This window comes from Kitasatospora sp. NPDC093550 (assembly GCF_044764985.1).
Taxonomy (GTDB): Bacteria; Actinomycetota; Actinomycetes; order Streptomycetales; family Streptomycetaceae; genus Kitasatospora.
This window is the reverse complement of record NZ_JBIWJF010000026.1, coordinates 1-55,802: the sequence shown is the minus strand read 5'-3', so window position 1 is coordinate 55,802 and position 55,802 is coordinate 1. Positions and strand designations below refer to the sequence as shown.

The window sequence follows — 55,802 nt, the reverse complement described above, 5'->3', positions numbered from 1 at the left end:
AAGCTGACGCACGTCTCCGAGAAGCCGCAGCACTACGTCAACGTGGTCGGCTTCCAGTGGAGCTGGGCGTTCAACTACGAGAACACCGAGACCCCTGACCCGGCCAACAAGGACGCCGCGTACGAGGTCGGGACGCCCAAGGACGTTCCGACGCTCTGGCTGCCGGTCAACGAGACGGTGCAGTTCCGTCTCACCTCGCGTGACGTCATCCACGACTTCTGGCCCGTCAACTTCATGATGAAGATGGACGTCGTGCCGGGTGTGGTGAACAAGTTCGAGGTCACCCCGACCGTCAAGGGCGAGTACATGGGCAAGTGTGCCGAGCTCTGCGGCACCGACCACTCGCGCATGCTGTTCAACGTCAAGGTCGTCGACCGCGCCGACTACGACAAGCACCTGGCCGAGCTTCGCGCCAAGGGCCAGAACGGTGCGGTGCCCTCCGGCCTCATCGGCATGGGAAGTGAAGAGAAGTGACCATCCTCAACGAGCCCGCCGCGGCCGGCGGGGGCGCCGGTGCCGTCACGGTCGGGGCGCAGCGGACCCGCAAGCCGGGTTCGACCATCATCAAGTGGTTGACCACCACTGACCACAAGACGATCGGCACCCTGTACCTGGGTACGTCGTTCGCCTTCTTCCTGATCGGTGGCATCCTCGCCCTGGTCATGCGCGCCGAGCTGGCTCGTCCCGGGACCCAGATCCTGTCGAACGAGCAGTTCAACCAGGCGTTCACCATGCACGGCACGATCATGCTGCTGATGTTCGCGACGCCGCTGTTCGCGGGCTTCGCGAACTGGATCATGCCGCTGCAGATCGGTGCCCCGGACGTGGCGTTCCCGCGTCTGAACATGTTCGCGTACTGGCTGTACCTCTTCGGTTCGACCATCGCGGTGGCGGGCTTCCTGACCCCGAACGGCGCCGCCAACTTCGGCTGGTTCGCCTACTCCCCGCTGTCGGACGCGGTGCACTCGCCCGGCGTCGGCGGCGACATGTGGATCATGGGTCTGGCCTTCTCCGGCTTCGGCACGATCCTCGGTGCGGTCAACTTCATCACCACGATCATCTGCATGCGCGCCCCGGGCATGACGATGTTCCGGATGTCGATCTTCGTCTGGAACGTCCTGCTGACCTCGGTGCTGGTCCTGCTGGCCTTCCCGGTCCTGGCCGCCGCGCTGTTCGCCCTGGAGGCCGACCGCAAGTTCGGTGCCCACGTCTTCGACCCGGCCAACGGCGGGGCGATGCTGTGGCAGCACCTGTTCTGGTTCTTCGGCCACCCCGAGGTGTACATCATCGCGCTGCCGTTCTTCGGCATCGTGTCGGAGATCATCCCGGTCTTCAGCCGCAAGCCGATGTTCGGTTACTCCGGTCTGATCGCGGCCACCATCGCGATCGCCGGTCTGTCCGTGACGGTGTGGGCGCACCACATGTACGTCACCGGACAGGTACTGCTGCCGTTCTTCTCGTTCATGACCTTCCTGATCGCGGTCCCGACCGGTGTGAAGTTCTTCAACTGGGTCGGCACCATGTGGAAGGGCTCGCTGAGCTTCGAGACCCCGATGCTCTGGACGGTCGGCTTCCTGGTCACCTTCCTCTTCGGTGGTCTGACCGGTGTCCTGCTGGCCTCCCCGCCGATCGACTTCCACGTCTCGGACTCGTACTTCGTCGTCGCCCACTTCCACTACGTGGTCTTCGGCACCGTCGTCTTCGCGATGTTCGCCGGCTTCCACTTCTGGTGGCCGAAGATGACCGGCAAGATGCTGGACGAGCGCCTCGGCAAGATCACCTTCTGGACGCTGTTCTTCGGCTTCCACACCACCTTCCTGGTGCAGCACTGGCTCGGCGCGGAGGGCATGCCCCGCCGCTACGCCGACTACCTGGCCGCGGACGGCTTCACCACCCTGAACACCGTCTCGACCATCGGCTCCTTCGTGCTCGGCCTGTCGATCCTGCCGTTCCTCTACAACGTCTGGAAGACCGCCAAGTACGGCGAGAAGGTCGCCGTGGACGACCCGTGGGGCTTCGGCCGCTCGCTGGAGTGGGCGACCTCCTGCCCGCCGCCGCGGCACAACTTCCTCACCCTGCCCCGGATCCGCTCCGAATCCCCGGCCTTCGACCTCCACCACCCGGAGATCGCCGCGCTGGACTACCTGGAGAACCACGGTGAGCCGGCCAAGCACCTCGCCGGTGTGACCCCGGCGAAGTACGACGCCCCGAAGCTGGGCAAGGGCAAGCAGGAGGGTGACGCCTGATGAAGGAACAGGGAAAGATCTTCCTGGGTCTGTCGGTCTTCGTGCTGGCCATGGCCATCACCTACGGCCTGTGGACCAACAACTCGGGCCCCGGCCTGGAGGCCGCCGGCACCACCGCGCTGTTCCTGGCGTTCGCCCTCTGCGCCTTCATCGGGTACTACCTCGCCTTCACCGCCCGCCGGGTGGACAGCGGCGCGGGTGACAACCCCGAGGCCGAGGTCGTGGACGACGCCGGTGAGCTGGGCTTCTTCGCCCCGCACAGCTGGCAGCCGCTGTCGCTGGCGCTCGGTGGCGCGCTCGCCTTCCTGGGCGTGATCTTCGGCTGGTGGCTGATGTTCTGGGCCGCCCCGATCATCCTGATCGGCATCTTCGGATGGGTCTTCGAGTTCTACCGCGGCGAGAACCAGAACCAGTAGGTTCCGCTTCAGCCACAGGGCCGGTCCCCCCGCACGGGGGGACCGGCCCTGTGGCGTCCCCGGGGGTGACGGACTCACTCAGCCGGGTGAACGCTGGGCCGCCCGGATGTCGCTTCGCCAGCAGGCGTTCCTACGATCTGATCAATCGTGCGAACCCTCGGAGGCGGTCATGGCCGACAGGCGCGGAATCGCTGGTATCGGCAGCATCTCGCTGGCCCTCGCAGTCCTGGCCCCGCTGGCGGCCTGCTCGTCCGGTGAGGACGAGGCTGCCGGGCCGCACCGGATCGACGCGGGCCCGCTGGTCCGCCTCTCGGCCGACGGCAAGGTCGACCCCTCCCAGCCGGTCACCGTGACGGCCGTCGAGGGCAGCCGGCTCACCGACGTCACCGTGGTCGGCCCGGACGGCCGGGTGGTCGCGGGCCGGCTGGCCGACGACCAGCGCAGCTGGCAGACCACCGGCCGGCTGAAGGCCGCCACCGCCTACTCGGTCCGGATATCCGCCGACGACGGCAAGGGCGGCCGCGGCGACACCACCCAGGGCTTCAGCACCCTCGAGGCCCAGCGCCTGCTCACCGCGAAGCTCGGCCCGGACTCCTCCGGCAGCGGCGTCTACGGGGTGGGCCAGCCGCTCACCGTGCAGCTCTCCGAGGCGGTGAAGGACCCGCAGGCCCGGCAGGAGGTCGAGCGCGACCTGACCGTCACCTCCCAGCCCGCCGTCACCGGCGCCTGGTACTGGGTGGACGACAAGAACCTGCACTTCCGGCCGGAGGAGTACTGGCCGGCCGGGACGACCGTCTCGCTGGCCTTCGACGGCACCGGCAGCCGGATCGCGGACGGCCTGTACGGCGGCGACCGCAGCTCGCTGAGGCTGCGGATCGGCGAGCGGGTCGAGTCGGTGGTCGACGCGGCCGCCCACGAGCTCACCCTGAAGCGCGACGGCGAGGTGATCCGGACCATCCCGGTCACCACCGGCAAGCCCGGCTTCGACACCCGCAACGGTGTCAAGGTGGTGCTCGGCCAGGAGCGGTCCGTCCGGATGAGCGGCGAGACCATCGGGATAGCCGCCGGCAGCTCGGAGGCGTACGACCTCGACGTGCAGTGGGCCACCCGGGTGACCTGGAGCGGCGAGTACGTCCACGCGGCGCCCTGGTCGGTCGGCTCGCAGGGCGTGGCCAACGTCAGCCACGGCTGCACCGGGATGAGCACCGAGAACGCCAAGTGGTTCTACGACCACACCCGGGTGGGGGACCTGGTGACGGTGGTGAACAGCCACGGCGCCACGATGGAGCCGTTCGGCAACGGGTTCGGGGACTGGAACGTCACCTGGACCGACTGGGTCAAGCACAGCGCCGTCGGACAGCCCGTCAGCACCACCGCACCGGCCTCCCAGGCCCCCGCCGCGGGGATGATCCGCCCGGAGGTGTGAGCCCCGAGGTGTGAGCCCGGGGCTGGGAAGGGCGTGACGCTGCCCCACCGGCCCCGTCAGGCCTCGGGGTAGGCCAGCCCCAGGGCGGTGACCACGGCGGCCAGGGCGTCCGCGTGGGAGAGCCCGAGGCGGGTCGCGCGCTCGGCGTACTCGCCGGCGGCCGCGGCGGCCAGCCGGTGCGCGGTGTCCCCGGCGGCGGCGATCAGGGTGCCGCGCCGGCCGTGGGTCTCCACCACGCCGTCCGCCTCCAGCTCCCGGTAGGCCCGGGCGACGGTGCCGGCGGCCAGCCCCAGCTCCTCGGCCAGGGCCCGCACGGTGGGCAGCTTCAGCCCGGTCGGCAGCTCCCCGCTCCGGGCCCGCTCGGCGATCTGGGCGCGGATCTGCTCGTACGGGGGAGTGGCGGACGAGGGGTCGACGGAGAGCTGCACGGGAGGCTCCTGGGGGGCGGGCTGGTACGGGGCTGGCGGATGCGGAAAGGCCGAGGGCCGCCGACCAGATGAACTCTGGTCGGCGGCCCTCGGGTGACGCGGGTACGGGATCAGTGGTGGCCGTGGCCGCTGGTGATCTCGTGGTGCTCCTCGGCGGTCGGCTTGGGGATCTGGCCGCCCTCGCCGTAGTAGCCGCGGGACAGCTTGGCCCGGGTGCGGGTGAGGACGCCGGCCTTGCGGGCCACGCCGTTCTCGTCCGTCTGGGCCGGCAGCTCGATCGGCTGGTTCTGCTCGTGCGCGGTGAGCTTGAACAGGTCCTTCTGCGGCAGCTGCGCGTGCACCTCGATGAACTCGCCGTGCGGCAGGCGCTTGATGACACCCGTCTCGCGGCCGTGCAGCACCTTCTCCTTGTCACGGCGCTGGAGGCCGAGGCACCAGCGCTTGGTGATGATGAAGACGAGGACCGGGACCACGAAGAAGCCGACGCGGACGAAGTACGTGATCGAGTTGATCGACAGGTGCAGGTGGGTGGCGAACAGGTCGTTGCCACCACCGACCAGCAGCACCAGGTACAGGCTGATCCAGGCGGCACCCAGGGCGGTGCGGACCGGGGCGTTGCGCGGGCGGTCCAGGATGTGGTGCTCGCGCTTGTCGCCGGTGATCCAGCCCTCGATGAACGGGTAGACCGCGATCGCGACCAGGACCAGCGGGAAGATCATCAGCGGGACGAAGACACCCAGGTTCAGGGTGTGGCCCCACAGGCTGATCTCCCAGCCCGGCATGACGCGGATCAGGCCCTCGGAGAAGCCCATGTACCAGTCGGGCTGGGCGTCGGTGGAGACCTGGTCCGGACGGTACGGGCCGTAGGCCCAGATCGGGTTGATCGAGGCGATCGCCGAGATGGCGGCGATGATGCCGAAGACCAGGAAGAAGAAGCCACCGGCCTTGGCCATGTAGACCGGCATCAGCGGCATGCCGACGACGTTCTTCTCGGTCTTGCCCGGGCCCGCCCACTGGGTGTGCTTGTGGTAGAAGACCAGGATCAGGTGCGCCACCAGCAGGCCGAGCATGATGCCCGGGATCAGCAGCACGTGGATGGTGAAGAACCGCGGGATGATGTCGTGGCCGGGGAACTCGCCGCCGTACAGGAACATCTGCAGGTAGGTGCCCACCAGCGGGACGGCGAGGATCGCGCCTTCCATGAAGCGGATACCGGTACCCGACAGCAGGTCGTCCGGCAGCGAGTAGCCGAAGAAGCCGTCGAACATGCCCAGGACCAGCAGCAGGAAGCCGAAGACCCAGTTGATCTCGCGCGGCTTGCGGAACGCGCCGGTGAAGAACACGCGCATCATGTGCACGAGCATCGCGGCCACGAAGACCAGGGCGGCCCAGTGGTGGATCTGACGGATCAGCAGACCGCCGCGGACCTCGAAGCTGATGTCCAGCGTCGACGCGTACGCCTCGGACATGCCGATGCCCTTGAGCGGGACGTACGAGCCGTTGTAGATGACCTCGCCCATGGAGGGCTTGAAGAACAGCGTCAGGTAGACGCCGGTCAGGATGATGATGATGAACGAGTAGAGGCAGATCTCGCCCAGCATGAAGGACCAGTGGTCCGGGAAGATCTTCCGCAGGTTGGCCTTGGCGAGGGAGTAGATCCCCAGCCGGCCGTCCGTCCAGTCAGCCGCGGCTTCCCACTTGTTGGCGGGATTGGCGCGCGTGCTGGAGGGCTTGGCGGCACCGGTCTTGGTGCTGCTCGCGCTACTCATCGAGCACGCTCCCAGAAGCTCGGGCCGACGGGCTCGTCGAAGTCGCCGGTGGCGACCAGGAAGCCCTTCTCATCAGTGGTGATCTTCAGCTGCGGCAGCGGGTGGCCGGCCGGGCCGAAGATCACGCGCGCGCCGTCCGCCAGGTCGAAGGTCGACTGGTGGCAGGGGCAGAGCGCGTGGTGGGTCTGCTGCTCGTAGAGGCTGATCGGGCAGCCGACGTGGGTGCAGATCTTGGAGTAGGCGAGGATGCCCTCGAAGCCCAGCTCCTTGGACTTCTCGTCCTTGATGTCCTCCGGCGCGATGCGGACCAGCATCAGGGCGTCCTTGGCGATCGCCTGCTGGAAGTCCTCGTCGTGGGTGGACAGGCCCTCCGGCATGGCGAAGGTCAGCGAACCGACGAGGACGTCCTCGGGCTTCATCGGCTGCATGGTGTTCATGTTGACGAGCGCCAGCGGCTTGGTCGGCGTCGCTTCCTTCCAGCCGGTCTCCTGGAGCTTCTTCTCCGGGAGCGGGCCGAGGTCGCGGAGCAGGACCACGCCGGAGAGCGGGACCAGCGCCATCGAACCGATGAGGGTGTTGCGGATCATCTTCCGGCGGCCGAAGCCGGACTCGGCGGCACCGGTCTTGAACTGGTCGATGACGTCCGCGCGGACCTCGTCGGAGGCCTCGATCGGGTGACGCTCGGCCGGCAGCTCGACGTCCGACATCAGGGTGCGGGCCCAGTGGACCGCGCCCGCGCCGATCATGAAGAGGGCGACGCCCAGGGTCAGGCCGAGCGCGAAGTTCAGCGCGCTGACGTGGCCCAGCGGGAAGATGTAGACGATCTTGTCCGGGTCGATGGCCACGTACGAGACGATGAATCCGACGGTGGCGATCATCGAGACCACGAACATCAGCGAGACCTGGCGCTCGGCCCGCTTGGCGGCCCGCTCGTCGATGTCGGTGCGACGGGGCTCGTGGGCCGGCAGGCCCGGGTCGGCGAACGGGTTGCCGTGGTCGGCCACCTCGCCGGCGGAGCCGTGCGACTCCGGGAGCTTCTCTTCTGACATGTCGTGGCTCATGACTTCTTGGCCTTGGTGGTGTGGGCGGCGACCCAGATCGCGACCGCGATGAGCGTGCCGAGACCGAAGATCCAGCCGAACAGACCCTCGGTCACCGGACCGAGGCTGCCCAGCGTGAGACCACCGGGGTTGGGCTCTTCGCTAGTGGTGTGGCGGACGAAGGCCACGATCTGCTTCTTCTGCTCCTCGGGCATGGTGGTGTCCGGGAACGACGGCATGTTCTGCGGGCCGGTCTGCATGGCCTCGTAGATGTGCTTGGCGTCCACGCCCTCCAGCGACGGGGCGTACTTGCCCTTGGTCAGGGCACCGCCCTGGCCGGCGAAGTTGTGGCACTGGGCGCAGTTGGTGCGGAACAGCTCGCCACCCTTGGAGATGTCCTCGGGGTTGGTCGAGGTGTACTGCTCCTCCTTCGGGGTCACCGGGCCGGGACCGAGGGAGGCGACGTAGGCGGCGAGCTGGTCGATCTCGGCCTGCGAGTAGATGTTCTTCTTGCGCGGCACCTGGGCGCCGGGCTGCTGGGCCGGCATGCGGCCGGTGCCGACCTGGAAGTCGACGGAGGCGGAGCCGACGCCGACCAGGCTCGGACCGTCACTGCCGCCCTGGCCGTTCAGGCCGTGGCAGGAGGAGCAGCCGACGGCGAAGAGCTTCTTGCCCTCATCGATCGCGAGCGACTGCGCGGCGACGTCGGCCTGCGCCTTGTCGGCGGGCGCGAACGCGGCGTACAGCCCCCCGGTTGCCGCCAGGGCGAGAAGTAGGACGACCAGCGCCGCCAATGGGTGGCGCCGTCGTGCGGAGAGCTTTTTCACGGAATAACCCCGGTGTCAGGATCTGGTCGACTGGTGGGTGCACCCGGCGGCCGGTCTGGCCGGCACGAGGCTGCCTGTCTAGGGCTGCGCGCGCGGTCGGTCGGTGGGAGCGTCGGCACCGGCAGAAGCGGCCCGTCGCCGGTGAGGGCGGGGGCCGCAGCCGGTGGCCAGCGACCTGATCAGCTGGTTACTTGATCAGGTAGATGGTCGCGAACAGGCCGATCCACACGACGTCGACGAAGTGCCAGTAGTACGACACGACGATCGCGGCGGTGGCCTGCTCGTGCGTGAAGCGCTTGGCTGCGTACGTCCGTCCCAGGACCAGCAGGAAGGCGATCAGACCACCCGTCACGTGCAGGCCGTGGAAGCCGGTGGTCAGGTAGAACACCGTGCCGTACGGGTCGGAGGACAGGGACAGGCCGTCCTCCTTGACCAGCGCGGTGTACTCGTACACCTGGCCGCCGATGAAGATCGCGCCCATTGCGAACGTGAGGATGAACCACGCCCGGAGCTTCTTCACGTCACCGCGCTCGGCAGCGAAGACACCGAGCTGGCAGGTGAGCGAGGAGAGCACCAGGATCGTGGTGTTGACCGAGGAGAAGGGCACGTTGAGAGCGTGGGCCTTCTCGGTCCAGAACTCGGCTCCCTTGACGGAGCGGAGCGTGAAGTACATCGCGAAGAGGGCCGCGAAGAACATCAACTCGGAACTGAGCCAGACGATCGTTCCGACGCTGACCATGTTCGGCCGGTTGACCGATCCGTGCGCGTGCCCGGTTTCTACTGCTGTTGCTGTCGCCACGACGGACATTATGTCGGTCCCTTATTCCGTCTTCACGCCGGGGGGTGTCCCTCGGAGTGTCCGGTGCGTGCGGTATGCCCGCTTGGGGGTCGACGGGGTGCCCGGACGGGGGCTGAGCAGCGGCGTGTCCCTTTTCTGACGGTTCCTCGGAGCGGCCCGCGACCCCGTTGCCCGGCGCGTCGTTGCACGGTCGGAGTAGCCGTGAGAGGTAGGGGAGCGGGTCCCGGGTCGGCCGTACGGGTGGACCGCGCGGCTCGGGGTGACGGGTCCTCCGCCGGCCGGGTGAGTGCCGGGCGCGGCGGCTTGAGGAGGAACGTGCGCGAGGGGGACTCGGCGGCGGGTGATCGGGAGTAGCATCCGGGTCAGGCGAACGTGGTCCGGATCACACTTGAGGGAGCAGGGTCCATGGCGTACACGACCGATGAGACGCTCACCGTCCTCGTCTACAGCGACGACCGCAACACCCGCGAGCAGGTGCTGACGGCGCTCGGCCGCCGGCCCGCCGAGGATCTTCCGGAGTTGTCCTACCTGGAGTGCGCGACCACCCCCGCGGTGCTCAAGGCACTGGAGAAGGGCGGCGTGGACCTCTGCGTGCTGGACGGTGAGGCGGTGCCGGCCGGTGGACTGGGCCTCGGGCGCCAGTTGAAGGACGAGATCTACGGCTGCCCCCCGGTGCTGGTGCTGATCGGCCGGCCGCAGGACTCCTGGCTCGCCGCCTGGAGCCGGGCCGACGCCGCGATCTCCCACCCGGTGGAGCCGGTGGCGCTGGCCGAGGCGGTCGCCACCCTGCTGCGGGCGCGGCTGGCGAAGCGGGCCCCGGCAGCCCGTTGAGCAGGGCCGTCTCAGAAGGAGAGAAGACGGGGCCGTAGGGGCCGCGCCGCTCGATAGGCTGACTCCATCCGTACGGACGTCCTCCGGAGCCCGGGGGAACCGACAACAGCTGGAGTCAGCCATGGTGAACGTGAACCCTGCGAACGGCGGTAGCGACCCCGCGCAGGTGGTCCGCTCCTGGCCGGACCTCCTCGCGGCGCTGTTGAAGGGGGAAGACCTCGACCGCTCGTCCACCGCGTGGGCGATGGACCGGATCATGAGCGGCGAGGCGTCCCCCGTCCAGGTGGCCGGCTTCATGATCGCGCTGCGGGCCAAGGGCGAGACGGTCGACGAGGTCACCGGTCTGGTGGACGCGATGTACGCGCACGCCGAGCCGCTGGACATCCCCGGCCCGGCGGTGGACATCGTCGGCACCGGCGGCGACCGGGCGAAGACCGTCAACATCTCCACGATGTCGGCGATCGTCGCCGCGGCGGCCGGCGCCAAGGTGGTCAAGCACGGCAACCGGGCCGCCTCCTCGTCCAGCGGCTCCTCGGACGTGCTGGAGAAGCTCGGCGTGGCACTGGACCTCTCCGCCCGGCGGGTCGCCGAGGTGGCCGACGAGGTCGGGCTCACCTTCTGCTTCGCGGCGAAGTTCCACCCCTCGATGCGGCACGCCGCCACCGCCCGGCGCGACCTCGGGGTGCCGACCGCGTTCAACATCCTCGGCCCGCTGACCAACCCGGCCAGGGTCACCTCCCACGCGATCGGCTGTTTCGACACCCGGCTGGCCGGGCTGATCGCCGGGGTGCTCGCCCGGCGCGGCTCGACGGCGCTGGTCTTCCGCGGCGACGACGGGTTGGACGAGCTGACCATCACCACCACCTCGCAGGTGTGGGTGGTGCGCGACGGCGTGGTCACCGAGACCTCCTTCGACCCGCGTGAGGTCGGCATCGAGCTGGTCGGCATCGAGTCGCTGCGCGGCGGGGACCCGGCGTACAACGCCGAGGTCGCGCGCCGGCTGCTGGCGGGGGAGCACGGGCCGGTCCGGGACGCGGTCCTGCTCAACACGGCGGCGGCGCTGGTCGCGCTCGACCTGGGTGAGGCGCCGCTGGCCGAGCAGCTCGCGGCGGGCATGGCGCGGGCCGCCGGGGCCATCGACTCGGGTGCCGCGCAGGAGCTGCTGCGGCGCTGGTCGGAGGCCACCAGCCGGAACTGACGCGGTGGTCGGGAGCCCGTACCGGTGCGCCGGTGCGGGCTCCCCGGCTGTCCGGATGGTGGACCACTGTTTGACCACCCGGCGGACGCGACCTAGAGTCATCGCCAGGTCATGAGTGGCAGCGACAAGCCCCAGCTTGCTGTCCGGCAACCCTCCGTCCGTGGCGGGGTGCCCTGGGTGAGGACCGGGTCGCCACGGCAAGCCGTCCGTGCGACAAGCGCGGACGCCCGACGACTAGCACTCCCGGGGTCCCTTACCCCGTGAAGGAGTGCATCCTCATGTCCCTCTCCACCTCCACCGAGGTCCTCGCCCCGCTCGCCGTGCTGGGCTCCGACGTCCAGGTCCCGCTCGCCAGCGGGGAGAAGGTCGGCTACGCGGCGCTCGACTACGCGGCCAGCGCGCCGGCGCTGCAGCGGGTGTGGGACGACGTCGCCGCCTACGCGCCGTACTACGGCAGCGTGCACCGCGGCGCCGGGTACCTGTCGCAGCTGTCCACCGACCTGTTCGAGCAGAGCCGCCGCACCGTCGCCGAGTTCCTCGACCTGCGCGAGGGCGACCAGGTGGTCTTCACCCGGGCCACCACCGACTCGCTCAACCTGCTGGCCGCCGCCGTCCCGGCCGGCACCCGGGTGTTCGCCTTCGAGACCGAGCACCACGCCTCGCTGCTGCCCTGGGCGCACGCCGGACTGGACGTCACCTACCTGCGGGCGCCGCGCTCGCGGGCCGAGGCGGTGGCCGCCCTGGACGCCGCGCTCGCCGGGGCGCCCGAGGGCCCGAAGCTGCTCTGCGTCACCGGCGCCTCCAACGTGACCGGCGAGCTGTGGCCGGTCGCCGAGCTGACCGGGACGGCGCACCGGCACGGCGCGCGGGTGGTGCTGGACGCCGCCCAGCTGGCCCCGCACCACCGGGTCTCGGTGCGCGAGCTCGGCGTCGACTGGATCGCCTTCTCCGGCCACAAGCTCTACGCGCCGTTCGGCGCCGGGGTGCTGGCCGGCCGGGCGGACTGGCTGGACGCGGCCGATCCGTACCTGGCCGGCGGCGGGGCGACCCGGACGGTGGCCCGGGAGGCCGACGGCTCGGTGGCCGTGCAGTGGCAGACCGGCCCGGCCCGGCACGAGGCCGGCTCGCCGAACGTCATCGGCGCCTACGCGATCGCCTCGGCCTGCCGGGCGCTGCGGGAGGCCGGCTTCGACGCGCTGGAGGCGCGCGAGCGGCAGCTGGTCGAGCGGCTGACCGCGGGGCTCGCGGAGATCCCGGAGGTCAAGGTGCTCAACCTGTTCGGGGAGGGCTCGGCCCGGGTCGGCGTGCTGTCCTTCGTCGTCCGGGGCTGGAACAGCTCGCACTTCTCGGCCGCGCTGTCCGCCGAGTACGGCATCGGGGTGCGCGACGGCCTGTTCTGTGCCCACCCGCTGGTGCGGACCCTGCTCGGGGACGAGGACGTCGCCCCCTCCGAGTGCGGCGCCCCGGAGCCCTCGCTGCCGGGCGAGCGCAGCCTGAACGCGATCCGGGTGAGCTTCGGCGCCGGGACGCCGGACGAGCACGTCGACCGCTTCCTGACCGCCGTCCGCGAGCTGGTCACGGACGGCGCGGCGTGGAACTACCGCAACGAGGGCGGCCGTTGCGTCGCGGACAGCCGCCGCGAGGGCTGAGCCGTCACGTCCCGCTGCTCGTCGTCACTCGTCCAGGCCGAGGGCGAAGGCGGCTTCCAGGTCGTGCTGGGAGTAGGTGCGGAAGGCGATCTGGGTCTCGGTGTGGGCCACGCCCGGGACCTTGTTGAGCCGGCCCGGGATGACCTCGGCCAGGTCGTCGTGACGGCGCACCCGGACCATCGCCACCAGGTCGTAGCCGCCGGTCACCGAGTACACCTCGCTGACGCCCTCGATGGCGGCGATGGCTTCGGCGATCTCCGGGATGCGGTCGACACTGGTCTTGATCAGGACGATGGCGGTGATCACTGTTCGGGCTCCTTCGTGGGGTGCCGCCAGCGTATCGGGCGTCAGCCGGGTCGTCTCGGGGTGTGGCGGACCACGGTGCAGGCGTACAGGAAACCGGCCGAGAAGCCGATCACGTGGACCAGGTAGGCCACCCCCGGGCCCGCCGCGTGCACCGACCACCACTGCAGGGCGAACCAGAGGCCCAGCACCAGCCAGGCCGGGAAGCGCAGCGGCAGGAAGAACAGCAGCGGGACGAGCGTGGTCACCCGGGCGCGCGGATGGAAGCGCAGGTAGGCGCCCAGGACGCCGGAGATCGCGCCGGAGGCTCCGATGAGCACCCGGGTGGAATCCGGCGAGTGCGCCTCGGCGAGCGCGAAGCCGTACGCGGCCAGGCTGCCGGCGGCCAGGTAGAAGAGGGCGTACCGGGTCCGGCCCACGCGCCGTTCCACGGTGGGGCCGAAGACGTGGAGGAAGAGCAGGTTGCCCAGCAGGTGCAGCCAGCCGGCGTGCAGGAAGAGGCCGGTGAGGGCGGACAGCGCCGGGTGCTTGCCCGGTGTCGGGGCGGCCGGGCAGCCGGGGACCGGGTCCGGGGCCTCGGCCAGCTGTCCGGCGGTCAGCGGCCGCCCGGTCAGCAGTTCGGCGGGGACGGCGCCCCAGCGCTGCTCGTACCGCTGCTCCGCGCAGACCCGGGCCTGGCCGGTGCCGTACAGCGGATTGAGCCCGGCGGCCGGGCCGAGCAGGAAGACCAGGGTGTTGACCGCGATCAGGCCGTAGGTGACCGCCGGGGCGGGCGCCTGCGGCCGGCCGCCCCGCTCGGCGGTGTGGTCGGGGGCCGCGAGCGCCATGCGGCCAAGCATCCCTCGGGGCGCCGCAGGTGACACGGCGGTTTACGGCAGGTGGACTAGCCTCGCGATTCCGCTGACCGGTGGTCCTGATGGTTGCCCCAGGCAATAGGCTTGGGGCGGGCATTCCCGCCTCCCGCCGCCGATGCCGGGGCTCCGGGGGGAGCGCCTAGCCCACCCAGGGACCACCCGAGAGGACCCCCGATGACCGTCCCCGCCCTGACTGCCGAGACGCGCTGGCGCTGCACCCTGTGCGGCAACCTCACCCGGTTCGACGTGACCCGCACCGCGCGGGTGACCGAGTTCCTGCACTTCGACCTGGCCGGCGACTCCAAGGTCGAGGAGACCGAGGTCCTGAGCGAGACCGTCGAGTCGGTCCGGTGCCGCTGGTGCAACGCCGTGGACCAGGTCGAGCTGGTGGCCCGGCCGGGTGCCGAGGACCCGGAGGCCCCTGCCGAGCAGGGCTGATCCCGGGACGGGTGGCGGGCGGTGCGCGGCGCGCCCGTCCGCCGCACGGGACAATACAGAACAGACAAGACGCACGGAGCGTGACGACAGGGGGCGGTCGCGGCCGTACCCCGCCGGAACAGGATCGGAGCCGAGGACGTGGTGGACGCAGCGAAGGAGCCCGGCGAAGCGCAGGGACTTCCGCCCGCTGCGCAGGCGCAGGCGTCGGACCCGGGGGCGGGCCCGACGGAGAGCGCCGCGTCCGGAGCGGTCGGGCCCGCGGGTGGCGGGGGTTCCGAGCCCTCCGAGGGCTCCGAGGGCTCCGAGGGGGTCTCGGCGGAGCGCGCCGTGGAGAAGCTGGACCGGCCGCTGCCCGAGGGCGTGCGCCGGCGGGTGGTCGGGCTGGCCTCGGACGCGCTGGGCGGACTGCCGCCGGGAGAGCTCCCGCAGAGCCTGCGTCAGTACGTGAAGTTCACCCCCGCGCGGCGGGCCAAGTACGCGGCCACCGCGCTGGCGGCCGCGCTGGAGGCGGAGCCGGCCTTCCGGGTGCGGATAGCGGAGCGGCTGCGGCTGGGGCAGCCGGACCTGGTGCGGGCCCTGGAGTCCGGCAGTGTCCCGGGGGCCGCCGATCCGATGGACGTCGCGGCCGCCGCCTACCTGGTGCGCTCGGCGGGCTGGAGCCGGCTGGTCGCCGAGGCGGGCGAGGAGGCCGAGCGGGCCGGCGCCGAGGACGCGGCCGCGGAGGCGGCCCGGCTGGTGGAGAAGCTGCAGGCCGAACTGGCCGAGGTGCGGGCCGCCGCGCGGGCGGACCTGGAGCGGCAGCGCGCGGAGTTCGAGGGCGTCCGGCGGGAGGCCGAGTCGCTGCGCAAGAAGGTGCGTTCGCTGGAGAGCGACACCCGCCGGGCGCAGGCCGAGACGCGCCGGGTGGCCGGCGAGCTGGAGGCCGCGAAGGCCCAGGGCGCGGCCGAGCGCTCCGCGGCCGAGACCGAGGCGCGGCGGCTCCGGCACCGGGTCTCCGAGCTGGAGAACGCCGCCGAGCAGGGCCGCCGGTCGGCCCGCGAGGGGCGCAGCGTCGAGGACATGCGGCTGCGGCTGCTGCTGGACACCGTGCTGCAGTCGGCCCAGGGGCTGCAGCGGGAGCTGGCGCTGCCGGTGTCCCAGATCCGCCCGGCGGACCTGGTGGAGGCGGTGGTGCCGGGGGCGGCCTCGCCGCACGACGTGGCGCGGCGCGGGCTGGCCGAGGACGACCCGGCGCTGCTGGACCAGCTGCTGGCGATCCCGCAGGTGCACCTGGTGGTGGACGGCTACAACGTGACCAAGACCGGTTATCCGACGCTGCCGCTGGAGCAGCAGCGGATCCGGCTGCTGGGCGGGCTGGCGATGCTGGCCCAGCGCACACAGGCGGAGGTCACCTGTGTGTTCGACGGGCAGGACCTCGACGTGCCGGTGATCATGGCGCCGCCGCGCGGGGTGCGGGTGCGGTTCAGCCGGACCGGGGAGACCGCTGACGAGCTGATCCGCCGTCTGGTGCGGGCCGAGCCGCAGGGGCGTCCGGTGGTGGTGGTCTCCGCCGACCGGGAGGTCGCCGAGGGCGTGCGGAAGGCGGGCGCGCGCCCGGTGGCTTCGGTGCTGCTGCTCAACCGGCTGGCCCGGCCCTGAGCGTCTCCGGGCGGAATGACGCCTGGTCAGCACCAGGTGTGCGGTCGTGTGCGCTTCCGGTGAAGTCAGTGTGGGAAACAGAGTTCACGCCTTCGGGGGAGTGGCAAAACGGGTAGATCTTCACTAGGGTCTGGCGTCAAACCTATTTTCCGGAATCTCATCCAATCGGGTGAGTCCGATGGAAGAAGGAGCCGGTCCTTGGCCTCCCACCGCCGTCCCAAGCAGCCGAGCCGCGCGCGGATCTCCGTGCTCACCGCTGCCGCTGCGACCGCGGTCGCCCTCTCCGCCCAGGTGGCCGCGCACGCCGCGCCGCAGCCGAACAAAACGGACGTCAAGGCGCAGATCGACCAGCTCCAGGAGGAGCAGGAGCAGGCGGCGGAGAAGTACAACGGCGCCAAGGAGCGGGCCGACCAGCTGCGCAAGCAGGCCGACCAGCTGCAGGACCAGGTGGCCCGCGGCCAGGAGCAGATGGCTCAGCTGCAGAGCGGTCTGGCCGAGGTGGCGGGCGAGCAGTACCGGACCAACGGCATCGACCCGTCCGTCCAGCTGATGCTCTCCTCCGACCCGTCCGGCTACCTGGACAAGGCCTCCACCGTCCAGCAGGCCAGCACCACCCAGGCCGAGGCGCTCAAGGGCCTGCTGGACCAGCAGCGCCGGCTGGACCAGGAGAAGGCCGAGGCGGCCGCCGTGCTGGCCTCGCTGGACACCACCACCAAGGACCTCAACCAGGCCAAGGCGGACGTCAACACCAAGCTGAAGGCGGCCCAGGACCTGCTGAACTCGCTCAGCGCGGCCGAGCGCAACGCGCTGAAGGCCCAGCAGGCGCAGGACGACCGCGCCTCGCGCGGCAGCGACCGGGTCGACCTGAGCAGTCTGCCGCCGGCCAGCGGCTACGCGGCCGTGGCCGTGGCCAAGGCGATGAGCAAGCAGGGGTCGCCGTACGTGTGGGGTGCCACCGGGCCGACCACCTTCGACTGCTCGGGCCTGATGGTCTGGGCGTACGGCCAGGCCGGCGTCTCGCTGCCGCGCACCTCGCAGGAGCAGGGCCACTACGGCACCCGGGTGCCCTCGATGGACCAGGCCCTGCCCGGCGACCTGGTCATCTACGGCGGCGACATGCACCACGTCGGGATGTACATCGGCAACGGCATGGTGGTCCACGCGCCGCACACCGGTGACGTGGTGAAGGTGATGAAGGCCGACGCGATGCCCATCAACACGATCCGCCGGGTCTGACGCCCCGACACGCCGACGGGCCGCTGTCCGGGGCCTGTGATCCGCGCCACCCTCCGACGGGGGTGGCGTTCGGGTTTTCGAGCGTTTCGCGACCATTGGGTGAGACCTGATCAGCCTTGCGTGCGGCGGCGGTCACCATCGGTCATTTTCACAAAAGAACTTGGGTAATCTTCCGTCTTTTTTCTGACAAGGATTTGAACCGATCACGGTTCAGTTACTAGGGTCGTGCCCCGAACCACCGCACTGTCGATCACCCAGCAAGGGTGGCGGCGGTGGTTACCGCCGAGTTCGCGAGGCAGCGGGGCAGGTCGAAGCGACTGCCGACAGGGGAGCCCAGTGGTCGGGGGCGCTGCGGAGCGGAGCCGGGGAACCACGTTCCTCCGGGGTGAATCGGCGCCAGGTCGGCCGGTGGAACGGCCGTGAGGCGTCGTAGGGCATGCTTCCGGCCCGAACCCGTCAGCTCACCCGGTAGGCGGACGTAGGAAGAAGGAGTCCGCCTTCGTGGCGTCCCATCGTCGTCCCAAGCCCGCGAGTCGCGCCCGTGTCTCGATCCTGACCGGCGTCGCCGCGGCAGCCGTCGCCCTCTCCGCGCAGTCCGGCGCCCACGCCGACCCGCAGCCGACCAAGGACCAGGTCAAGGAGCAGGTCGACCAGCTCAACGAGCAGGCCGAGGTGGCGACCGAGCAGTACAACGCCGCCCAGGAGAAGCAGCAGGCGCTGGAGAAGCAGGTCGCCGGCCTGCAGGACCAGGTGGCCCGTCAGCAGGCCCAGGTGACCGACCTGCAGGGCGGCCTCGCCGAGATCGCCGGGGAGCAGTACCGCAACGGCGGGATATCCCCGACCGTCCAGCTGATGTTCTCGTCCAGCCCGGACAACTTCCTCAACCAGGCCGGTGCGCTGAACCAGGCCGGTGACACCCAGAAGAACCAGCTGAAGCAGCTCCAGGAGCAGCAGCGCAAGCTCGACCAGGACCGCACCGAGGCCCAGGGCAAGCTCGCCGAGCTGGAGTCCACCACCCAGCAGCTGAAGGCCTCCAAGGAGGAGGTCCAGAACAAGCTGAAGGCCGCCCAGGACCTGCTCAACACCCTGACCGAGCAGGAGCGCCAGGCGCTGCGCGCGGCCGAGGAGAAGGCCGCCGCCGACGCCAAGGCCCAGGCCGACGCCGTGAAGGCGCAGCAGCAGGCCGCCGACCGCGCCTCGCGCGACAACGGCCGCACCGACCTCTCCACGCCGACGTCCACGCCGGTCGCCAAGCCGCCGGCGCCGGGCAGCTCGCGCGGTGCCGCCGCGCTGTCCGCCGCCGCGTCCAAGATCGGCAGCCCGTACGTGTGGGGCGCCACCGGCCCGAGCTCCTTCGACTGCTCCGGCCTGATGGTCTGGGCGTTCAACCAGGTCGGCGTCTCGCTGCCGCGCACCTCGCAGGAGCAGGCCCACGCCGGCACCCGGATCGGCACCGACCTGTCCCAGGCCCAGCCCGGCGACCTGCTGATCTTCTATGGGGACGCCCACCACGTCGGCATCTACGCGGGCGGCGGCCAGGTGCTGCACGCACCCAAGCCGGGCGCGTCGGTCCGCTACGAGGCCGTCACCAACATGCCGCTGTCCGGCATCGTGCGGGTCTGACCCCCGCTCCGCGCCACCAGGCCCGGTCTTCCGTCACGGAAGGCCGGGCCTGCGGCTTTGTCGGCTGCTCGGGCTGATGTCCGATTACGGGTCAAATATTCGGGTCCGGAGGGGTTTGGACTCGCTTGCCCGGACTCGCTAACGTCTGCCACCGGACTCCCGCTGAGGACCGCCCGCAGTGGTGCGGCGGCGGGACCGCGCCGCAGGATTGGAGCCGCTGCCGCCATGCCCGTGCACCGCCGTTCCCAACTGCTCGCCCGTGCGCTGGTCCTGACGGCGGCCGCCACCACCGCGCTGGGCGTGGCGACCAGCGGCAGCGCCCAGGCCGCCCCCGGCAGCCCGGACCCGGCGGACCGCAAGGACGTCAAGGCGCAGGTCGAGCAGCTCTACGACGAGGCCGAGCAGGCGTCGGAGAAGTACAACGCGGCCCAGGAGGCCCAGCGGCGGCTCCAGGGCGAGACCACGATCCTGCAGGGCGAGATCGCCGTCGCCCAGGACCAGCTCAACGAGCTGCGCGGCGACCTGGCGACCGTGGCCGGGGCCGAGTACCGCGGCGGGGGGATGAACCAGACCGCCCAGCTGATGCTGTCCCCCGACCCGGAGGGCTACCTCGCCCGCGCCCGGACGATGGGCCAGGCCTCGGAGCGGCAGCAGGAGACGCTGCACGAGCTGGTCACCCGCCAGCGCCGGCTCGACCAGCGGCGCAGCGAGGCGACCGCCAAGCTCGCCGAGCTGGACGAGGCCCGCCGCTCGCTCGCCGACAGCAAGCAGCAGATCCAGCAGCGGCTGGCCGCGGCGCAGAAGCTGCTCAACGGCCTGGGCAGCGCCGAGCGGGCCCGGATGGCCGCCCAGGACGCCCGGGACGCCGAGCAGCGCGCCACCCGCGGCCTCGACCGGCTGGACCTCGGCACCACCCCGCCCGCCTCCGAGCGCGGGGCGGCCGCGCTGGCCGCCGCGGTCCGCATGATCGGCTCCCCGTACGTCTACGGCTCCACCGGGCCCCGTACGTTCGACTGCTCCGGTCTGATGTACTACAGCTGGCGGCAGGCCGGAGTGACCCTGCCGCGCACCTCGCAGGCCCAGGCGTACGCCGGCCAGCGGGTCAACCTCTCCGAAGCGCGACCGGGAGACCTGGTGATCTTCTACCGGGACATGCACCACGTCGGCATGTACGCCGGCGGCGGTGTGATCGTGCACGCCCCCTACCCGGGCGCCAAGGTGCGCTACGAGAGCGTCAACGCCATGCCGGTCTCGGGGGTGGTCCGGCTCTGAGCGCGTCGCCGTCCGGCACCGCCGGACCCGACCCCGTGCCCATACCCCGCCGCGGGCTGTCCCGGCGGGGTGCGCTGCTGCTCGCCGCCGGGGGGCTGGCCCAGCTGTCGCTGCCGCCGCTCGCCCCGGCGGCGGCACCGGCCCGACGGGAGGCCGACCGGCGGGCGGAGGTGGCGGCGGTGCTCGCGGAGCGGGCGCGCTCGCTGCCCGCCCGGTCGGGGCTGCCGGTGGCCTCGGCGGCGTACCGCAACCTGGTGCTCGCCGCGGGCGGCGGCCCGGACCGGCTGACCGCCGCGGCCGACCTGGCGGTGCGGATCGCCGGGTACGACGACGACCCCGTGGTGTACCCGCGCCGGATCGAGCTGGCCCGGGCCCAGGACGGCTGGCGGGTCGAGCGCGAGGAGAGCGCGAGCGGGCCGCCGGCGCTGTGGGACTTCGGGCCCGCGCGGTCGGAGGCGGGCGAGCGCTGCCTGGTGCTCGGCTCGGCCGACGGCCCCGACCCGGCCGGGCTGGTCGCGGTCGGGGACCGGGCGGTGCCCGCGGTCGAGGAGGTCTGGGGTGACGCCTGGGCCGGCCGGCTGCTGCTCGAACTGCCCGCCACCGAGGAGCAGTTCGCCCGGCTGCTGGAGGGCGACCCGGCCGACTGGGCGGGTATGGCGGCGGTCACCGTGGCGGCCCCCGGAGCGCCCCGGCACACCCCGGCGGACCGGGTGCTGGTCAACCCCGAGGCGTACGGGCGGCTCAGCGGCTTCGGTCGGCAGGTGGTCGTCACGCACGAGGCCACCCATGTCGCGACCAGGTCCGACACCCGGTCCTGGACGCCGCTGTGGCTCTCCGAGGGCGTCGCCGACTGGACCGCCTACCGCGACTCCGGCCGCGGCCCGCAGCAGATCGCCCCCGAGCTGGCCCGGGACGTGGCCGCCGGGCGGCTGCCCGCCGACCTGCCGGAGGACGGGGCCTTCGCCGCCGGTGCCACCGGCATCGCCCAGGCCTACGAGCAGTCCTGGCTGGCCTGCGAGCTGATCGCCCGCCGCTACGGCCCGCAGCGGCTGGTCGCCTTCTACCGGGCGGTCGGCGCGGCCGACGGGTCGGGCGAGGACCGCGAGCGCCGTACGGACCGGCTGCTGCGGGTGGAACTGGGCGTCGGTCTGGTCGAGTTCACCCGGCTGTGGCTGGCCGAGGTGGCGGCGCTGAAGGACTGACGCCCCCTGACGCCCCCGGAGGACCCGTGACGCCCCCTGACGCCCCAGGACCCCGGAGGACCCGTGACGCCCCCGGACGCCCCCGGGAGACCGGCTCAGCGCCGCTGCTCGGCCGGGGCGCCGGGGCGGTCGATGCCGTCCAGCAGGTCCTGCTCGTACGCGATGCCCGGACGCACCGGGTAGCCGGAGGCCGGCAGCGCGGCGGGCTCGCGGTCCAGCACCACGGTCGCCGGCAGCGGCGCCTCGCCGCGGGTGGAGCGCCAGAGCCGGAGGCAGGAGAGCACGGTGGCGGCCACCAGCAGCAGGTTGCGCGCCGCCAGGACGGCGATCGCGCCCGGGTCGCTGGCCAGGACCTGGGTGAACATGGTCGGGAACTCGACCAGCGTCAGCGGGCAGGCGAGCAGGATCAGCAGGGCCACCGGCCGCTGGCTGCTGCCGCGCACGGTCAGGCAGACCGCCGCGACGCCGACCAGCCACACCAGGTACTGCGGGCTGATCACCCGGCTGGTCACCACGAAGACCAGCAGCGCGCAGAGCGCCGCGTCGTACATGGTGGCCGCGTTGCGGCGCTTGGAGGTGAAGCGCCACAGCAGCAGCCAGAGGAAGCCCAGCACGGTGCCGGCCATCATCACCTTGCTGACCACCGGGACCCACGGCCCGAGCATCTCGGGGGAGCCGTAGTTCATGGTGACCTTGCCGTCCCAGCCGCCGGCGATCCGGGCGAGGTGCAGCGGCAGCGCGCCGACCGACTCGACCTCGATGCCGCGCTCCTTCTGGAAGGCGAGGAAGTCGAAGGCGCCGTTCATGCCCGCCGCGAGCAGGAAGCCGATCGAGACCGCGGTGGCCCCCGCGAGCGTCCAGGAACGGCGGGTACGGCGGCCGGAGGGGGTGCCGATCAGGCCGAGCAGCGGCCAGACCTTGACGATGCCGCCCAGGCCCAGCAGCAGCCCGCCGACGGCCGGGCGGCGGATCAGCGCCAGCAGCCCGGCCAGGGCGACCGCGGTGACGATGACGTCGAAGCGGTTGTAGATCATCGGGCCGAGCAGCGGGACCCCCACCACCCACATCCAGGCGCCGGTCAGCGCCCGGCCCCGGCGCAGGCCGGTGCGGACCAGCAGCGCGGCCGCGGCGGCGTCGGCGATCCCGCAGATCACCCAGAACGAGACCAGGTACGACCAGGGCAGCAGGCCCGGCAGCAGGATCACCAGGGCGGCGCCCGGCGGGTACTGCCAGGTCACGTCGTCGAACGGGAAGGTGCCGGTCTGCAGCACCCCGTACCAGGCGTGGTAGATCATCCACACGTCGGCGGTGACGTCCCCGCCGGGCGACTTCAGCACGCCGGTGACCAGCAGCACCAGCAGGGTGCGGGTGGCCACCCAGGTCGCGCCGAGAGCGGCGAGCGCCCCGAGCGGGCGGCCGAGACGGCCGCGCGAAGAACCGGGCTCGGTGGCCGGGGCCAATTCCACTGCGCTCCCTCGTTCGTCTCGGACGTCCCCACCGGAGGCGTCGTACCGACGGACGCCCGGGCCGCGTTCTGGTGCAGCGGCCTAGGTACTAGGACTGACCCGGGGGTCAAACGGTTGCCGTGCACGGTTCCGTTCCCGGCGGGTCATGGTGTTGACCTATCGTACGGATCACCCAGCGGTACACCGCGCACCCCCCGACCGAGCGAGCCGTGGCCTGATGCACCGAACCTTGATCGTCACCAATGACTTCCCGCCCCGTCCGGGGGGCATCCAGGCCTTCGTCCACAACATGGCCGTCCGTCAGCCCGCAGGGAGTGTCGTGGTGTACGCCTCGACCTGGCGGGACGGCAGCGAGGTGCGGCGCTTCGACGCCGAGCAGCCGTTCCCGGTGATCCGGGACCGCACGAAGGTGATGGTTCCCACACCCCGGGTGACCCGGCGGGCCGCCGACATCCTGCGCGCCGAGAAGTGCGACTCGGTCTGGTTCGGCGCCGCCGCCCCGCTCGGCCTGATGGCGCCCGCGCTGCGCCGGGCCGGGGCCGGGCGGCTGCTCGGCATGACCCACGGGCACGAGGCCGCCTGGGCCCAGCTGCCGGTCTCCCGGCAACTGCTGCGCCGGATCGGCGCGGGCACCGACGTGCTGACCTACCTGGGCGAGTACACCCGCTCCCGGATCGCCGCCGCGGTCGGGCCGCGGGCCGCGGACCGGATGGTGCAGCTGCCGCCGGGGGTGGACGAGACGGCCTTCCACCCGGACTCCGGGGGAGCCGAGGTCCGCCGCCGACTCGGGCTGGCGGACCGCCCGGTGGTGGTCTGCGTCTCCCGGCTGGTGCCGCGCAAGGGCCAGGACACCCTGATCGAGGCGATGCCGCAGATCCTCGCCGACGTGCCGGACGCCGTGCTGCTGATCGTCGGCGGCGGCCCGTACCGGGCGGATCTGGAGAAGCGGGCGGACGCCAAGGGCGTCCGGGACTCGGTGCGGTTCACCGGCTCGGTGCCGTGGGAGGAACTGCCCGCCCACTACGGCGCCGGGGACGTCTTCGCGATGCCCTGCCGGACCAGGCGCGGGGGGCTGGACGTCGAGGGCCTGGGGATCGTCTACCTGGAGGCCTCGGCGACCGGCCTGCCCGTGGTCGCGGGGGACTCCGGGGGCGCGCCGGACGCGGTGCTGGAGGGCGAGACCGGGTACGTGGTGCCCGGCGGCTCGGCCCCGGCGACGGCCGAGCGGATCGTCCGGCTGCTGCGGGACGAGGAGCTGCGGCGGCGGATGGGTGAGGCCGGTCGGCGGTGGGTGGAGCGCTCCTGGCGCTGGGACCTGCTGGCCGGGCGGCTCACCTCGCTGCTGGCGGGCTGAGGGCCGCGGGCCCGGCCCGCGACCCGACGACGGGCCCCGCCTCCTTCCCGGGGAGGCGGGGCCCGTCGTCGTCCGCGGCCACCGCGCGGCGCGGGTCACTTCTGGTAGAGGGCCTCGATGTCGGCGGCGAAGTCCTTCAACACCACGTTGCGCTTGAGCTTCAGCGAGGGCGTCAGGTGGCCGCTCTCCTCGGAGAACTCGGTGTCCAGCAGGCGGAACTTCTTGACCGCCTCGGCGTGCGAGACGGCCGCGTTGCCGTCGTCCACGGCGGACTGCAGGGCGGCCAGCAGGTCCGGGTCCCCGGCGAGGTCGGCGACGGTGGCGTCGGCGGGCTTGCCGTTGAGCTCCTTCCACTTCGGGAAGAAGTCCGGGTCGACGGTGAGCAGGCAGGCGATGAAGGGCTTGCGGTCGCCGACCACCATGACCTCGCCGACCAGGGCGTGGGCCCGGATCCGGTCCTCGATCACGGCCGGGGCGACGTTCTTGCCGCCGGCCGTGACGATGATCTCCTTCTTGCGGCCGGTGATGGTCAGGTAGCCCTCGGAGTCCAGCGAGCCGAGGTCGCCGGTGGCGATCCAGCCGTCCTTGAGGGTGTCGGCGGTGGCCTGCGGGTTGTTCCAGTAGCCGGTGAAGACGTGCGGGCCCTTGAAGAAGACCTCGCCGTCCTCGGCGATCCGGACCGAGGCCCCCGGCACCGGCTGGCCGACCGTACCGATCTTCGGCTTGTCCCACGGGTTGAAGGCGGTGGCCGCGCAGGTCTCCGTCAGGCCGTAGCCCTCCAGGACGGTGAAGCCGATGCCCCGGTAGAAGTGGCCCAGGCGCTCGCCGAGCGGGGCGCCGCCGGAGATGGCGTGGGTGGCCCGGCCGCCCAGGGCCGCGCGCAGCTTGCTGTAGACCAGCTTGTCGAAGACCGCGTGCTTGAGCCGCAGGACCAGGCCCGCGCCGCCGGCGTCCAGCGCCCGGCTGTAGGCGATCGCGGTCTCGGCGGCCTTGTCGAAGATCTTGCCCTTGCCGTCCGCCTGGGCCTTGGCGCGGGCGGTGTTGTAGACCTTCTCGAAGACTCTGGGCACGCCCAGGATCAGGGTCGGCTTGAAGGCCGCCAGCTCGGCGGTGACGTCCCGGATGTCGGAGACGTGGCCGAGCTTGATCGGGGCCATCGCGGGGGCGATCTCGGCGATCCGGGCGAGCACGTGGGCCAGCGGCAGGAAGAGCAGGACGGAGCTCTCGCCGGTGCGGAACAGCGGGGCCAGGCGCTCCACCACGTTGCCGCACTCGGCGAGGAAGTTGCCGTGCGTCAGCTGACAGCCCTTCGGGCGGCCGGTGGTGCCCGAGGTGTAGACGATGGTGGCGATCGAGTCGGAACCGGCCGTGCCGCGGTACTCGGCGACGGTCTCGTCCGGGACCCCGCGGCCGGCCTCGGCCAGCGCGGCGATCGCGCCCCGCTCGATCTGCCAGGTGTGCTTCAGCTCCGACAGGCGGCCGCGGACCTCCTCGACCACCGCGGCGTGCTGGTCGGTCTCGGTGAGCACGGCGACCGCGCCGGAGTCACCGAGGATCCACTCGACCTGCTCCGGGGAGGAGGTCTCGTACACCGGCACGGTGACGGCGCCGGCCGACCAGATCGCGAAGTCCAGCAGCGTCCACTCGTAGCGGGTCCGGGACATGATGCCCACGCGGTCCCCGGGGCGGATGCCGGCGGCGATCAGGCCCTTGGCCGCGGCGTGCACCTCGACCAGGAACTGGGCGGCGGTCAACTCCTGCCACTGGCCGTCCACCTTGCGGCTGAGCACCGCGACGTCCGGGTGCCGCTCGGCGTTCTGGTGCACGAGGTCGGAGAGGTTACCGCCGCTCGGTACCTGGTAGAGGGCCGGAAGGCTGAAGTCGAGCAAGACTGCTCCTCGTTCGCGACGCTGCGGGACGGCAGGACGTTACTGCCCGGTAGGCAGCTTCGACCAGGGGGGTCGGCCCCGGTGTTCGAAGTGTCACACCCGGCCGGGTCCGACCAGGCCGTGACCGGGTCGTTCGAATGGCACCCTACGACAGCCCCCGGTGACCGGTCGGTAGCCTGCCCCGCCGACCCGGGCGGGAGTCCCGCGGACGCCCGCCGGGCACGGCCCGCGCCGCAGACCCGATCGCCGGTCGCGATAGCCTGCTCCGGGCGGACCGGGCCGAGCGCGCCCCGCCCGGACCGGCAGGCAGAGTGACGACGCGAAGGGCCATTCCATGGCGGAGCACACCAGGTCGAGCATCACCATCGACGCGACCCCGGCCACGGTCATGTCCGTGATCGCCGACTTCGCCGCGTACCCGGCCTGGACCGGCGAGGTCAAGGAGATCGAGGTCCTGGAGGCCGGCGAGGACGGCCGTGCCGCCCAGGTCCGGCTGCTGCTCGACGCCGGCGCCATCCGCGACGAGCACGTCCTCGCCTACACCTGGGACGGCGACCGCGAGGTCTCCTGGACGCTCGTGCGCAGCCAGATGCTCCGCTCGCTGGACGGCTCGTACACCCTCGCACCGCTGGCCGGGAACCGCACCGAGGTGACCTACCAGCTCGCCGTGGACGTCAAGATCCCGATGCTCGGCATGATCAAGCGCAAGGCCGAGAAGGTCATCATCGACCGGGCCCTGGCCGGGCTGAAGAAGCGCGTCGAGGAAACCTCCGGCACGATGCCCTCCGAGGGCTGACAGCGCGGAACGGGGGCCCGACGGCATGACGGCGACACGCACCATCCTGGTCAGCGGCGACGCGGGCGCGCCCGCGGTGGCCGCCGCCACCGCCCTGCACGCCGCCCGGCGCGGCCACCGCACCTGGCTGCTGGCCGCCGACGACCCGCACCGCGCGCTGGACTCCGTCCTCGGCACCCGGCTGGAGCCCGAACCGCTCCGCTACGCGCCGGGCCTGACCGTCTCCCGGATCGACGAGCAGGCCGCCTTCCGCTACGCCGTCGGCGAGCTCACCGGCCGGCTCAAGCCCGCCCTCGACCTGCTCGGCGCCGAACCGCTCGACCCCGAGGAGCTCACCGCCCTCCCCGGCATCGCCCGGCTCGCCCTGCTGCGCGCCCTGCCCGCAGCCGACCAGGACGTCCTGGTCGTGCTGGCCCCGCCGCCCGCCGAACTGATCGCCACCCTCGCCCTGCCCGAGCAGCTGACCCGCTACCTGGACCGGCTCGTCCCCGAGCAGCGGCAGGCCGCCCGGGCGCTGCGACCGCTGCTGGCCGGACTGGCCGGGGTCCCGATGCCCGCGGACTGGCTGTACGAGGGGCGCGGCAAGGCGGCCGCGGCGCTCGCCGAGTCCCGGGCCGCGATCACCGACCCCGGCACCAGCGTCCGACTCGTCGTCCCGGCCGACGGTCACCCGTACGAGGGGCTGCGCCGGATCCGCGCCGGGCTCGCGCTGTTCGGGCACCGGCCGGACGCCGTGGTCGTGCACGGCGCGCTGCCCGAGGCCGCCTCCTCCTCGCCCGACCCCTGGCTGGCCGCGCTGGCCCGCCGCCGGCGGGAGGAGCTGGCCGGGCTCGCCGCCGAGACCGACGCCCCCGTCCTGGTCACCGGCCCCGCCGACGCCACCCTGGAGGCCGTCGCCGACCACCTCTACGGGGACGGCCCCGGGCCCGAGCGGCTCGACCCCGTGCCGTGGACGGTCGAGGACCGGCTCGCCGCGGACGGCCTGCTGGTCTGGCACCTCGACCTGCCCGGCGCCGACCGGGCCGAACTGGACCTCGTCCGCCGGGGCGACGACCTGGTGGTCGGCCTCGGCACCCACCGCCGGGTGCTCCCGCTGCCCTCCGCGCTGCGCCGCTGCACGGTGGCCGGGGCGGGACTGCAGGCCGGCGTGCTCTCGGTGCGGTTCGCACCCGACCCCGCGCTCTGGCCGCAGGGCTGACGGGCCGGTCGGCCGGGCCGCTCGGCGTTCGGGCCGTCCGCCCTTTCCGGCGCTTTCCGGACTGCCCGGGCGGTACGGGCGGTCGGGTAGCGTCGGGGCGGAGGGCCGCGGGGTGCGGCCACGGTTGAGGAGGCGCCCGCGATGACCAGCACCGACGACCGCACCGAGCCCGCCGGGGACCGCGCGGGGGCTCAGGATCACCCGTTCGGGCCGGAGCTCGGCCCGCTGGTGGACGAGGTGCGCCGGTTCGCCACCGCGCTCGGCGAGAAGGCCCAGGAGACCAGCGCCACCACCCTGATCACCCTGTCCGGCCTGGCCGACCGCCTGCGCACCCAGCAGCCGGAGGTCTACTCCCACCTCGCCGCCGCCGGCTCCGGGATCGCCGCCGCGGGTGCCGAGCTGCTGGCCGCCTACCGCGCGGCGGTGGCCGGGCACGAGAGCCGCTGGACCGCCGGGTCCGGTGCGGCCGCCGAGAAGATCGACCTGGACGGGCCTGACGCGCCGTCCGCCAAGCAATGAAACCGTAACTTTCGGAGGGTGATCGCGTTGCTCTCGTACGTCACGAAGAAGGAGATTAGATACGACTTTTGAAGGATTGCGGCTCAGTTGTCCCAGGATTGTCTTCGGATAATGTATGCGAGGCTGTGTACGGGGGCAGGGTTGGGCGGTACCGTTCCGTCCAGCGGGAACGAGTGAATAGCTGAGGGACACATGGCTCTGACCATCGGCGTCGATGTCGGCGGGACCAAGATCGCGGCAGGCGTGGTCGACGAGGCGGGCGCGATCCTGGCCCGGACCAGGGTGCCCACCCCGGCCGACCCGCAGTGGGCGGTCGACGCCATCGCGCAGGCCGTGCGCGAGCTCAAGGAGCAGCACCCCGGCGTCACCGCGGTCGGCGTCGGCGCCCCCGGCTTCGTCGACAGCAACCGCTCCACGGTGATCTTCGCGCCCAACATCGACTGGGAGAACGAGCCGCTGCGCGGCCGGATCGAAGAGCTCACCGGTCTGTCCGCGGTGGTCGAGAACGACGCCAACTGCGCGGCCTGGGCCGAGTTCCGCTTCGGCGCGGCCGCCGACCACCAGGACATGGTGCTGATCACCGTCGGCACCGGCATCGGCGGCGGCATCGTCCTGGACGGCCGGCTGCACCGCGGCCGCTTCGGCGTGGCCGGCGAGATCGGCCACCTCAACATGGTCCCGGACGGCCTGCCGTGCGGCTGCGGCGGCAAGGGCTGCTGGGAGCAGTACGGCTCCGGACGGGCGCTGCGCCGCTACGGCCGGGAGAAGGCGGCGGCCGAGCCGGTGCGCGGCCGCCGGATGCTGGAGCTCAACGACGGCGTGGCCGAGACCATCCGCGGCATCCACATCACCGAGGCCGCCGAGGCGGGCGACCCGCTCGCCCTGGAGTGCTACGCCGAGCTGGCCGACTGGCTGGGTCGCGGCATGGCGGACCTCGCGGCGCTGTTCGACCCGGGCGTCTTCGTGCTCGGCGGCGGCGTCTCCGACTCCGGCCGTCTGCTGCTCGACCCGGTCGCCAAGGCCTTCGAGCACTACCTGACCGGCGGGGTGCACCGCCCGCGCGCCGAGGTCGTGCTGGCCTCGATGGGCTCCGCCGCCGGCATCGTCGGCGCGGCGGACCTCGCCCGCACCCCGTAGCCGCGACCAGCCACCCCCTTCCAGCCCGCCGGCGGCGGTGCGACCGGGCCCCGACCGCTCCCGGACGCGCCGCCGCCGTCGCACGTCCCGGCGCCGCCGCGTACGGTCGGACCCGGCGACGACGCCAGGGACGACGCCAGGGACGACGCAAGGGGAGGACCATGACCGCCGCGACCGAGCCCGCCACCGGCGCCGCCGCGACCGCCGCGACCGTCGAAGCACTGCCACCGTCCGGCCCGCGCCGGGTGCGCCTGCTCAGCTACAACATCCGCTCGCTGCGGGACGACCGGCGGGCGCTGGCCCGGGTGGTCCGGGCCTGCGCGCCCGACCTGGTCTGCATCCAGGAATCACCGCGCTACTGGCGCCCCGAGGGCCAGGCCCGGTGGCTGGCCCGGCACACCGGCACGGTCGTCCTGGCCGGCGGCGGCCGCACCGCCGCCGGCCCGCTGCTGCTCGGCCGGCCCGGCGCGGCGGAGCTGCTCGGCGTGCACGACCGGCTGCTGCCCAAGACCCGCGGACTGCACGCCCGGGGCTTCGCCACCGCGCTGCTGCGGCTGCCCGGCTCGGCGCCGTTCACCCTCACCAGCTGCCACCTCAGCCTGGACGCCGAGGAGCGGTACGGGCAGTGCGAGCTGCTGCTGGACCAGCTCGCGATCGCCGAACACGGCGTCGTGGCAGGGGACTTCAACGAGCACCCGGACGGGCCGGGCTGGCGGCTGCTGGCCGCCCGGCTGCAGGACGGGTACCCGACCGCGCCCTGGGGAGGCGAGTTCACGTCCGTCCCGGAGCGGCCCTACCAGCGGATCGACGCGGTCTTCGCCACGCCCGGGATCGCCCTCCTCGCCTGCGGGGTGCCGCACGGGCTGCCCGGAGTCACCGAGGCCGACCTGCGGGCCGCTACCGACCACCTGCCGGTGCTCGCCGTGCTGGAGCTGCCCGAGAGCTAGAGAGCCGGAGGGCTGGAGAGCTAGACCACCGCGCCGTTGTCCGGGTCCTCCGGCTCGTCCTCGTCGCGGTCCCGCATCCGGGCGACCAGGGTGACGAAACCGCCGAGGAAGGCGGTGATCCCGACCCAGGCGGGCCAGCCGGAGATCTCCCGCCAGACCACCGCGTCGACCAGCAGCAGCGCGGGGCCGCCGAGCACGGCGAGCCAGGCGAACTTGGCGGTCACGTCGGCGGGGGGCAGCGGCGGGGGCTCCGGCGGGACGTAGTGGTCCTCGTCGGAGGCCTCGGCCAGCTCGAAGTCGCGCGGGCCCGCGCCGACGGCCGGCAGGACCGGGCGGCCGGAGCGGGGGCGGGGCTGCGGGGCGAGGTCGGAGAGGTCGTCCGGCTCGCCGCGGCCGCCGGGACCGTCCTTGTAGCCGCCCTTGAGCTCGTTCTGGGCGCGGAGGTTCTCGACCTCGGGCCAGTTGGGGTTGTTGAGGTCGACCGGGTCGTCGAACTGGGCGACCAGGGCGGCGAAGATCTCGTCCTGCTCGGCCTGGCTGCGTTCGGGCGCGCGGCGCACCCGGGGCTCGGCCGGGGCCTGCGCCCCGGTGTCCGCGGCGGCGTCCTTCGCGGGCGGGGGCGTCACGGCGCCGTCCGCGCCGGTACGGTCCGTCGGCGCACCGCCCGCGGCGGCACCGGCCGCGGCCCCGCCGTCCTTCGTCGCGCCGTCCTCGCGGGGAGCTTCGTCCCCGCCGCCCGCCGTGCTGCTCTCGTGCACTTCCGGCCCTTCAGCCATGGTGATCGTCCGATTCGACCCGGGTTGCGCCCGCCGCGTGCGCGGGGGCCAGCCGTCGGATGAAGTCCTGGGCGGCCGCGAATATTTCCGCCGCGTCGTGGTCCAGCGTCGCGACGTGGAAGCTGCGTTGGCACAACCGCTCCGTCACGTCGGTCGAGGATATCCGGGCCAGCACCAGTTCCGAGTTGGCCGGAGAGACGACGTGGTCCTGCGGACTGTGGAAGAGCAGCACCGGCTGGGTCACCTCCGGCAGGCGGCTCTGGACCTCCCGCCACAGCCGGCTCAGCGACCAGGCGGCGTGCAGCGGCGTCCGGTCGTAGCCGAGTTCGGTCACTCCGGGCTTGGCGATGTCGTTCGCGACCCCGGCCAGGCTCGGGACGAGGTGGCGCAGCACCGGAAGCAGCACACTCGCGGGGGTGTCCGAGCGCACCGACGGGTTGACCAGCACCAGTCCGGACACCGTCGGCCCGTGCAGCGCGGCGAGCCGCAGCGCCAGCGCGCCGCCCATCGACAGCGCGCAGACGAAGACCTGTTCGCACGTGTCCGCGAGGGCCAGCAGCTCGCGCTCGACCTCGGCGTACCAGTCCTCCCAGCGGGTCGGCTGCATGTCCTGCCAGCGGGTGCCGTGCCCCGGCAGCAGCGGCAGCGAGACGGTGTACCCGGCCGCGGCCAGCTCCTCGGCCCACGGGCGCAGCGACTGCGGCGAGCCGGTGAACCCGTGGCAGAGCAGCACCCCCACCGGTCCGCCGCGGTGGCGGTACGGTTCGGCACCGGGCAGCAGCGGCATGGCGGACTCCTTCGCGGGCGAGTGGCGCTGGGGGAGGGGACGCTGGAGGGGGAGCTGCAGGAATTCGCATCGTCCCACGCCCCGCGCGGGGTCGTACACCCCCTACGGCGGGGCCGGGCACAGCCGACCGCCGCGGGGCATTAGGATCGACCGGTCCGCATAACAGGAGGCCCGGGTTGTTCTACCGACTGATGAAGATGATCGTCGCGCCACTGCTTCGGATCTTCTTCCGGCCGTGGATCGAGGGTGAGGAGAACATCCCCACCGAGGGTGCGGCGATCATCGCGAGCAACCACCTGTCCTTCTCGGACTCGTTCTTCTTCCCCGCGCTGATCAAGCGCCGGGTGACCTTCATCGCGAAGGCCGAGTACTTCAACACCCCGGGCCTCAAGGGCCGGTTGACCGCCGCGTTCTTCAAGGGCGTCGGTCAGCTCCCGGTGGACCGCTCGGGCGTGCGCGGCGCCGGCGAGGCCGCGATCCGCAGTGCCATCGCGGTGCTGGAGCGGGGCGAGCTGTTCGGCGTCTACCCCGAGGGCACCCGCTCGCCCGACGGCAAGCTGTACCGCGGCAAGGTCGGCGGCCTGGCCCGCGTCGCGCTGGCCACCGGCGCCCCGGTGATCCCGGTCGCCATGATCGACACCGAGAAGGTGCAGCCGCCCGGCCAGGTGGTCCCGAACTTCGGCATCCGCCCCGGCATCCGGATCGGCCGTCCGCTGGACTTCTCCCGCTACCACGGCATGGAGAACGACCGCTTCATCCTCCGTTCGGTGACGGACGAGGTGATGTACGAGATCATGCGGCTCTCCGGCCAGGAGTACGTGGACATCTACGCGACCGCCGCCAAGCGGCAGATCGCCGACGACAAGAAGAAGGCCGACGCCGAGCGCCGCGCCGCCGAGAAGGCGGAGAAGGCCGAGCGGGCCGAGGCGGAGAAGGCCGAGAAGGCGGAGCGGGCCGAGGCCGAGAAGGCGGAGAAGGACAAGGAGACCGGCTCGGCCTGACGGCCCGGTCGGGCCCGGGGGAGGGTCGATGACGGACGGCGGCGGCAGAGCCGGCGCGGTGGGCGGCACGGTGGCGGCCGGCGGGATGTCCGTCGAACTCCCGCTGTGGCGGGCCATCTCCTACTTCCGGGTGCTGGCGCTGATCTACGCGCTGCTGCGGTACGTCAACTCGTACCTGCACTTCCTGCACCCGGTGGCCGGCTGGATCTTCCTCGGCGCGCTGATCCTGTGGACCCTCGCGACCACCCGGGCCTTCGCCGATCCGCAGCGCTGCACCTGGCTCGTCCTCGGCGTCGACCTCACCCTCGCCGTCACCGGCATCGTGATGAGCGGCCTGACCGACGCCCCGGCCCGGATCAGCCACGGCGCGCCCACCCTGCCCACCATCTGGGCGGCCGGGACGGTGCTCGGCTGCGCCGCGAAGGGCGGCTGGCGCCCGGCGGCGGCCGCGGGCTCGGTGATCGGCGTCGCCAACATCCTCGGCCACGGCGGGCCGACCGGTGACAACATCCACAACATCGTGCTGCTGATGGTCGCCGGGTGCGCGATCGGCTACGTGATCGAGCTGGCGCGGGCCAGTGAGGCCACGCTCACCCGGGCGCTCCAGGTCGAGGCTGCCACCCGGGAGCGGGAGCGGCTCTCCCGGGACATCCACGACGGCGTGCTGCAGGTGCTGGCGCTGGTCCAGCGGCGCGGCGCGGAGCTGGGCGGGGGGACGGGCGGACGCACCGGCGGCGGCGCGGACTTCGCCGAACTCGGCCGGCTGGCCGGGGAGCAGGAGCGCGCCCTGCGCACGCTGATGACCGGCGGTCCGATCCCGGCGCAGCGCCTGCCGGAGCCCGACGCCGCCGAGCCGCGCGACCTGACCGCGCTGATCCGCCCGTACGCCGACGAGCGGATCACGCTCTCCGCCCCCGGCAGCCCGGTGCTGCTGCCCGGCCCGGCGGCGGGCGAGCTGGCGGCGGCGGTCGGCGCGGCGGTCGACAACGTCCGTCGGCACGCCGGGGAGGGGGCCCGGGCCTGGATCCTGGTCGAGGACGAGCCGGAGGCCGTCACGGTCAGCATCCGTGACGACGGGCCGGGCTTCGCCCCCGACCGGCTGGGCGAGGCGGAGCGGGCCGGCCGGCTGGGAGTCTCCCAGTCCATCCGCGGCCGGCTGCTGGACCTCGGCGGCACCGCCGAGCTGTACTCGGCGCCCGGGGAGGGCGTCGAGGTCGAACTGCGCGTCCCGAGGAAGGCCACGCCATGACCGACCAGCCGATGACCGATCAGCCGACGACCGACCGGCCGGTGCGGGTGATGGTGGTGGACGACCACCCGATGTGGCGGGACGCCGTCTCGCGCGACCTCGCCGAGGCCGGACTGGACGTGGTGGCCACCGCGGGCGACGGCGAGGAGGCCGTCCGCCGCGCCCGTGCCTGCACGCCGCAGGTCGTCGTGCTGGACCTCAACCTGCCCGGGCTGCCCGGCGCGGAGGTGTGCCGTCAGGTGGTGGCGCACGACCCGGCGGTGCGGGTGCTGGTGCTGTCGGCCAGCGGGGAGCACCAGGACGTGCTGGAGGCGGTGAAGTCCGGCGCGACCGGGTACCTGGTGAAGTCGGCCGGGCGGGAGGAGCTGCTGGACGCGGTGCGGCGCACGGCCGTCGGCGACGCCGTGTTCACCCCGGGCCTGGCCGGCCTGGTGCTCGGCGAGTTCCGCCGACTGGCCGCCGAGCCGGCCCCGGCCTCGGCGCCGGCCGCCCCGCAGCTGACCAACCGGGAGACCGAGGTGCTGCGGCTGGTGGCCAAGGGTCTGTCGTACCGCCAGATCGCGGACCGGCTGGTGCTGTCGCACCGCACGGTGCAGAACCACGTGCAGAACACGCTCGGGAAGCTGCAGCTGCACAACCGCGTGGAGCTGGTCCGGTACGCGATCGAGCAGGGCCTCGACGACGGGGCGTGAGCCGGGACGTGACCGCACCGGCCCCGGGCGGCGTGCGTCCGCCCGGGGCCGGTCGGCCCGCTGCCGGGCCGGACGTCAGCGCCGTACGGCCGCCGCCTCGCGCAGCAGGCCCGCCACGATGTCCACGCCCTCGCGGGTGAGCACCGACTCGGGGTGGAACTGCAGGCCGGCGAAGCCGGGCCCGCGCAGGGCGTGGACGTCGCCGGTGGCGGCGTCCCGGGCGACCTCGACGCCCGCGGCGGTGAGCCGGAGGGCGTCGGCCTCCGAGCAGCGCGCGGTGAAGGTGTTGTAGAAGCCGACCGTCCGCTTGGTGCCGAACAGGTCGACGGTCTCCTGCGCCCCCTGGTAGGGGACGGCCTTGCGGCCCAGCGCCAGCCCGAGTTCGGCGGAGAGCAGCTGGTGGCTGAGGCAGACCGCGAGCAGCGGGGCCGTCCGGGCGCCGGAGCGGGCGGCGGCCAGCGCGTCCGCGACGATCGGCCGCAGCACGGCCATCTTGGGGTCGTCGGCGAGGGCCGGGTCGCCCGGGCCGGGGCCGAGCACCAGCGGGCCGCAGTGCGCCGCGACCCGTGCGCGCAGGCCCGGTTCGTCGTAGCGCGCGACCGTCACCCGGTGGCCGAGCGAGCCGAGCAGGTGGGCGAGCATCGAGGTGAAGGTGTCCTCGCCGTCCACGACCAGGGTCGGCTCGGTCTCGGTGACCGGGTTCGGCGCCTGCATCCGCAGCCAGAACGGGGCCAGCCCGGCCCGGCGGGCGTCGAGGGCGGCCTGCACCCGGTGGTCGTCGGCGAGCCGGGGGCCGGTGGGGTGGGGGAGCCGGGCAGGTACGGGCCGGGCGCCGATCGCGGTGAGCACCCCGGCGGCCTTGGCGTGGGTCTCGGCGACCTCGGACTCCGGGACGGAGTGGCGCACCAGGGTGGCGCCGACCCGGACGACCAGCCGGCCGGTGGCCGGGTCGACGTCGGCGGTGCGGATGCAGATCGGGGAGTCCAGCAGCTGCCCGCCGCTGGCGGAGCGTCCGATCAGGGCGAGCGCGCCGGAGTAGTAGCCGCGTCCGGTGGGCTCGTGGCGCCGGATGACCCGGGTGGCGTTCTCGACCGGGCTGCCGGTGACGGTGGCCGCGAACATCGTCTCGCGGAGCACCTCGCGGACGTCCAGCGAGGTGCGGCCGCGCAGCTCGTACTCGGTGTGGGCGAGGTGGGCCATCTCCTTGAGGCGGGGCCCGAGCACCTGGCCGCCGAGGTCGCCGACCGTGCACATCATCTTGAGCTCCTCGTCCACGACCATGGTGAGCTCCTCCAACTCCTTGGGGTCGTGCAGGAATCGGAGCAGCGAGTCGAGGTCGGAGCCGGCCGCCGGGTAGCGGTAGGTGCCGGAGATCGGGTTCATCACGACGGTGCCGCCGCTCTGCCGGACGTGCACCTCGGGGGAGGCGCCGACCAGCACGCGCTCGCCGGTGTGCACCAGGAAGGTCCAGTAGGCACCGCGCTCCTGCTCCAGCAGCCGCCGGAACAGGGTCAGTGCGAGCTCCGGCCCGAAGTCCTCCAGGGTGGCGTGGAAGTCGCGCCGGATCACGAAGTTGGCGCCCTCGCCGTTGCCGATCTCGTCCTCGATCACCCGGCGGACGATCGAGGCGTACGCATCGTCGTCCACGTCGAACGCGCCACCGGCGAGCGTGACCGGCGACTGCGGCAGTGCGGTGGTGAATTCGGCCAGGGGGAGAACGTGCTGCTCGGCCACCGCGAGGGCCTGCAACGGCGTCCCGTCGTCGTGCGCCTCGAACCCGCGCTCGCGGATCTGCCGGTACGGGACGAGCGCGAGCAGGTCGTGGACCGGGGCGCCGCCGGCCGGGACGCCGCCGCGCACCGGGAGGTCGGCGAGGCGCTCGTAGCTGTCGACGGTGCCGAGCAGGACCTCGACGGTGTCCGGGGCGATGCGGGGGGTACGGCGGTGCAGCAGGGCGAAGGCGGGGGCGCCGGGAGCGGTGAGACGGGTGAGCAGGTCGGCGGCGGTGGTCACGAGTACGGCTTCCTTCCGGGGTGGATGGCGAGGGGCGGTGCTGGGTTCCGCTCCCGGAGGGCCGTCTGCGCAGACGCCGACGGCCGCCCCGAGGGGCGGCCGTCGTGTGCGTCTAGGAACGCGCGATCGGTGGGCCACCCTCGGGGGAGGCCCACCACCAGGAGAGGTTGTGGGGCGCGTGCATGGGTCGAGACTAGCGGATCCGCCGGAACGGGTGAGCCGGGTCACGCCGGTTGTCCGAGATGTGTCTCACCACTCGGGCAATGGTCACGTATCGCTCGCGTCACCCCGTAGCCTTGCGGTGTGACCGCTACGACTGAGACATCGAGGGCTGCCCACTCCTGGCAGTCCCTGCCCGCGGCGCAGCAGCCTGAATGGCCGGACCAAGAGGCTCTGCGCAAGACCCTTGCCGAGCTCGCCTCGTATCCGCCGCTCGTCTTCGCCGGCGAGTGCGACCAGCTGCGCGCCCGGCTCGGAGCCGTGGCGCGCGGGGAGGCGTTCCTCCTCCAGGGTGGTGACTGTGCCGAGGCCTTCGACGGCGTCTCGGCGGAGCACATCCGCAACAAGCTGAAGACCCTGCTGCAGATGGCCGCGGTGCTGACGTACGCGGCCTCGGTCCCGGTGGTGAAGGTCGGCCGGATCGCGGGCCAGTACTCCAAGCCGCGTTCGAAGTCGACCGAGACCCGCGACGGCGTGACCCTGCCGGTCTACCGGGGCGACTCGGTGAACGGCTTCGAGTTCACCCCCGAGTCCCGGATCCCGGACCCGGAGCGCCTGAAGCGGATGTACAACGCGTCCGCCGCGACGCTCAACCTGGTGCGCGCGTTCACCACCGGTGGCTACGCCGACCTGCGCCAGGTGCACGCCTGGAACCAGGACTTCGTCCGCAACTCGCCGGCCGGCCAGCGCTACGAGCAGCTCGCCCGGGAGATCGACAACGCCCTGGCGTTCATGAACGCCTGCGGTGTCGCGCCGGAGGAGTTCAAGACCGTCGAGTTCTTCTCCTCGCACGAGGCGCTGATCCTCGACTACGAGACCGCGTTGACCCGCGTGGACTCGCGCACCGGCGAGCTGTACGACGTCTCCGGCCACATGGTGTGGATCGGTGAGCGCACCCGCCAGCTGGACCACGCGCACATCGAGTTCGCCTCGAAGATCCGCAACCCGATCGGCGTCAAGCTCGGCCCGACCACCTCGGTGGACGAGGCGCTCACGCTGATCGAGAAGCTGGACCCGGAGCGCGAGCCCGGTCGCCTGACCTTCATCACCCGGATGGGCGCGGGCAAGATCCGCGAGCACCTGCCCACCCTGGTGGAGAAGGTCACCGCCTCCGGCGCCAAGCCGGTGTGGATCTGCGACCCGATGCACGGCAACACCTTCGAGGCCTCCAGCGGGCACAAGACCCGCCGCTTCGACGACGTCCTGGACGAGGTCAAGGGCTTCTTCGAGGTGCACCGCGCGCTCGGCACCCACCCGGGCGGCATCCACGTGGAGCTGACCGGCGACGACGTCACCGAGTGCGTCGGCGGCGGCGACGAGGTCCTGGTGGACGACCTGCACCAGCGCTACGAGACGGCCTGCGACCCGCGGCTCAACCGCAGCCAGTCGCTGGACCTGGCGTTCCTGGTGGCGGAGATGTACCGGAGCCAGTGAGCCCCCGGCACCGCCGAATGTGACGAAGGCCCCTCCGGTTTCGGGACTCCCGACACCGGAGGGGCTTTTTCGCGCCCGGATCCCCGGGTAAGGTGAGGCTTAGTGAACTAAGGCAAGCCTTAGTCAAGATCCAATCCGCTTCACCCCCGGGAGAGTCCGCGATGTACGTGTGCATGTGCCATGCGGTCACCGAGGACCAGGTGAAGAAGGCGATCGACGGGGGCGCCAACACCCCCCGCCAGATAGCCAAGGGCTGCAAGGCCGGCACCGACTGCGGGTCCTGCGTGCGCCGGATCCAGGCGCTGCTCGGCGAGCACGGCGCCCGTCCCTGCCCGACCGCCCGGCTGGCCGCGAAGCTCGGCCTCGCCGACCCGGGGTCGCAGGGCGCGCCCGCCGCTCCCGCTCCGGTGACCGCTCCCGCGACGGCCCCGGCCGCGCCTCCGATCGCCGTGCCGATCGCGCCGATCGCCCCGGTGCTGCCGCTGCGCGTGGCCTGAGGTCCGCCGCCCGGGGCCCGGGCCCTCAGGACTCCGGCTGCTCGATGAGCTGGGCGAGGTAGAGCGGCTCGCCGAGCTTCTCCAGGAGCTCCAGCTGGGTGTCGAGGTAGTCGATGTGGTGCTCCTCGTCGGCCAGGATGTCCTCGAAGATGTTCGCCGAGGTGACGTCGTTCTTGGCCCGCATCACCACGATCCCGCGCTTGAGCCGGTCGATCGCCTCGACCTCGACCTGGCGGTCGGCCTCGAACATCTCCTTGACCGTCTGGCCGATCCGGACGTGGAACAGCCGCTGGTAGTTGGGCAGCCCCTCCAGGAACAGGATCCGGTCGGTGAGCGTCTCGGCGTGCTTCATCTCGTCGAAGGACTCGTGCCGGGTGTACTTGGCGAGCTTCGTCCAGCCGAAGTTCTCCTGCATCTTGGCGTGCAGGAAGTACTGGTTGATCGCGGTCAGCTCGGCGGTGAGCTGCTCGTTGAGGAACTCGATGACCTCGGGATCGCCCTGCATGGCGGTGCCTCCTGCGCTCGTCCTGGGGTGGGGCCTGCGCTGGGCATCCTGGCACCGTGACGGGAAGAATTTCCAGTAAGTTCACACTCACTAGGACATGTGTCGGAATATCCGATTTGGGTGGAGCCGTCGGGCCGGGCGATCGACCGTTGGCCCGTACGGGCGGGGCGTGAACCCCGCGTAAAGGGGCGCGCGTCGGCGGCCGCCCGCCGTCTGTCACCATGGATCCATGGGTCAGTCCACTCACGAACCGTTTCCGCCGTCTGACCCGAGGCTCCCGCCGGGCCAGCGCGCACAGCGCGGCTGGCCCGCTCTGCACTACGGGCCGGTCCCCCGCTTCAAGCCGCTGACCTGGGACCTCCAGGTGTTCGGCGCCACCGCCTCGGCGGAGAAGCACAGCTGGGACTTCGAGGCCTTCAACGCCCTGCCGCGCACCACGGTGGTCGCGGACCTGCACTGCGTCACCAAGTTCTCGGTGCTCGGCAACGCCTGGACGGGCGTGTCGGCCGCCGCCGTGCTCGACCTGGTGCCCCCGGCGCCCGGCGTCACCCACGTGATGGTCTGGGCCGAGTACGGCTACAGCGCCAACCTGCGGCTGGCCGACTTCGCCGACCCGCGCACCCTGCTCGCCACCCACCGCAACGGCGAGGCGCTGACCGCCGAGCACGGCTTCCCCGTCCGGCTGGTGGTGCCCCAGCTGTACGCCTGGAAGGGCCCCAAGTGGGTCCGCGCGGTGGAGTACATGCGGGCCGACCGGCGCGGGTTCTGGGAGGAGCGCGGCTACCACAACCTCGCCGACCCCTGGCGCGAGCAGCGCTACTCCTACCAGGAGGAGCCGGGCGACGGCCCGCTGCGCTGAAACCGAGCGGGGGGAGCCGGGCGGGGACGAACCGGATGGGGGGCGAGCCGGGCGGACCCTAGAAGAGCGAGAACCTGACCGTCACCGCGCTGCGCTGCGGCCGCCGCTCGCCCGCCGCCGGGGACTGGCCGTTCACCTTCACCGCGCCGAACACGTCCCAGCCGGTGGTCTGCATGGTGAAGCCCGCCGCCTGCAGTGCCTTCTGCGCCTCGTCCTTGGTCATCCCGGTGACGTTCGGGACCGGCACCATGCCCTTGCTGACCACCAGCGAGACCGCGGCGTTCTCCTGCAGCTGCTGCCCGGCCGCCGGCGAGCTGCTGATCACCGAGCCCTCGGGGACGGTGTCGTCGTAGGTCTCGGTCACCGTGCCCCTGGTCAGCTGGGCGCCGGCCAGCGCGGCCGCGGCATCGGCGGAGCTCTTGCCGACCAGGTCCGGCACCGCGATCCGCTTGGGCCCCTTGGAGACGGTGACGGTGATGTTGTCGCTGCGGCGGGTGCGCGCGCCCACCCCGGGGTCGGTGGAGATCACCTGCCCGGACGGCACGGACTCGCTGAACGCCTCGACGAAGCGGCCGTGCAGGCCCTCCTTGTCCAGGATCCGCTGGGCCTCGGCACGGTCCTTGCCGAGCACCCCGGGCACCGAGCCGTACAGCCCCTCGGAGAGCCCGTAGGTGACGCCGCCGACCGCCAGCACCAGGGCGGTCAGTGCGGCGGCCCAGATCAGCGCCCTGCGGGGGATCCGGCGCAGCGGACCGGGTCGGCGCTCGCGCACCGGGGCCGGTTCGTCGTACGGGCGCGGCTCGGTGAGCAGCTGGTCCATCAGCTCCGGCGGGACGTCCAGCACGCTGGTGCGCTCCGGCGGCGGGGCGTCGGCGGGCCGCGGCTGGATCACCGAGGTGGGCTCGCTGGTCGGGTAGCGCGGGCTGGGCCGGGTGGAGGCCGGCGGCTCGGCGTCCAGCTCGGCCGGGGTGAGGGTGCGGCGGACCCGCTGGAGGGCGGCGAGCAGCTCGACCGCGTCGTACGGGCGGCCCTCGGCCGCCCGGGAACAGGCGCCGGCCACTATGGCGTCCAGCTCGGGGCCGACGGCGGGGGAGGTCAGCGAGGGGGCGGGGACGTCCTCGTGCAGGTGCTTGTACATGACCTGGACGGGGTTGTCGCCGGTGTGCGGGCGGCGGCCGGTGAGCATCTCGTACAGCAGGATGCCGGCGGCGTAGACGTCGACCCGCTGGTCGGTGGGGGCGTCCGGGAGGATCTGCTCGGGGGCCAGGTAGGAGACGGTGCCCAGGACCGTGCCGCCTGTGGCGGTGCTGGTCGAGGTGGGCGCGCCGTCGGCGGCGCCGAGCACCCGGACCAGACCGAAGTCGGCGACCTTGACCAGGCCGCCCTCGGTGATCAGCACGTTCTCCGGCTTGACGTCGCGGTGCACCAGCCCGGCCCGGTGGGCGGCGCCGAGGGCGGCGAGCACCGGCTCCAGGACGTCCAGCGCGGCCCGGACGGAGAGCGCGCCGCGGTCGCGCAGCAGGTCGCGCAGGGTGCGGCCGGGCACGTACTCCATGGCGAGGAAAACGTTTCCGCCGTCCGCGCCCTGGTCGAAGACGTTGACCACGTTGGGGTGGGTGAGCTTGGCGACCGCCTTGGCCTCGCGGATGAAGCGGGTGGTGAAGCCCTCGTCCCCGGCCAGCGCGGGGTGCATCACCTTGAGGGCGACCACCCGGTCCAGCCGGGTGTCGGTGCCCTTGTAGACGGTGGACATCCCGCCGGTGGCGATGCGCTGCTCGACCCGGTACCGGTTGTCGAGCAGGGCGCCGATCAGGGGGTCGTGCAGTGCCATGTCCACCCGGCGAGTCTAGTGCCGGGCCGGGCCGCCGGACCCGGAGGACACCGCCCCGGGGCCCGGCTGTGCCCGGCTTGTGACACGCGCCCCGTCCCCGCGGCGAGCGCCGCGGAATTCAGAACGCCGGGCGCTCCCGGGTGTCCAGATCGGCCCGGCCGGCCATCGCGGAGGAGGCCTCGGCGTGGAAGCGGCGCGGGATGCGGCCGGCCCGGTGGGCGAGCCGGCCCGCCTCGGCGGCGTGCCGCATCGCCTCGGCCATCAGCACCGGATCCTGGGCCCGGGTCACCGCGGAGGCCAACATCACGGCGGAGCAGCCCAGTTCCATCGCCAGCGCGACGTCGGAGGCGGTGCCGGCGCCCGCGTCCAGGATCACCGGGACGCCCGCGCTCTCCACGATCAGCTGGAAGTTGTGCGGGTTGCGGATGCCGAGGCCGGAGCCGATCGGCGAGCCCAGCGGCATGATCGCGGCGCAGCCGACGTCCTCCAACTTGCGGGCCAGCACCGGGTCGTCGTTGGTGTACGGCAGCACCGTGAAGCCGTCGTCGACCAAGGTCTCGGCGGCGTCGAGGAGTTCGATCGGATCGGGCAGCAGGGTGCGCTCGTCGGCGATCACCTCCAGCTTCACCCAGTCGGTGCCGAGCGCCTCCCGGGCCAGCCGGGCGGTCAGCACGGCCTCGCCGGCGGTGAAACAGCCGGCCGTGTTGGGCAGGACGCGGATGCCGTTGCGGGTCAGCACCTCCAGGACGGAGCCCTGGGTGGTGGCGTCGACCCGGCGCATCGCGACGGTGGTCAGCTCGGTGCCGGAGGCCAGCAGCGCGCGCTCCATGATCTCCAGGCTCGGCGCGCCGCCGGTGCCCATGATCAGCCGGGAGGAGAAGGTCGTCCCGGCGATGGTCAGCAGGTCGTCAGCCATCTCAGCCTCCCTGCACGGCGGTGAGGATCTCGACCCGGTCGCCCGTGCGCAGCGGTGTCCCGGACCACGAACTGCGGGGCACCACGGCCTCGTTGAGCGCGGCGGCGACACCGGTGTTGGCCCGGCTGACGGTGGCCACCAGGTCGGCGAGGGTCGTCGCGGCGGGCAGCTCGCGGGGCTCGCCGTTGACGGTCAGGGTGATCGGAGCAGTGGTCTCGGGCGGTGCGATCTCGGTCATGCCAGGGCCTTCGCGGTGGAGCGGTCGGAGGAGAACCGGGTGGGGGTGAACGGCTGTGCCAGGGCGGGGAGTTCGCCGGTGGCCAGATACTCGGAGACCAGGTCGGCGGTCACCGGCGTGAGCAGGACGCCGTTGCGGTAGTGGCCGGTGGCGGCGACCAGCCCGGGCAGGGACGTCGGGCCCAGCAGCGGCGCGTTGTCGGGCGAGCCCGGGCGCAGGCCGGCCGAGGTCTCCAGCAGCGGGAGTTCGGTGATGCCCGGCACCAACTCATGGGCATCGCGCAGGAGTTCGTACACCCCGCCGGCGGTGACCGTGGTGTCGTACCCCTGTTCCTCGGTGGTCGCCCCGATCACCAGCTCGCCGTTCTCCCGGGGCACCAGGTAGATGTGCTGACCACGCACCACGGCACGGACGTTGCGGGAGAGGAACGGCCGGTAGGCGTCCGGGATCCGCAGGCGCAGCACCTGGCCCTTCACCGGGCGGATCGCGGGCAGCACGCCCTCGGGCAGCCCGGCCAGCCGGTGGCTGTGCGGGCCGGCCGCGAGCACGACCTGCCCGGCGGTCACCGTCCCGTCCGTGCTCAGCCGGGCGCCGACCGCGCGGCCGCCCTCGACCAGCAGCTCCACCGCCTCGGCCGGGCGGACGGCCACGCCCGCGTGCTCCGCGGCCGCCCGCAGCGCGGTCAGCAGCCGGCGGCCGTCCACCTGGTGGTCGTCCGCGACGTGCAGGCCGCCGCGCACCCCGGGGGCGAGCATCGGCTCCAGCCTGCGGGCCTCCCGGCCGGTCAGCCAGGTCGAGTCCAGGCCCAGCCGCCGGTGGAAGGCGTGCAGTTCGCGCAGCTCCTCGCGGTCGTCGGAGTCCAGTGCGACGGCGACGGTGCCGCACTGCCGGTAGCCGGTGTCCCGGCCGCCGCTCGCCTCGCTGAGCTCGGCGGCGAAGGCCTCGTACCGCTGGTTCGAGGCCAGGCCGAGGCGCAGCAGCGGCTCCTCGCCGTACTGGAGCTCGGTGACCGGGGCGAGCATCCCGGCGGCGACCTTGGCCGCCCCGCCGCCGGGGGAGGGGTCGACCACGACGGTCCGCAGCCCGCGCTGCGCCGTCCGCCAGGCGACGGCGAGGCCGATGATGCCCCCGCCGATCACCAGGACGTCGGCGTCGGCGTCCGATGGCACGCGTGTCACAGCTGCTCTTCTCCCTTCGCCGGTATGACCCGGATCAGGTTCGGACGGTCGCAGGCCGTGTCAGCCCGCCTCTCAGCCCGGTTCGCCGGGCTCCCGCGATGGTGCCCCCACCATAACGCCGGGGCCGGGCGCGGCCGAAGGGCCGTACGAAGGGTGGACGGGGATGGGGGCGGGGGCGGGGTGTGCCTGCGGCGGGCGTGGTCGGGGGTTGGTGGGTGGGGCGTGGCCGCAGCCCGGTGCGAGGGTGGACGGGCCCCGGGGGGTGCGGCCGCGCTGAGTACAGTGACGGGCGTGGCAGAGCTGAGCGGTACGGATCGGGTGGTCGTCGTCGGGGCCGGGCTGGCCGGGGCGCAGTGCGTCCTGAAGCTGCGGCACGGCGGGTGGCGGGGGCGGATCACGCTGGTCGGCGAGGAGCCGCACGTGCCGTACGACCGGCCGCCGCTCTCCAAGGACGTGCTGCTCGGCAAGAGCGACAGCACCACCCTGGACATCGACTACGCGCACCTGGGCATCGAGGTCCTGACCGGCCGCCGGGCCACCGGCCTCACCCCCGGCGTGCTGCACACCGACCGGGGCGACCTCCCGTACGGCTCGCTGGTGATCGCCACCGGCGCCGTCCCGCGCGCGCTGCCCGGCGCCGAGCGGGCGCACCTGCTGCACACCCTGGACGACGCGCTGGCGCTGCGCGCCCTGCTGCGCCCCGGTCTGCGGCTGGTACTGGTGGGCGCGGGCTGGATCGGCGCCGAGGTGTCCACCGCGGCGCGCGAGGCGGGCTGCGAGGTGACGGTCGTCGAGGCGGGCCCGGCGCCGTTGCCCGGCGCGCTGCCGACCGCGGTCGGCTCGGCGATGGCCGCCTGGTACGCCGAGGCCGGCATCGACCTGCGCTGCGGGGTCGGGGTGGCCGCCGTCGAGCCGGGCGCGGTGCTGCTGGCGGACGGCTCGCACCTGCCCGCCGACGAGGTGGTGGTCGGGATCGGCGCCCGGCCCGCGACCGCGTGGCTGGCCGGCTCCGGCGTCGAGCTGGACGGGACCGGCGCCGTCGTGGTGGACGAGCGGCTGCGCACCGGTGTGCCGGGCGTGTTCGCGGCCGGCGACTGCGTCAGCTACCCCTCGGCCCGGGCCGGTGCCCGGCTGGCCGTCCAGCACTGGGACCACGCGCTGCAGTCCGGCGAGGCGGTGGCGGCCGCCGTCCTCGGCGCGGAGGCGTCGCCGTACGACCCGGTGCCGTACTTCTGGTCGGAGCAGTTCGGTCGGATGGTCCAGTACGCGGGCCGGCACGCCGAGGGCGACGAGCTGCTGTGGCGCGGTGGCCCGCGGGACGCGTCCTGGGCGGTGCTCTGGCTGCGCGACGGGGTGCCGAGCGCGCTGCTGACGGTGGACCGGCCGCGCGACCTCACCCAGGGGCGGAAGCTGATCGAGCGCGGCACGGCGCTGGATCCGGCCCGGGCGGCCGACCCGGCGGTGCCGCTGAAGGCGGCCGTGGCGTAGCCGCCGGGCGGGGGCGTGTGCGCGGCGGGGCACTGAGGTGGCAGTCTGGTGCCGTGAGTGAGATCGATGCCAAGACCGAAGCCCTGGTTCCCGAGTGGCTGTACCTGCCCGACATCTCCGAGCGGTGGGGTGTGCTGGTCACCGAGGTCCGCAACATGGTGAAGAAGGGTGACCTGATCGCGGTCCGCCGCGGTCCCAACAAGTCGCTGCAGGTGCCCGCCGCCTTCATCGACGAGCACGGCCCGGTGAAGCACTTCATCGGCCTGCTGACCGTGCTGCGCGACAGCGGGTTCAGCGATCAGGAGATCATCGAGTGGATGTTCACCGAGGACCCGTCGCTGCCCGGCACCCCGGTCCAGGCGCTGTGGGAGAACCGCGCGACCGAGGTCAAGCGCCGCGCCCAGGCCATGGCCCTCTGATGACGGACCTCCGGAGGGGGCTCGCCGACGCCCGCCTCTACCTGTGCACGGACGCCCGCCGCGAGCAGGGCGACCTCGCCGAGTTCCTGGACGCGGCACTGGCGGGCGGGGTGGACATCGTCCAGCTGCGCGACAAGGGCCTGGAGGCCAAGCAGGAGCTGGCGGCCCTGGAGGTCTTCGCCGACGCCTGCCGCCGCCACGGCAAGCTGCTGGCCGTCAACGACCGCGCCGACGTCGCCCACGCCGCCCGGCCGGACGTGCTGCACCTCGGCCAGGACGACCTGCCGGTGCCGGCCGCCCGGGCGATCCTGGGCGAGGACGTCCTGATCGGCCGTTCGTGCCACGCCGAGTCCGAGGTGGACGCGGCGGTCGCCGAGCCCGGAGTGGACTACTTCTGCACCGGACCGGTCTGGCCGACCCCGACCAAGCCGGGCCGCCCGGCGCCGGGCCTCGGCCTGGTCTCGTACGCGGCACGGCAGGCCACCGACCGGCCGTGGTTCGCCATCGGCGGGATCGACCTCGGCAACCTGGACGAGGTGCTGGCCGCCGGTGCGCGCCGGATCGTCGTGGTCCGGGCCATCACCGCCGCGGAGGACCCCCGGGCCGCCGCCGCCGAGCTGTCCCGCCGGGTGCGCGCGGCGCTCTGACGCCGGTCCGCGCCGGCTCCGGACCGCTCTGACACCGGGCCCCGGTGGCGTCGAGACCGCCGCCGGGGCGCCGTCGTCCCTCAGTACTTGCGGACGGTGGCGGCCTCGGCCAGGGCGAGCAGCACGCCGCGGGCCCGCTCGTCCGCCAGCGGCGCCGCCTCCAGCGCGGCCAGCGACTGCCGCATCAGTTCCTCGATCCGGTGCTCCACCAGCTCGGGGGCGCCGCTGCGGGCGACCAGCTCGCGCAGCCCGGCGACCTCCTCGGCCGCCAGGTCCGGCGCGCCGAGCCGCTCGTCCAGGTGCCGGGCGTCGGCGGCGGGCAGCCCGCGCATCGCGTGCGCGACCAGCAGGGTGCGCTTGCCCTCGCGCAGGTCGTCCCCGGCGGGCTTGCCGGTGACGGCCGGATCCCCGAAGACCCCGAGCAGGTCGTCCCGCAGCTGGAAGGCCTCGCCCAGCGGCAGCCCGAACGCCCCGAGGGCCTCGACCAGCTCCGGCCCGGCCCCGGCCAGCAGCGCGCCGACCTGCAGCGGCCGCTCGATCGTGTACTTCGCGGACTTGTAGTGCAGCACGGTCTGCGCCCGGTCCAGCGCGCCCTCGTCGGTGGAGTCGCCGGCCACCGGCTCCAGCACGTCCAGGTACTGGCCGAGCATGACCTCGGTGCGCATCAGGTCGAACACCGGCTTGGCGGCCAGCACGGCGGCCGGCTCCAGGCCCGAGCGCAGGAACAGTTCGTCGCACCAGATCAGCAGCAGGTCACCGAGCAGCACGGCGGCCGAGGCGCCGTACTGCTCGCGGTCGCCGCGCCAGCCGTTGTCGCGGTGCAGGGCCTCGAAGCGGCGGTGGACCGAGGGCAGGCCGCGGCGGGTGTCGCTGCGGTCCATCAGGTCGTCGTGGACCAGGGCGCTCGCCTGGAGCAGCTCCAGGGCGGCGGCCGCGTGGGCGATCCCGTCGCCCCCGGAGCCGTCGCCCGGCCCGCCGGCGGCGCGCCAGCCCCAGTAGCAGAAGGCCGGGCGCAGCCGCTTGCCGCCGTCCAGCAGGAAGTCGCGCAGCGCGTCGGCGGCGGGGACCAGCTGGGGCGAGATCTTGCCGAGCAGCGCGGACTGGCCGTCCATGAACGCGGCGAGCGCGGCGTTGACGCGTGTGCGGACGTCCTCCACGTCAATGGGGTTGGCCGGCCGGGTGCTGGACGAGGTCACGATGGGGCTCCGCTGGTTGTCTGGGGTGCAGCAAGCGTAGCGGGGCGGCTGGGAACGGGCGTGCGAGCAGGTTGCCGCAGGGCCGCGGGGCGATCCGGAACGCCGTCCATCACTTGTCTCAATGGGTGGAATCGGGTTGTCCGGCCTCAGCACAGGGCGGATAGCCTGCCAACATGGCACTCGGTATCGCTTCCACGAGAACGGACCGCGCACTGACGGTCCGCGAACTCCTGGCGGCCGGCAAGCGCTCATTCTCCTTCGAGTTCATGCCGCCGCGCACCGAGGTGGGCGAGCAGAAACTCTGGGACGCCATCCGTCGACTCGAACCGCTCGACCCGAACTTCGTCTGCATGACGTACGGCGCGGGCGGCTCCTCGCGCGAGCGCACGGTCAACATGGTCGGCCGCATCGCCACCGAGACCACGCTGACGCCGGTCGCCCACCTGACCGCCGTCGACCACTCGATCGCGGAGCTGCGGAACATCATCGGCCAGTACGCGGACCAGGGCGTGCGGAACGTCCTCGCGGTCCGGGGCGACCCGCCCGGCGACCCGATGGGCGAGTGGGTCAAGCACCCCGAGGGCGTCACCTACGCCTACGAGCTGGTGGAGCTGATCAAGGGCATCGGCGATTTCTGCGTCGGCGTCGCGGCCTCGCCGAACATGCACCCGCGCTCCACGAACTGGGACGACGACATCCGGCACTTCGTCGCGAAGATCCGCTCCGGGGCGGACTACGCGATCACCCAGATGTTCTTCGAGGTCGACGACTACCTGCGGCTGCGCGACCGGGTGACGGCCGCCGGCTGCGAGACGCCGATCATCCCGGAGATCATGCCGGTGACCAACGCCAAGCAGCTGGAGCGCTTCCCGCAGCTCAGCGGCTCGGCCTTCCCCGCCGAGCTGGAGGCCCGGCTGCGGGCGGCCGTCGACGACCCGGTGGCGCTGCGGGCCATCGGCATGGAGCACGCCACCGCGATGGCCGAACGCCTGCTCGCCGAGGGCGCGCCCGGTCTGCACTTCATCACGCTGAACCACTCGACGGCGACGCTGGAGATCTACCAGAACCTGGGGCTGCACCGGCGCTGAGCCACGGACCCCGGCTCCGACCGGGGGAGATCGTGCCGGCCCGGGGCTGACGCCGGGTGTTCACGAGCCCGTCACCGTACCGACGGTGGCGGGCTCGGTCGTGTGCGGCCGGGCGCCGGTGCGCCGGGAACGCGATGCGGTACCCCGGCCGTTGAACCGGTACAGTCGCCGGACACGCGCGGCGTGGACGCGCGGGCACGCGACTGGAGGTAGCGGGCGGATGGGCATCGGATACCTGCTGCTGTACGCCGCGTTGGCGGTGGTGGCGCTCTGGCTGGTCGCCGAGGTGCTGCTGCAGAACCGGGCGCCGCTGCACTGGCGGGTCCTGGCCCTGGTCGGCTTCCTGGGCGTGGCCGCCGGGATGAGCCTCGGGTCGGTCGTGGTGATCGGGGCGGGCGCCGCGCTGTTCGCGGTCGGTCAGACCTTCGTCACGCTCTCGGTCAAGCGCGGCTACCGGAACGGCTGGTCGCTGCGGAAGGCCGACGGCAGCCTGCCGGGCCCGCTGGACAAGGTGCCGCTGCTCGGCGCCCTCACCGGCGGCGGGGCCGCGGTGGCGGCCGTCGCGGTCGCCGAGGAGCGGATCGGCGAGGTCAGCGCCGTCGAGGAGCCCCCGGCCGCGCAGCCGGCGCCCGAGGAGGCACCGGAGGTCGAACAGACCGCCGCCTTCCAGATGCAGGAGCTCGCCCAGGACGGCGTCTACGCCCCCGGGTACTACGAGCAGCAGCAGCCGCAGCAGGCCCAGGACCCGTACACCGCCGCCTACCAGAGCGGCTACGACCAGCAGCAGTGGCAGACCCAGCAGCAGCCCGCCTACGCCTACGACCAGTCCTACGGCTACCCGCAGCAGGGCGTGCCGCAGCAGGACCCGTACGGCGGCTACCCGCAGCAGGGCCAGCAGCAGGACCCGTACGCGGGCTACCAGCAGCACCAGCAGGCCTGGGACCCGAACGTCCAGCAGCAGGACCACCAGCAGTGGCAGCCCCAGCCCGACCCGCACGCCCAGGGCATCCCGCAGCAGCCGGCGTACGACCAGAACTACGGCTACCAGCAACAGCAGAACACCTGGCACCAGGGCTGAGACGCGACGAAGGGCGGCGGGGGCCGGCACCGGCCCCCGCCGCCCTTTCCGTTCCCGCTACGCGGGTCCGACCAGGTTGGCGGCGATGCAGGCCGACATGCCGACGCGGGCGAGCCCGCCGCCGGGGTGGGCGGTGCCGCCGATGAGGTAGAGGCCGGGGACGGGGGTCTCGTTCGCGGTCTTCAGCCAGTCGCCGTCCGCTCCGGCGAGGACGGGCAGGGCGACCGAGCCGCCCGGGGCGCCGGTCTCCCGGCGGGTGTCCTCCGGGGTGCGCACGACCCGCCACAGCACCCGCTCGCGCAGGCCGAGGCCGGCCGCGTCGACGTGGGCGAGCAGCCGGTCGGCGTAGCGGTCGGCGGCGCCGGGGGCGGTCCAGTCGACCTCGCCCTGGGCCGGGACGGTCGCGGTCAGCACCACGCTCTCGTGCGCGTCGTCGGGGCGCAGCGCCGGGTCGTCCGGGCGCAGCACCTGCACGGTGGGGCGCTCGCAGGGCGGGGCCGCGCCGGTCAGCGTCCGCTCCTCGGCGGCCGGGTCGGCCGCGTGCACCACCGTGCGGTGCGCGGTGCCCTCCGGCCGGGGGCCGCGCAGGGCGAGCAGCACGCTGAACCGGCCGGGCGCCCCGGACGGCCGCCAGGCCTCGGCCGGCTTCCCCGGCCACTCGGCCAGGCCGCCGCCGAACAGCGCGCCGGCGTCCATCGCCGAGAGCACCAGGTCCGCGTCGATCCGGCCGTCCGCCGTCTCGACGCCGCGGGCCCGGCCGTCCTCGACCACGACCCGGGTGACGGGCGTGTCGAAGCGGAAGCCGACCTTGCGCAGCTCGCAGCGCCGGTACACCGCCTCCGCCAGGGCGCGCAGGCCGCCCCGGACGTACCAGACGCCGAAGGACTGCTCCATGTACGGCAGCACGGTGGCCCCGGCGGGGGCCCGGCCCGGCGCGAAGCCGTACCGGACCGCGGACTCGAACAGCAGGGCGGTCAGCCCCGGGTGGCCGTCCAGCTGCCGCGCCGCCACGTCGTGCAGGGTCCACGGCGCGGCGCGGCGCAGCCGGGCCAGCCCGGTGCGCGGCGGGACGGGGTACGGGTCGGTGCCCAGGAACGCCCGGTCGGCCGGGAGCGGCTCCTCCAGCAGCGGGCGCCGGGTGGCCTCCCAGACCGTCCGGCCGTGGTTCATCACGGCGCTCCAGCGGGCGCCGGAGCCGGCCCCGAAGGCCTCGTCCAGGGCCCGGCTGACCCCGCCGCGGGAGGCGTTGGGCAGGGTGACGGCGGTGCCGTCCGGGAACAGGTGCCGGCTCTCCGGCTCGACCGGGGCCAGCTCGACCAGCTGCTCCAGCGGCTCCTTGCCGGTCTTCAGCGCGAGGTCGCGGTAGACGGCGGGCAGGGCGAGCAGCCCGGGCCCGGTGTCGAAGCCGAAGCCGTCCCGCTCGTAGCGGCCGACCATGCCCCCGTACGTGGCGCCCGCCTCGCAGACCGTCACCCGGTGGCCGAGGGTCGCCAGCCGGGAGGCCGCCGCGAGCCCGCTCATTCCTGCGCCGATGATGACGATCCGTGCCATGGCAACCGATCCTAGGGCCCGCTCTCACACCCCCGGCTGCCGGGCGTACGCGTCCTGGGTGGCCCGGGCGGCCCGGGCGGCCTTGCGCTCGCGGCGGCGGGCCCGGAAGGCGCGGATCTTGCTGATCGCCAGCCAGACCAGCAGCAGGCCGACGGCCAGGACCGCGGCGGCGATCGACGCGGCCAGCCAGGGGTGGAAGATCGCCAGGGTGACCAGGCCGGCCACCGAGAGGTCCTCCACCATGCTGACCACGATGTTGCTGGCCGGCTCGGGGGAGGTGTTGACGGCCATCCGCAGCGAGGCCTTCACCAGGTGGCTGACCAGCGCCGTGGTGCCGCCCATCGCCCCGGCCGCGACCTCGCTGAGCGAGCCGGGGTCGTTGCTCGCGATCAGCACGCCGACGGTGGCGCCCGCGATCGGGCGGATCACGGTGTGCACGACGTCCCAGACGCTGTCCACGTACGGGATCTTGTCGGCCACCGCCTCCAGCGCGAACAGCACGGCGGCCGCGATCAGCACGTCCGTGCGCTCCAGCGCGTGCGGCACCGACTGGGCGTCGGCGAACCGCCCCAGCAGCCCGAGCAGCAGCACCACCGCGTACGCGTTGATGCCGCTGGCCAGCCCGCTGGTGAAGATCAGCGGCAGGATCGTCATGGCCTCCCCCTCCTCGCGAACCCGGGCGGACACCGCCCGGTCACGCCGTACCGTACCGGGACCGGGACGCCGCCCGGGCGGGCGCCGGTTCCCCCGCGGGGGGGACTGAGTACGGATACTCAGGTCCGCGGTTGAGTAGCTGAGCGGATGGTCTCCGACCTGCGGAGACGGGAGAGTGGTGGCACCCGGGAGGGGCGGCGCGTCGGGCGCCGGCCCTCCCGGGTGGCGGATCCGTCCGTCCCCGTCCGGCCGCGAGGCCGGGGGACGGCGGCGGAGATCCGCGACGGGGCTGGTCACGGTCCCCGCACCGCCGACACGGGGCGGCGGAGCGGGCCGGGGGGAGACCGGCCACGGGGGAGGTTCGCCACCGCCGCCCACGGGGGGAACGGCGGAGCGACGGCACCAGGCGGCGAGCGCGGACCGGGGGAGGGTCCGCGCTCGCCGCCGCGCTGCTTCCCGGCGCCGGGGGCGGCCCCCGGTCCGGACCCGGAACGGACGGATTGTCAGTGGTGCCGTTCACGATGGAGGGGCACGGACCACCCGGCCCGCGCGCTGCCTCGGAACGGGGGAGACCATGACCATCAGCCACCCTGAGCCCGTCACCGCCCGCCTCCACTCCGCCGCCCTCCCGTACACCCCGGAGCCGCCGGGCGGACGCCCCGCCGGCCGGGACGTCCACCCCGTGCTCCGCCGGATCGCCGCGCCGCCGGGCGCCCTCGACCTGCTCGCCGACGCCCACCGCACGCTCGCCCGGGCCCGCGTCCTGGACGACCCGCTCGAGCGCTACGCCACCGCCCACCTGGCCGCGCTGCGCACGGTGGCGGCCGTCCTCGCGGTGCGCGGCCGCCCGGAGAAGAACCCGCGGCGGCGCAAGGCCATCCGCAGCGCCTGGGAGGTGCTGCCCGAGGTGGCCCCCGAGCTCGCCGAGTGGGCGCTCTACTACGGCGCGGGCGCCCGCCGCCGGGCCGCCGCCGAGGCCGGGATCCGGGGCGCCGCGTCGGCCCGCGACGCGGACGACCTGATCCGCAACACCGCGCTGTTCCTGCGCCTGGTCGAGCGGCTGCTGGGCCTGCGGGCCGTTCCGCCGGCGCCGCGGCTCCCGCTGGACGCCGACGAGCGGCCGGGGGGAGCGGATCCGCCCACCCGTCAGGCTTAAGGTGGAGGCATCCTGATCGAACCGCACGTGCCAAGGAGCCCGACCTTGTACCCGACGCGTCCCCGCAGTGCCCTGCGTACCGCCGTGGTGTGGGAGGTGGTCCGGGCAGCCCTGGAGAAGCGGTCGGCCGAGCTGGACCAGCCGGTGCTCGACGTGGTCGACACCGGCGGCGGCACCGGCAACTTCGCCGTGCCGGTGGCCAAGCTCGGCCACCGGGTCACCGTGGTCGACCCGAGCCCCGACGCGCTGTTCGCCCTGGAGCGCCGGGCCGCCGAGGCGGGCGTGACGGACCTGGTGCGGGCCGTCCAGGGCGACACCCAGACGCTGCCCGAGCTGGTCGCCCCCGGCACCGTGGACGCGGTGCTCTGCCACGGCGTGCTGGAGGTCGTGGACGATCCGGCGGAGGCGCTCGGCAGCCTGGCCGGCACCCTGCGCAAGGGCGGCCTGGTCAGCCTGCTGGCCGCCAACCGCAACGGCGCCGTGCTGGCCCGCGCGCTGGCCGGGCACTTCACCGAGGCCCGGACGGTGCTCTCCGCCGCCGACGGCCGCTGGGGCGAGCACGACCCGATGCCGCGCCGCTTCACCGGCGAGGAGCTGGGCCGGCTGGCCGAGGCCGCGGGCCTGCGGGTGGAGTCGGTCCACGGTGTCCGGGTCTTCTCCGACCTGGTCCCCGGCGTGCTGGTGGACACCGAGCCGGGCGCGATGGAGGCGCTGCTGAAGCTGGAGGAGGCCGCCGCCGCGCAGCCCGCCTTCCACGCCGTGGCGACCCAGCTGCACCTGCTGGCCACCCTGGCCTGAGCGGGCCCCGCCCGGGGCCTTCGCGAAGCCTTCGCGAGATCTTCCGCCGTCGTACGGTTCGCACACCGTACGGCGGCGGTTCGCGTCCCGGTCGCCCACCGGTTCCCGGCCCGGTCGGCCGACCGGTTTCCGCTTCCCGGGGGCGGAGCTCCCCAGGTCCGGACCGATTCCACAGGATCGGGCACTTGTCCGGGGCGTGGCGCGTTGACACCGGTGCGGCCGTGCCCGGTCGAAGTGGCCCGTCCCACGCGGCGCAGACCACCCCGTAACGGGCCCACGGACCGTATGATCTGGGTAAAGCCGGAAAGCATGACAGCCGGACGCGTGGGGCATATGGACGACACGGGCCGGGCCCCCCGCACAGGCGTCCGACCGTGTGCCCCAAGGCTGATTGGACTTGCCTCCCCGACCGGGGTGGGCGGACCGGTCGCATCCGCGACCGACGAGTAGGAGGACTCCGTGCCGCTCTCGGAGCACGAGCAGCGACTGCTCGACCAGATGGAGCGAGCGCTGTATGCCGAAGATCCCAAATTCGCGTCGGCGCTCGAGGGAACCGGGCTGCGCACCTACACCCGTCGGCGGGTCTACCTGGCCATCGCGGGCTTCGTGGTGGGGATCGGCCTGTTGATGGGCGGCATGGTCGTTCCGGACCAGATCTGGGTCAGCGTCGTGGGCTTCCTGGTGATGCTCGGGTGCGCGGTGTTCGCCGTGACCGGCTGGCGCCGCGGGCCCGCGGGCCAGGGCTCCGGGCCCCGCCAGGCCGCGGCCCCGCGTCGCAAGGCCGGGATGATGGACCGGGTCGAGCAGCGCTGGCAGCGTCGTCGGGACGAGCAGACCGGCGGCTTCTGATCCGTCGGGCCGCACGGCGCGGCCCGGCCGTTCAGGCCCTTCCAGACCAGAACGCCGGGGGCGGGGCGGCGGGGGCCGGGCCCCCCCCCGGCGGGGGCGGGGGCGGGCCCGGGCGCACGACCCCCGACGCGCCCCCCCGGAGGCCGCGGGGGTTGGGCCCCCGGGGGAGACCCCGCGGGCCC

53 protein-coding genes and 3 riboswitches (1 of these 56 running past the window's edge) are annotated in these 55,802 nt (G+C 73.2%); of the genes, 33 read left to right on the top strand and 20 right to left on the bottom strand.

Annotation, left to right across the window (positions count from 1 at the left end; genetic code table 11):
- The 4 genes from coxB to ACIRD3_RS31670 all read left to right on the top strand — a co-directional run.
- Positions 1-474, top strand: partial view of a cytochrome c oxidase subunit II gene (gene coxB / locus ACIRD3_RS31685; protein ID WP_402223474.1) — the 3' portion only. Its footprint begins 381 nt before the window's first position; 474 of the gene's 855 nt are visible here — the last part of the coding sequence; the start codon falls outside the window, past its left edge; its stop codon occupies positions 472-474.
- The gene (gene ctaD, locus ACIRD3_RS31680) at positions 471-2,246 is read left to right on the top strand and encodes a cytochrome c oxidase subunit I (protein ID WP_402223472.1); all 1,776 of its coding nucleotides are present in this window, start codon (positions 471-473) and stop codon (positions 2,244-2,246) included. Before coxB ends, ctaD begins: the two co-directional genes overlap by 4 nt.
- Entirely contained in the window at positions 2,246-2,662 is a 417-nt protein-coding gene (locus ACIRD3_RS31675) for a cytochrome c oxidase subunit 4 (protein WP_402223470.1), read from the top strand. Before ctaD ends, ACIRD3_RS31675 begins: the two co-directional genes overlap by 1 nt.
- A gap of 169 nt (positions 2,663-2,831) precedes the next feature.
- Positions 2,832-4,088: an Ig-like domain-containing protein gene (locus tag ACIRD3_RS31670; RefSeq protein WP_402223469.1), complete on the top strand. Its 1,257-nt coding sequence runs from the start codon at positions 2,832-2,834 to the stop codon at positions 4,086-4,088.
- Between the two features lie 56 nt (positions 4,089-4,144).
- Here the strand turns inward: ACIRD3_RS31670 and ACIRD3_RS31665 are convergent, their stop codons facing one another.
- From ACIRD3_RS31665 to ACIRD3_RS31645, 5 genes are all read right to left on the bottom strand, one after another.
- A complete protein-coding gene (locus ACIRD3_RS31665; protein WP_402223467.1) occupies positions 4,145-4,516 on the bottom strand; it encodes a GntR family transcriptional regulator in 372 nt (123 codons plus the stop codon).
- 110 nt (positions 4,517-4,626) lie between these two features.
- Entirely contained in the window at positions 4,627-6,285 is a 1,659-nt protein-coding gene (locus tag ACIRD3_RS31660) for a cytochrome bc complex cytochrome b subunit (protein ID WP_402223465.1), read from the bottom strand.
- Positions 6,282-7,334 carry a Rieske 2Fe-2S domain-containing protein gene (locus ACIRD3_RS31655; RefSeq protein WP_402223463.1) on the bottom strand — a complete coding sequence of 351 codons (1,053 nt, stop codon included), beginning with the start codon at positions 7,332-7,334 and terminating at the stop codon, positions 6,282-6,284. Before ACIRD3_RS31655 ends, ACIRD3_RS31660 begins: the two co-directional genes overlap by 4 nt.
- A gap of 8 nt (positions 7,335-7,342) precedes the next feature.
- Positions 7,343-8,152, bottom strand: a complete 810-nt coding sequence (locus ACIRD3_RS31650; protein WP_402223461.1) for a c-type cytochrome — start codon at positions 8,150-8,152, stop codon at positions 7,343-7,345.
- Positions 8,153-8,339: 187 nt separating this feature from the next.
- Positions 8,340-8,960, bottom strand: a complete 621-nt coding sequence (locus ACIRD3_RS31645) for a heme-copper oxidase subunit III (RefSeq protein WP_097238232.1) — start codon at positions 8,958-8,960, stop codon at positions 8,340-8,342.
- A gap of 396 nt (positions 8,961-9,356) precedes the next feature.
- Between ACIRD3_RS31645 and ACIRD3_RS31640 the strand changes: the two genes are divergently transcribed.
- From ACIRD3_RS31640 to ACIRD3_RS31630, 3 genes are all read left to right on the top strand, one after another.
- Positions 9,357-9,782 (top strand): hypothetical protein, encoded by a 426-nt coding sequence (locus ACIRD3_RS31640; protein ID WP_402223459.1) that lies wholly within the window; start codon positions 9,357-9,359, stop codon positions 9,780-9,782.
- A gap of 121 nt (positions 9,783-9,903) precedes the next feature.
- Complete coding sequence (trpD, locus tag ACIRD3_RS31635; protein WP_402223457.1) at positions 9,904-10,980, top strand: anthranilate phosphoribosyltransferase; 1,077 nt, start codon at positions 9,904-9,906, stop codon at positions 10,978-10,980.
- 107 nt (positions 10,981-11,087) lie between these two features.
- Positions 11,088-11,206: riboswitch (SAM riboswitch) on the top strand.
- Between the two features lie 52 nt (positions 11,207-11,258).
- Positions 11,259-12,629, top strand: coding sequence for an aminotransferase class V-fold PLP-dependent enzyme (locus ACIRD3_RS31630; protein WP_402223456.1), 1,371 nt, complete (start codon positions 11,259-11,261; stop codon positions 12,627-12,629).
- A 24-nt stretch (positions 12,630-12,653) separates the two neighbouring features.
- Here the strand turns inward: ACIRD3_RS31630 and ACIRD3_RS31625 are convergent, their stop codons facing one another.
- Together ACIRD3_RS31625 and ACIRD3_RS31620 are read right to left on the bottom strand one after the other, a co-directional pair.
- On the bottom strand, positions 12,654-12,935 hold the full coding sequence (locus ACIRD3_RS31625; protein ID WP_030240061.1) for an Lrp/AsnC ligand binding domain-containing protein: 282 nt from the start codon (positions 12,933-12,935) through the stop codon (positions 12,654-12,656).
- Positions 12,936-12,976: 41 nt separating this feature from the next.
- Positions 12,977-13,759 carry a rhomboid family intramembrane serine protease gene (locus ACIRD3_RS31620; RefSeq protein ID WP_402223453.1) on the bottom strand — a complete coding sequence of 261 codons (783 nt, stop codon included), beginning with the start codon at positions 13,757-13,759 and terminating at the stop codon, positions 12,977-12,979.
- Positions 13,760-13,960: 201 nt separating this feature from the next.
- Here ACIRD3_RS31620 and ACIRD3_RS31615 point away from each other — a divergent pair, with 201 nt between their 5' ends.
- The 6 genes from ACIRD3_RS31615 (at position 13,961) to ACIRD3_RS31590 (ending at position 21,195) form a co-directional block, all read left to right on the top strand.
- Entirely contained in the window at positions 13,961-14,224 is a 264-nt protein-coding gene (locus ACIRD3_RS31615) for a hypothetical protein (RefSeq protein WP_402223451.1), read from the top strand.
- A 327-nt stretch (positions 14,225-14,551) separates the two neighbouring features.
- A complete protein-coding gene (locus ACIRD3_RS31610; RefSeq protein ID WP_402223450.1) occupies positions 14,552-15,862 on the top strand; it encodes an NYN domain-containing protein in 1,311 nt (436 codons plus the stop codon).
- Positions 15,863-16,060: 198 nt separating this feature from the next.
- Positions 16,061-17,098 (top strand): NlpC/P60 family protein, encoded by a 1,038-nt coding sequence (locus ACIRD3_RS31605; RefSeq protein WP_402223448.1) that lies wholly within the window; start codon positions 16,061-16,063, stop codon positions 17,096-17,098.
- Between the two features lie 337 nt (positions 17,099-17,435).
- A riboswitch (cyclic di-AMP (ydaO/yuaA leader) is annotated at positions 17,436-17,589 on the top strand.
- 10 nt (positions 17,590-17,599) lie between these two features.
- Positions 17,600-18,721, top strand: a complete 1,122-nt coding sequence (locus ACIRD3_RS31600) for an NlpC/P60 family protein (protein ID WP_402223447.1) — start codon at positions 17,600-17,602, stop codon at positions 18,719-18,721.
- Between the two features lie 225 nt (positions 18,722-18,946).
- Positions 18,947-19,993, top strand: a complete 1,047-nt coding sequence (locus ACIRD3_RS31595; RefSeq protein ID WP_402223445.1) for an NlpC/P60 family protein — start codon at positions 18,947-18,949, stop codon at positions 19,991-19,993.
- Between the two features lie 35 nt (positions 19,994-20,028).
- Complete coding sequence (locus ACIRD3_RS31590; RefSeq protein WP_402223443.1) at positions 20,029-21,195, top strand: hypothetical protein; 1,167 nt, start codon at positions 20,029-20,031, stop codon at positions 21,193-21,195.
- A gap of 95 nt (positions 21,196-21,290) precedes the next feature.
- Here ACIRD3_RS31590 and ACIRD3_RS31585 read toward each other — a convergent pair whose 3' ends face one another.
- Complete coding sequence (locus tag ACIRD3_RS31585) at positions 21,291-22,661, bottom strand: glycosyltransferase 87 family protein (protein ID WP_402223442.1); 1,371 nt, start codon at positions 22,659-22,661, stop codon at positions 21,291-21,293.
- Between the two features lie 217 nt (positions 22,662-22,878).
- Here ACIRD3_RS31585 and ACIRD3_RS31580 point away from each other — a divergent pair, with 217 nt between their 5' ends.
- Positions 22,879-24,015: a glycosyltransferase family 4 protein gene (locus ACIRD3_RS31580; protein ID WP_402223440.1), complete on the top strand. Its 1,137-nt coding sequence runs from the start codon at positions 22,879-22,881 to the stop codon at positions 24,013-24,015.
- Positions 24,016-24,110: 95 nt separating this feature from the next.
- Here ACIRD3_RS31580 and ACIRD3_RS31575 read toward each other — a convergent pair whose 3' ends face one another.
- Positions 24,111-25,904, bottom strand: a complete 1,794-nt coding sequence (locus ACIRD3_RS31575) for an AMP-dependent synthetase/ligase (protein WP_402223438.1) — start codon at positions 25,902-25,904, stop codon at positions 24,111-24,113.
- Positions 25,905-26,238: 334 nt separating this feature from the next.
- Here ACIRD3_RS31575 and ACIRD3_RS31570 point away from each other — a divergent pair, with 334 nt between their 5' ends.
- The 5 genes from ACIRD3_RS31570 to ACIRD3_RS31550 all read left to right on the top strand — a co-directional run bounded on the left by ACIRD3_RS31570 (position 26,239) and on the right by ACIRD3_RS31550 (position 30,501).
- Positions 26,239-26,700 carry an SRPBCC family protein gene (locus ACIRD3_RS31570; RefSeq protein WP_402223436.1) on the top strand — a complete coding sequence of 154 codons (462 nt, stop codon included), beginning with the start codon at positions 26,239-26,241 and terminating at the stop codon, positions 26,698-26,700.
- Between the two features lie 25 nt (positions 26,701-26,725).
- Positions 26,726-27,898, top strand: a complete 1,173-nt coding sequence (locus tag ACIRD3_RS31565) for an ArsA family ATPase (protein WP_402223434.1) — start codon at positions 26,726-26,728, stop codon at positions 27,896-27,898.
- 141 nt (positions 27,899-28,039) lie between these two features.
- The gene (locus ACIRD3_RS31560; protein ID WP_402223433.1) at positions 28,040-28,417 is read left to right on the top strand and encodes a DUF5304 family protein; all 378 of its coding nucleotides are present in this window, start codon (positions 28,040-28,042) and stop codon (positions 28,415-28,417) included.
- Positions 28,418-28,609: 192 nt separating this feature from the next.
- Positions 28,610-29,554: an ROK family glucokinase gene (locus ACIRD3_RS31555; protein ID WP_402223431.1), complete on the top strand. Its 945-nt coding sequence runs from the start codon at positions 28,610-28,612 to the stop codon at positions 29,552-29,554.
- A gap of 161 nt (positions 29,555-29,715) precedes the next feature.
- Positions 29,716-30,501, top strand: coding sequence for an endonuclease/exonuclease/phosphatase family protein (locus tag ACIRD3_RS31550; RefSeq protein ID WP_402223429.1), 786 nt, complete (start codon positions 29,716-29,718; stop codon positions 30,499-30,501).
- Positions 30,502-30,521: 20 nt separating this feature from the next.
- Here ACIRD3_RS31550 and ACIRD3_RS31545 read toward each other — a convergent pair whose 3' ends face one another.
- Positions 30,522-31,277, bottom strand: coding sequence for a hypothetical protein (locus tag ACIRD3_RS31545; protein WP_402223427.1), 756 nt, complete (start codon positions 31,275-31,277; stop codon positions 30,522-30,524).
- Positions 31,270-32,064, bottom strand: a complete 795-nt coding sequence (locus ACIRD3_RS31540) for an alpha/beta hydrolase (protein WP_402223425.1) — start codon at positions 32,062-32,064, stop codon at positions 31,270-31,272. Before ACIRD3_RS31540 ends, ACIRD3_RS31545 begins: the two co-directional genes overlap by 8 nt.
- A gap of 176 nt (positions 32,065-32,240) precedes the next feature.
- Here ACIRD3_RS31540 and ACIRD3_RS31535 point away from each other — a divergent pair, with 176 nt between their 5' ends.
- Genes ACIRD3_RS31535 through ACIRD3_RS31525 form a run of 3 tightly spaced genes read left to right on the top strand, consistent with a single transcriptional unit; the run spans position 32,241 to position 35,006 of the window.
- Entirely contained in the window at positions 32,241-33,065 is an 825-nt protein-coding gene (locus ACIRD3_RS31535) for a lysophospholipid acyltransferase family protein (protein ID WP_402223424.1), read from the top strand.
- Positions 33,066-33,093: 28 nt separating this feature from the next.
- Positions 33,094-34,314, top strand: coding sequence for a MacS family sensor histidine kinase (gene macS, locus ACIRD3_RS31530; RefSeq protein WP_402223422.1), 1,221 nt, complete (start codon positions 33,094-33,096; stop codon positions 34,312-34,314).
- The gene (locus ACIRD3_RS31525; RefSeq protein ID WP_402223420.1) at positions 34,311-35,006 is read left to right on the top strand and encodes a response regulator; all 696 of its coding nucleotides are present in this window, start codon (positions 34,311-34,313) and stop codon (positions 35,004-35,006) included. The genes macS and ACIRD3_RS31525 overlap by 4 nt, the downstream gene beginning before the upstream one ends.
- Positions 35,007-35,081: 75 nt before the next feature.
- On the opposite strand, the gene ACIRD3_RS31520 is transcribed toward ACIRD3_RS31525, so the two are convergent.
- Positions 35,082-37,019, bottom strand: a complete 1,938-nt coding sequence (locus tag ACIRD3_RS31520) for an anthranilate synthase family protein (RefSeq protein ID WP_402223418.1) — start codon at positions 37,017-37,019, stop codon at positions 35,082-35,084.
- 303 nt (positions 37,020-37,322) lie between these two features.
- Between ACIRD3_RS31520 and ACIRD3_RS31515 the strand changes: the two genes are divergently transcribed.
- Positions 37,323-38,672, top strand: coding sequence for a class II 3-deoxy-7-phosphoheptulonate synthase (locus ACIRD3_RS31515; protein ID WP_402223417.1), 1,350 nt, complete (start codon positions 37,323-37,325; stop codon positions 38,670-38,672).
- A gap of 173 nt (positions 38,673-38,845) precedes the next feature.
- Positions 38,846-39,169 carry a bacterioferritin-associated ferredoxin gene (locus ACIRD3_RS31510; protein WP_402223415.1) on the top strand — a complete coding sequence of 108 codons (324 nt, stop codon included), beginning with the start codon at positions 38,846-38,848 and terminating at the stop codon, positions 39,167-39,169.
- A 25-nt stretch (positions 39,170-39,194) separates the two neighbouring features.
- On the opposite strand, the gene bfr is transcribed toward ACIRD3_RS31510, so the two are convergent.
- Complete coding sequence (bfr, locus tag ACIRD3_RS31505) at positions 39,195-39,674, bottom strand: bacterioferritin (RefSeq protein WP_360262161.1); 480 nt, start codon at positions 39,672-39,674, stop codon at positions 39,195-39,197.
- A 229-nt stretch (positions 39,675-39,903) separates the two neighbouring features.
- On the opposite strand from bfr, the gene ACIRD3_RS31500 reads away from it, so the two are divergent.
- Positions 39,904-40,533, top strand: coding sequence for a sulfite oxidase-like oxidoreductase (locus ACIRD3_RS31500; RefSeq protein WP_402223413.1), 630 nt, complete (start codon positions 39,904-39,906; stop codon positions 40,531-40,533).
- A 58-nt stretch (positions 40,534-40,591) separates the two neighbouring features.
- Here the strand turns inward: ACIRD3_RS31500 and pknB are convergent, their stop codons facing one another.
- From pknB to thiO, 4 genes are all read right to left on the bottom strand, one after another.
- Complete coding sequence (gene pknB / locus ACIRD3_RS31495) at positions 40,592-42,364, bottom strand: Stk1 family PASTA domain-containing Ser/Thr kinase (protein WP_402223564.1); 1,773 nt, start codon at positions 42,362-42,364, stop codon at positions 40,592-40,594.
- 118 nt (positions 42,365-42,482) lie between these two features.
- Positions 42,483-43,280, bottom strand: coding sequence for a thiazole synthase (locus ACIRD3_RS31490; protein ID WP_402223411.1), 798 nt, complete (start codon positions 43,278-43,280; stop codon positions 42,483-42,485).
- A 1-nt stretch (position 43,281) separates the two neighbouring features.
- Complete coding sequence (gene thiS / locus ACIRD3_RS31485) at positions 43,282-43,518, bottom strand: sulfur carrier protein ThiS (RefSeq protein WP_402223409.1); 237 nt, start codon at positions 43,516-43,518, stop codon at positions 43,282-43,284.
- Entirely contained in the window at positions 43,515-44,696 is a 1,182-nt protein-coding gene (gene thiO / locus ACIRD3_RS31480) for a glycine oxidase ThiO (protein ID WP_402223408.1), read from the bottom strand. The genes thiS and thiO overlap by 4 nt, the downstream gene beginning before the upstream one ends.
- A riboswitch (TPP riboswitch) is annotated at positions 44,691-44,803 on the bottom strand. (Overlaps the previous gene by 6 nt.)
- 175 nt (positions 44,804-44,978) lie before the next feature.
- Here thiO and ACIRD3_RS31475 point away from each other — a divergent pair.
- The 3 genes from ACIRD3_RS31475 to thiE are packed head-to-tail and all read left to right on the top strand — an operon-like array spanning position 44,979 to position 47,250.
- Entirely contained in the window at positions 44,979-46,184 is a 1,206-nt protein-coding gene (locus ACIRD3_RS31475) for an NAD(P)/FAD-dependent oxidoreductase (protein ID WP_402223406.1), read from the top strand.
- Between the two features lie 53 nt (positions 46,185-46,237).
- Entirely contained in the window at positions 46,238-46,603 is a 366-nt protein-coding gene (locus ACIRD3_RS31470) for an Rv2175c family DNA-binding protein (protein WP_402223404.1), read from the top strand.
- The gene (gene thiE / locus ACIRD3_RS31465; protein ID WP_402223402.1) at positions 46,603-47,250 is read left to right on the top strand and encodes a thiamine phosphate synthase; all 648 of its coding nucleotides are present in this window, start codon (positions 46,603-46,605) and stop codon (positions 47,248-47,250) included. Before ACIRD3_RS31470 ends, thiE begins: the two co-directional genes overlap by 1 nt.
- An 80-nt stretch (positions 47,251-47,330) precedes the next feature.
- Here thiE and ACIRD3_RS31460 read toward each other — a convergent pair whose 3' ends face one another.
- The gene (locus tag ACIRD3_RS31460) at positions 47,331-48,446 is read right to left on the bottom strand and encodes a polyprenyl synthetase family protein (protein WP_402223400.1); all 1,116 of its coding nucleotides are present in this window, start codon (positions 48,444-48,446) and stop codon (positions 47,331-47,333) included.
- A 173-nt stretch (positions 48,447-48,619) separates the two neighbouring features.
- Between ACIRD3_RS31460 and metF the strand changes: the two genes are divergently transcribed.
- Both metF and ACIRD3_RS31450 read left to right on the top strand, forming a co-directional pair.
- On the top strand, positions 48,620-49,534 hold the full coding sequence (gene metF, locus ACIRD3_RS31455; RefSeq protein ID WP_402223398.1) for a methylenetetrahydrofolate reductase [NAD(P)H]: 915 nt from the start codon (positions 48,620-48,622) through the stop codon (positions 49,532-49,534).
- Positions 49,535-49,754: 220 nt separating this feature from the next.
- Complete coding sequence (locus ACIRD3_RS31450; protein WP_402223397.1) at positions 49,755-50,612, top strand: hypothetical protein; 858 nt, start codon at positions 49,755-49,757, stop codon at positions 50,610-50,612.
- Positions 50,613-50,669: 57 nt separating this feature from the next.
- On the opposite strand, the gene ACIRD3_RS31445 is transcribed toward ACIRD3_RS31450, so the two are convergent.
- Positions 50,670-52,163 carry a phytoene desaturase family protein gene (locus tag ACIRD3_RS31445; RefSeq protein WP_402223395.1) on the bottom strand — a complete coding sequence of 498 codons (1,494 nt, stop codon included), beginning with the start codon at positions 52,161-52,163 and terminating at the stop codon, positions 50,670-50,672.
- Between the two features lie 24 nt (positions 52,164-52,187).
- Positions 52,188-52,817, bottom strand: a complete 630-nt coding sequence (locus ACIRD3_RS31440; protein ID WP_402223393.1) for a DUF4126 domain-containing protein — start codon at positions 52,815-52,817, stop codon at positions 52,188-52,190.
- 580 nt (positions 52,818-53,397) lie between these two features.
- On the opposite strand from ACIRD3_RS31440, the gene ACIRD3_RS31435 reads away from it, so the two are divergent.
- The 3 genes from ACIRD3_RS31435 (at position 53,398) to ACIRD3_RS31425 (ending at position 55,620) form a co-directional block, all read left to right on the top strand.
- A complete protein-coding gene (locus tag ACIRD3_RS31435) occupies positions 53,398-53,973 on the top strand; it encodes an SAV_6107 family HEPN domain-containing protein (RefSeq protein WP_402223563.1) in 576 nt (191 codons plus the stop codon).
- 45 nt (positions 53,974-54,018) lie between these two features.
- Complete coding sequence (locus tag ACIRD3_RS31430; protein ID WP_402223391.1) at positions 54,019-54,771, top strand: methyltransferase domain-containing protein; 753 nt, start codon at positions 54,019-54,021, stop codon at positions 54,769-54,771.
- 459 nt (positions 54,772-55,230) lie between these two features.
- Positions 55,231-55,620, top strand: a complete 390-nt coding sequence (locus ACIRD3_RS31425; RefSeq protein ID WP_387623388.1) for a DUF3040 domain-containing protein — start codon at positions 55,231-55,233, stop codon at positions 55,618-55,620.
- Positions 55,621-55,802 lie beyond the last annotated feature (182 nt).

Coding starts and splice junctions, on each gene's coding strand:
- ACIRD3_RS31675 (WP_402223470.1), top strand. CDS start 2,246: ATGAAGGAACAGGGAAAGATCTTCCTGGGTCTGTCGGTCTTCGTGCTG.
- ACIRD3_RS31670 (WP_402223469.1), top strand. CDS start 2,832: ATGGCCGACAGGCGCGGAATCGCTGGTATCGGCAGCATCTCGCTGGCC.
- ACIRD3_RS31660 (WP_402223465.1), bottom strand. CDS start 6,285: ATGAGTAGCGCGAGCAGCACCAAGACCGGTGCCGCCAAGCCCTCCAGC.
- ACIRD3_RS31655 (WP_402223463.1), bottom strand. CDS start 7,334: ATGTCAGAAGAGAAGCTCCCGGAGTCGCACGGCTCCGCCGGCGAGGTG.
- ACIRD3_RS31645 (WP_097238232.1), bottom strand. CDS start 8,960: ATGTCCGTCGTGGCGACAGCAACAGCAGTAGAAACCGGGCACGCGCAC.
- ACIRD3_RS31640 (WP_402223459.1), top strand. CDS start 9,357: ATGGCGTACACGACCGATGAGACGCTCACCGTCCTCGTCTACAGCGAC.
- trpD (WP_402223457.1), top strand. CDS start 9,904: ATGGTGAACGTGAACCCTGCGAACGGCGGTAGCGACCCCGCGCAGGTG.
- ACIRD3_RS31630 (WP_402223456.1), top strand. CDS start 11,259: ATGTCCCTCTCCACCTCCACCGAGGTCCTCGCCCCGCTCGCCGTGCTG.
- ACIRD3_RS31620 (WP_402223453.1), bottom strand. CDS start 13,759: ATGGCGCTCGCGGCCCCCGACCACACCGCCGAGCGGGGCGGCCGGCCG.
- ACIRD3_RS31615 (WP_402223451.1), top strand. CDS start 13,961: ATGACCGTCCCCGCCCTGACTGCCGAGACGCGCTGGCGCTGCACCCTG.
- ACIRD3_RS31595 (WP_402223445.1), top strand. CDS start 18,947: ATGCCCGTGCACCGCCGTTCCCAACTGCTCGCCCGTGCGCTGGTCCTG.
- ACIRD3_RS31580 (WP_402223440.1), top strand. CDS start 22,879: ATGCACCGAACCTTGATCGTCACCAATGACTTCCCGCCCCGTCCGGGG.
- ACIRD3_RS31570 (WP_402223436.1), top strand. CDS start 26,239: ATGGCGGAGCACACCAGGTCGAGCATCACCATCGACGCGACCCCGGCC.
- ACIRD3_RS31565 (WP_402223434.1), top strand. CDS start 26,726: ATGACGGCGACACGCACCATCCTGGTCAGCGGCGACGCGGGCGCGCCC.
- ACIRD3_RS31560 (WP_402223433.1), top strand. CDS start 28,040: ATGACCAGCACCGACGACCGCACCGAGCCCGCCGGGGACCGCGCGGGG.
- ACIRD3_RS31555 (WP_402223431.1), top strand. CDS start 28,610: ATGGCTCTGACCATCGGCGTCGATGTCGGCGGGACCAAGATCGCGGCA.
- ACIRD3_RS31550 (WP_402223429.1), top strand. CDS start 29,716: ATGACCGCCGCGACCGAGCCCGCCACCGGCGCCGCCGCGACCGCCGCG.
- ACIRD3_RS31545 (WP_402223427.1), bottom strand. CDS start 31,277: ATGGCTGAAGGGCCGGAAGTGCACGAGAGCAGCACGGCGGGCGGCGGG.
- ACIRD3_RS31540 (WP_402223425.1), bottom strand. CDS start 32,064: ATGCCGCTGCTGCCCGGTGCCGAACCGTACCGCCACCGCGGCGGACCG.
- macS (WP_402223422.1), top strand. CDS start 33,094: ATGACGGACGGCGGCGGCAGAGCCGGCGCGGTGGGCGGCACGGTGGCG.
- ACIRD3_RS31525 (WP_402223420.1), top strand. CDS start 34,311: ATGACCGACCAGCCGATGACCGATCAGCCGACGACCGACCGGCCGGTG.
- ACIRD3_RS31510 (WP_402223415.1), top strand. CDS start 38,846: ATGTGCCATGCGGTCACCGAGGACCAGGTGAAGAAGGCGATCGACGGG.
- bfr (WP_360262161.1), bottom strand. CDS start 39,674: ATGCAGGGCGATCCCGAGGTCATCGAGTTCCTCAACGAGCAGCTCACC.
- ACIRD3_RS31500 (WP_402223413.1), top strand. CDS start 39,904: ATGGGTCAGTCCACTCACGAACCGTTTCCGCCGTCTGACCCGAGGCTC.
- pknB (WP_402223564.1), bottom strand. CDS start 42,364: ATGGCACTGCACGACCCCCTGATCGGCGCCCTGCTCGACAACCGGTAC.
- ACIRD3_RS31490 (WP_402223411.1), bottom strand. CDS start 43,280: ATGGCTGACGACCTGCTGACCATCGCCGGGACGACCTTCTCCTCCCGG.
- thiS (WP_402223409.1), bottom strand. CDS start 43,518: ATGACCGAGATCGCACCGCCCGAGACCACTGCTCCGATCACCCTGACC.
- thiE (WP_402223402.1), top strand. CDS start 46,603: ATGACGGACCTCCGGAGGGGGCTCGCCGACGCCCGCCTCTACCTGTGC.
- metF (WP_402223398.1), top strand. CDS start 48,620: ATGGCACTCGGTATCGCTTCCACGAGAACGGACCGCGCACTGACGGTC.
- ACIRD3_RS31450 (WP_402223397.1), top strand. CDS start 49,755: ATGGGCATCGGATACCTGCTGCTGTACGCCGCGTTGGCGGTGGTGGCG.
- ACIRD3_RS31445 (WP_402223395.1), bottom strand. CDS start 52,163: ATGGCACGGATCGTCATCATCGGCGCAGGAATGAGCGGGCTCGCGGCG.
- ACIRD3_RS31440 (WP_402223393.1), bottom strand. CDS start 52,817: ATGACGATCCTGCCGCTGATCTTCACCAGCGGGCTGGCCAGCGGCATC.